Genomic DNA, 53550 nt, shown 5'->3' with positions numbered 1-53550 from the left:
CGCCAGCTCCCTGAGCCTGGTCCCCCAGCGGGCGCGCTCGCGGAGCCGGTGGGCCAGCCCGGCCAGCGCGTCGGCGGCGCGGCGGGCGCGCTGGGCTGCCTCCTGACGCTCCTCCCTGGCACGGGCGGCCTGCGCGGCGGCCTCCTCGGCCTCGGCGCGGGCGGCGTCCGCCTCGGCGAGCTGGCGGCCGGCCGCCTCGGCCTCGCCCGCGGCGCGCTCCGCGGCGGTGGCGAGCTCGGAGAGGCGGCCGGCCGGGCAACCGGCGCGCCAGGACGCGATCCTGGCGGTCAGCGTGCGGTCGGCGGTGAGCCTGGCCGCGAGGTCGCGGATCTCGGCGTCGCGCCTCGTGGCGCGCTCGCGCAGGGCGCGGCGCTCGTCGTCGGCGGCGGACTCGTCGTGCATGGCCGGGTTCGGTGGCACGAGAAAGACGCCGCTCTCCGCGCCGCCGGGCGGCGGGGTCGGGGCGAGCAGGGCGGCCGCGGTGCCGACGGCGACGGCGGAACGGGGCAGCAGCGCGGCCCCGGAGAGCACCTCGCGGGCCCTGGCGTGGCTGTCGGGGTCGGTGATGACGACGCCGTCGACCAGCTCGGGGCGGGCCGCGAGGACCGTGGCGTGGTCGGCGGGGTTGACCGCCTGGGCCAGGTAGCGCCAGCCGGGCAGGGCCGGGATGCCGTGCTCGCCGAGGTACTCGACGGTGGCCAGCACGTCGGGCCCCGGGGGCAGCAGGCCGCCGTCGCCGAGCGCGGCGAGGATGCGGGAGTCGTCAGCGGCCGCGGTGCGCAGCTCGAAGAGCTGCCGCTCGGCGTCGGCGACGCGCTCCTCGAGCAGGCCGGCCAGTTGTTCGGCCGCCCGGTCGAGCTCCTCCGCGGTGAGCGCCGGTCCCTCGTCGGCCCGCGCGGGCAGGCCGAGCAGCTCGGCGATCCGCGGCTCGGCCGCCAGGGCGGCCGCGGTGCGCTGCTCGCCCCGCCAGGCCGCCTCGGCCGCCTGCGCCGCGTCGGCGGCGCGGGCCGCCGCCAGCTCGGCCCTGGTGTGCTCGCCGGTGGCGGCGCGAGCCGCGTCCGCCGTGCGCCGGGCGGCCTCCCGCGCCGTCTCGTACGCGGCCACGGCGACGCGCTCGGCGTCGCTCGCGGCGAGCGCGGCGCGGGCCGGGTCGGCGCCGTCCAGCCAGCCGGCGCGCACCGCCTGCTCGGTCTCCTGCTCGACCTCGGCGAGCCGCTGGCGCAGGTGCTCGCTCTCGCTGCGGGCCCGCTGGGCCTCGGTGGCGGCGGTGGTGGCGTCGCGGTGGGCGGCCTCCGACTCGGCCTGGAGCGCGGCGGAACGCTCCTCCTGCTCGGTGGCGGCCAGCTCGCTGCTCGCGGCCGCGGTGTGCAGGGCCCGGACCAGGGCCGCCGCGGCCCGGCCGCGGGCGGCGAGCGCGGGGGCCGCGTCCCGCTCGGCCTCGCGGATGGCGGCCGCGACGCGGGCCGCGCGGTCGGCCGCCGCGCGGTGTTGGAGCACGGTCTCCGCCGCCTGCCAGGCGGCGTGCAGGGTGCGCGCCTCGGTCAGCTCGCGGCGCCCGGCGGCGGCGGCCTTCTCGGCGGCGGCCAGGGCGAGCGAGGCGTGCCGGTAGGCCAGCTCGGCGGCGACCCGGCCGGCGGTGGCGCGGGCCCGCTCGGCGTCGGTGACGGTGTGCGCCGCGGCGGCGACGTGCTCGGCCAGCTCGGCGGCCCGGGCGCGCTCGGCGGCGCCGCGGGCGGCGAGCAGCCGGGCGAGGGCGCGGGCCCGGTGCTCGGCGGCCAGGTGGACGGCGCGGGCCGAGTCGCGCTCGCCGGCGGCCTCGGTGATCCGGGTGAGCAGGTCGAGGGAGCCGGCCGTGAAGTCCCGCTCGGCTCCCAACTCGGCACGGCGGCCGAGCTTGTGCGCGAAGCCGTGCACCAGGTCGGCGAGGCCGTCGGTGTCGCGGGTGTCGGTGACGGCGCGCAGCAGCAGGTCGGTGAAGTCCGAGTCGTTCTTGACGGCGAACAGGCCGGCGGCCTCGCCCTCGTCGGCGTTCATCTCGCGCTGGTAGCGGAAGAGTTCGGGGTCGAGGCCGAGCCTGCCCAGGTGGTCGACCCAGCGTTCGTGGACCTCCTCCCAGACCACGTCCAGGTTGGGGTAGGCCTTGCCGGTCTCGGTGAGGACGTCCCGGAAGCCCTTCATCGTCCGGCGGCGGCCCGACGCGCCGGAGGCGCCGTCGGCGCGGGGGCGGAGCGCGGTCGACTCGGCGACGGGCAGCGAGTCCAGGCTCATCCCCGGTCCTGGCCGGAACGAGTACCAGGCCTCGGCGAACTTGCGCGGGTCGCCGGAGACCTGACGGCCGCGCCACTCGCTGACCTTGCCGACGACCACGGTCTCGCCGGTGAGGGTGTGCTGCCATTCGAGGGCGACGTGGCCGCAGTCGTCGGCGAGGAGGAACTTCCGCAGCACGCCGGAGCTGGCGCCGCCCAGGGTGTTGCGGTGGCCGGGCAGCATCACCGAGAAGATGAGCTTGAGCAGCACGGACTTGCCGCCGCCGTTCTCCAGGAAGAGCACGCCGGCCGGCGCGGGGCGGCGCGGTGGCCCCACGGGCTCGTCCTCGAAGAAGTCCGCCTGGGCGGGCGCCGGTCGGGGCACCGGCTCGCCGACTCCTCGCAGGTCGAGCACGGTGTCGGCGTAGCGGGCACCGGCCGGTCCGATGGAGTAGAGGCGGATCCGGGACAGCTCGTACATGACTGGGGACTCTCGTTAAGTCGCTGGGTCGGGTGGGTGGGCGGGCGGTGACGGTGGCTCAGCCGTGGAAGGGGAGGCCGGCGCCGTCGACCAGTTCGCCGTCGTCGGGGTCGGCCGGCAGCAGCGAGCCGCTGCCGTCGCCGACGGGGACGATGCCGAGGTCGAGCAGCTCGGCCATGGCGCCGGTCGCGGCGAGCTCGCGGACCTGGAGCTGGTAGCGGGGGGTGGTGCGGTAGGTGCCGCCGCCGTCGTCCCCGGTGCGCTGGAGGAAGCCCGAGTCGGCCAGGAAGCCGACGGCCTTGCCGATGATGCCGGTGGTGGAGCCGGCGAGCCGGCGGGCGTCCTTGGTGGCGCCGGTGGCGCTGCGCCGGGCGTAGACCCGCCACGCCGCCTCGAGCCCGGGGGCCTCGCTGACCGGGTCGGTGTTCTCGCCCTGGTCCGCGGCCCGCTCCTCGATGCGGCGGCAGGCCTGGCGGACGAAGGCCTCCACGCCGTTGACGGTGATCCGGCCGAGGTAGCCGTCGTCGGCGAGGTCGGCGGGGCGGGGGAACGCCAGGGCCGCGACGGCGAGATGGGCCAGGCCGTGCAGGAAGCGGTCGGCCGGGTCGGCCGTGGCGCGGCGCGCGTACTCGCCCATGCGGACCGCGAAGACCGAGTCCTCGGCGGCGGCGACGGCCATGCCGGCGCGGGTGGACACCTCGAGCACCACGAGGCCGAGGCCGGTGGCCACGGCGTCGGCGAGCCGGGCGAAGGGGGGCTCCTCCTGGTAGCGGCGGAGCAGGGCGCCGTACTCGGCGTCGCGCGCCGGGGAGAGCTTGGGCTGGAGGCCGAAGGAGACAAGACGGGCGGCGTCGGCCGCGTCGGCCGGGGTCGGCGCGGGTCCGCTCCGCGGCGGTGGAGCCGTCTGGTCACTGGTCGGCGTGAGGGGTTCTGTCACGGGGTGTCCTTAACTGAGCGACGTGACGGAGCGGGCCGGCCAGCCGCCGCGAACCGGGCCGCCGGTCGGGTCAGGGACGTGGTGCTGCCAGGCCTCGGAGGTGCCGCCGGCAGAGCGGGGCGGGTCCCGGTCATCGGCCGGGCTCCGCGGGAGTGGCCGGGGCGGGGACGGTGACCAGGGTGCGGGCGGGACGGCGGGCGGGGGCCGAGCCGTCGGGCGCCAGCAGGGCGGTGCCGACGATGAGGTCGGCGCCGCCGAACTCCGGGTCGTCGAGCTCGGTGCCGTCGTCCACCGCGAACAACAGCCGGCTCTCGCCCTGTCGGTGCGCGGTGCCCACCGGGGGGCTCACCGCGTGGACGGCGAGCAGCGCCACCAGGTACGGCAGTTCCGGGTCGGCGCGGCGGGCCTCGGCGAGGAGGCCGGAGAGTCGGCGCGGCGCGTCCTCGGGGAGCTGGAGCAGCTCCAGCGCGGCGGCCAGCTGCTCCTCGCTGAACCGGCTGTCGTCCGGGGTGGTGACCAGGTCGGGCTCGGGCAGCTCGGCGCCCAGGTGTTCGCGCGGGGCCGGCGGGGTGAGCAGCGACTCGGTGAGGTCGGCCAGCCGCACGGCGCCCGGCGGGCGCGGGCCGGTGCCCCGCGCGAAGAAGGCGTCGGTGACCCGGGTGGCGCGCTCCAGGGGCTCCGGCAGCAGCGGCGCGAGCAGCTGGCCGTAGAGGTCGGCGCCCGCCCTGGCCGCCGGCGGCCGGAACGCCTGGCGGTCCTGCTCGGCGCGGAACAGCGGGCCGGCCTCCAACAGCCGGGACTGCAGCTGGGTGTGGCGCCTGATGCAGTCCTTGACGATGTCGACCAGCTCGGCGGCGCGCAGCTTGTGGCCGGTGTCGGTGGCCTCGTCGCGGGCCCGCCTGATGTTGGTGAGGATCGCGTTCTCGTGCCGGTAGCGGTCGGCGATGTGGCCGAGGGCCTCGTCGATCATGTCGGGCACGGCGTGCAGCCAGTCGACGGCGCGCACGTTGCGCCGGGTGGTCTCCAGGGTGCGGCGCAGCGTCTCCGCGTACTGGACGGTGCGGTACCTGGCCTGCTCGGCGGCGAGTTGGGCGTCGGCGAGGCGGCCGCGGTTGATGAGCACCTCGAGCTTGACCTCGGCCGCGATCTGGGCGCTGGTCACGTCGGTGTCGAGGGCGCCGACCAGCACGTTGACCGCCTCGTCGGTAGTGCGCAGGTACACGCCGCCGCCGGGGCCCGGGACCTCCTCGACGAGCTTGAAGTCGTAGTCCCTGCGGACATAGGAGCCGTCGGGCTCGAAGGTGCCGTACACGGCGCGGAAGCCGCGGTCGACGCTGCCGACGTTGATCAGGTTGTCCAGGACCCAGCGGGCGACCCGCTCGTGCTCGGCGGCGGGCCGGCTCGGGGCCTGGGCGGCGACCCTGGGCAGCAGCCGGGCGACGACCTGCTCGTGGTCGGCGCCGGTGTCGAAGTCCATGCTGAGGGTGACCAGGTCGATCGCGGCGAGCGCCACCTCGGCCATCGCGTAGGTGCTGTACTCGCCGGCGAGGTTGGCCTTGCGCGCGTCCAGGTCGTGCAGCGGCGCGGTGCAGGCCAGGGCGCGCAGCCGGCGGGCGAGCCCCTCGTCCGCCGCGGGGCCGGGGGCCGGACGGCCGCCGGGGAGGTGCCCGCCGGCCGGCGGGCCGGCGGCGCGGCCCTCGCCTGCCTGGTCAGCTGTTGCGGGTGCGGTCACCTGGCACAGATTAGGCGGTGCCACTGACAGTGAGCGGCGCTCGCCGTGCCGATTCGGCCCCGGTGGCGGCGGGGGGCTCGGGATGCGGCGGGGCGGTCGGCGCGGTGCAATGGCAGTGTCCCCCTGAGGGAGCAATGGGAGGAGGCCGGCGATGGCCGCCCCACGGCGTCTGCTGCGGGTCCTTCCGGCCGACTACCGGGAGCGCCTGATGTCCCTGGCGGAGGAGGTCTCCTTCGCGCAGGGCGAACGGATCTTTGAGGAGAAGGGGCGGGCCGACCGGTTCTGGATCATCAGGTCCGGGACGGTGACGCTCGACCTGCGGCTCGGCGGGCCACGGCCGACCGCGGTCTCCTCGCTCGACACCGGCGACCTGCTCGGTTGGTCCTGGCTGTTCCCGCCCTACGAGTGGGACTTCGGGGCCGAGGCGCTCTCGCCGGTGCGCGCCTACGAGTTCCAGGGGCCCGAGGTACAGGCCCTGTGCGACGAGGACCCGGAGTTCGGCTATGTCCTGCTGCGGGTGATCGCGGAGATCCTGGCCCACCGGGTGCGGGCGGCGCGGACCAGGCTGCTCGACCTGTTCGCCCCGCACGCCGGCGGCACGTGACGCCGGCGCCGGTCAGGCGGCCGGTGAGCGGTCGGTGCGCGCCGGCGGGCGGAGGCGGCCGATGTGGTCGATGTGGTCGATGCCCTCGATCCGGCCGAGCTGGTCGGCGGGGCCCGGCCGGTCGGGCGGCGCGGCCGGGGCGGCCGGTCGCTGGCCGAGCGCGGCGAGCGCCGCCCGGGTCGCGGCGCGGGAGGCCGCGTCCAGGGTGTCGACCGTGCCGGCCACCCGGTGGCCGGTCTCGGTCAGCGCCAGACCGACGAGTCCCGGCAGCAGGTCCGTGGCGCGGGCGAGCAGCCAGCGGGTGCCACGGGTGGCCAGCCAGCGGGCGCTGGCGCCCCTGGACGGCGGCGGGCGCTCGGCCGCGGCGGCGGGGGGCGGCCCGGTGGCCAGGCCGCGGCCCGCCAGCGCGGCGTGGAACTCGCGGGCCAGCAGCCGGTGGCCCAGCTCGCTGGGGTGCAGCCGGTCCACGCTCCACGCCTCGACCGCCGCGGCCATCGGGTGGCCCGCCAGGTGCACGTGGACCGCGCCGTGCCGCTGGGACAGGTGGTGCACGACGTCGTTGAGCGCCACCATCCGCCGGGCGAGCGGGCGGGTCAGGGCGCCGGGCAGGCGCAGCACGCCGCCGGGTTCCGGGAGGCAGGCGGTGAGCACCAGGGTGCCGTCCCGGCTCAGGGTGCCGATGACGGCCTCGAGGTCGCGGGCGTTGGCGGCGATGTCGAAGGCGGAGCGGAGGGTGTCGTTGCCGCCGACGATGACCCCGGCCAGGTGGGGGCGGAGCCGGCGGGCGGCGGCCAGCTGCTCACCCGCGGCGTCGGCGGTGCGGGCGCCACTGCGCGCGAGGTTGGTGAGCCGCGCCGGAGGCCGGTGTCCCGGCGCGGTGAGCCCGGCGGCCAGCAGCGGCGCCCAGCCGCGCCAGCCGCCGGGCACCGGGTCGCCGACGCCCTCGGTGAGGGAGTCGCCGAGCGCGGCGAACCGCAGCGCCTCGTTCACCGGGGGCCGCCCTCCACCGCCGGGACGGGCCGTGGCGCGTGCCGGACGACGGCGGGCGCGTCCAGGGCGGCGAGGAACGCGTCGACCGCCGCCGACCAGGGGAACTCCTCGGCGCGCGCCCTGGCCGTGGCGCGGCGGGCGTCGGCGGGGCGGGCGAGCAGCCGCTGCACGCCGTCGGCGAAGGCGGTGCCGTGGTGTGCCGTGGTGCCGGCCGGGCCGAGCAGGGCGGGGACGGCCGAGCACGCGTTGGCGACCACGGGGGTGCCGCAGGCCAGGGCCTCCATGGCGGCGAGGCCGAAGGTCTCGGCCGGGCCCGGCGCCAGCACGATGTCGGCGGTGGCCTGGAGGACCGCGAGGTCTGCCGGGTCGCCGACGTGTCCCCGGAAGACGACGGGCAGGCGGGTCACGGCGGCCCGCTCCCGGAGCCGGCCGCGCAGCGGCCCGTCGCCGGCGACGACCAGGGTGGCCGGCACGCCGCGCCGGCGCAGTTCGGCCAGCGCGTCGAGGGCGAGTCCCGGGCGCTTCTCGGGGGAGAGCCGGGAGCAGAGGGCGAGCAGCACCTGGTCGCCGCCGCCGGTGAGCCGGGCGTGCAGCCGCGGGTCGCGCAGTCCGGGGTGGCAACGGCGCAGGTCGACGCCCAGCGGGGCGCGCACCACGTTCCGCGCGCCGACGCGGTGGAACTCGCGCGCCGCCCAGGCGGTGGTGCACACGATCCGCGTGAAGGCGTAGGCGGTCCGCCGGTTGAGGCCGTCCGCGGCGCGCCGGCACCAGCCGCCCGGCAGGCCCCAGGTGGCCATGACGCCGTCCACGCTCTCGTGCGAGACCATCACGGCCGGCACCCGGTGACGCCTGGCCCACTCCCCGGTCCAGCGCAGGGTGGTGCGGTCGGACACCTCGAGCCGGTCGGGGGCGAGCGACTCCAGGAGCCGGGCGAGGCGCCGCCGGTCGGTCAGCACCCGGTAGCCGCCGGTGCCCGGGACCCGGGGCCCGGGCAGGGTGATCACCCGGCCCTGGGCGGTGCGGACGTCGCTCACGGTCTCGCCGGGGACGACCAGCACCGGGTCGTGTCCCGCCGCCAGGTAGCCGGCGCCCAGCTCGCGCAGCGCGGTGCGCAGGCCACCGGAGGAGGGGGCGACGAAGTTGGCGAGCCGGACGATGCGCTGCCCCGTCACCTGACCGCCACCTCCCTGGCGTGCCGGACGCGGGCGTAGTGCTCGAGGAGCTGGTCGCCGACGGCGGTCCAGGTGCGTCCCGCGACGGCGGTCGCGGCGGCCCCGGCCAGGCGGGTGCGCAGCGCCGGGTCGTCGCGCAGGGTGGCCACGGCCTCGCGGATCGCGGCGCCGTCGCCCGGCGGCACCAGCAGCCCGGTCCTGCCGTGGTCCACCAGGTCGAGCGGGCCGCCGGCCGCCGGGGCCACCACCGCCACCCCGCTGGCCTGGGCCTCCTGGACGGTCTGGCAGAACGTCTCGAACGGGCCGGGGTGCGCGAAGACGTCGAGCGAGGCGTAGATCCTGGCCAGGTCGTCGCCGGTGCGGCGGCCCAGGAAGCGGGCCCTGGGCAGGGCGGCGCGCAGCGCGGTGCCAGTGGGCCCGTCGCCGACGACCACCAGCCGGACGCCGGGCAGCGCGGAGGCCTGGGCGAGCAGGTCCACCCGCTTCTCGGGGGCCAGCCGGCCGACGTAGCCGAGCAGCAGCTCACCGTTCGGGGCGAGCTCGCCGCGCAGGCGCTCGTCCCGCAGCGCGGGCCTGAACCGCCCGGTGTCCACGCCGCGCTGCCAGAGTCGCACCCGCGGCACCCCGTGGGCTTCGAGGGCCCGCACGGAGTCGCTCGAGGGAGCCAGCGTCAGGTCGGCGGCGGAGTGCACGGCGCGGATCCGGCGCCAGGCGGCCAGTTCGCCGGCGCCCAGGTAGGTGCGCGCGTAGCCCGCCAGGTCGGTCTGGTAGACGGCGACGGCCGGCACCCCGGCGCGCGCCGCCGCGGCCATGCCGCGCACGCCGAGCACGAAGGGGCTGGCCAAGTGCACGATGTCGGGCCGGTGGCCGGCCAGGGCGGCGGCGAGCCGGCGGCTCGGCAGGGCGACCCGGACCTGGGGGTAGCCGGGCAGCGGCAGGGAGGGGACGTGGACGAGGGGAGCGGGTCCTTCGTCGCGGGTGTCCGTGCCGGGGGCCGGCGCGGGGGCGACGACCAGCGGGTGGTGGCCGCGCTCGACCAGGTGCCTGGCGGTCTGCAGAGCGGTGTGCGCCACGCCGTTGACGTCGGGGGGATAGGACTCGGTGACGATCAGGACTCGCATCGGGGAGGTGCGCATACGAGCGTTGTCGCCGACCGGGGCATGGGCAGGCCCACATCCGTATGTCCGTTCGGAAAACGTCCCATGAGGCTTAGGCCCTGGCCGGCCGAGGGCAGGAGCCAGGCCCAGGGCCAGGCCCGTCGCTCACCCCGTGGCGCGGTCCGCCAGCCGGCCGCGGACGGCGGTCTGCACCCCGGCCTGCTCGGCGGGATCGGTGGCCAGCCGGCGCAGCCGCTCCACCACCCGGGTGTCGACCGTGGTGGCGCAGCGGGCCGCGACCTCGCGGGTGTCCTCCTCGCAGTCCCACAGGCACTCGACGGCGAAGCCGGTGGTGAAGGAGGGGTCGGTGCCGGAGAGTGCGCGGGCGACATCGCCGCGCAGCTGCGAGGAGGCCGTCTCCCGGTAGATGTGGCGCAGCACGGGAACGGCGGCGCCCACGGCCAGCCGCCCGGCCCCCTCCACCAGCGGGCGCAGCTCCCTGGCGTCCATGCCCCTGGTGCGCACCGCCCGCAGCAGGGCGGTCAGCACCCGGGGGGCGTCCCGGCTCTCGCCGCGCCTGGCCAGCATGGCGGCGGCGCAGGAGCCGAGCTGGTCGTCGCGGTCGGCCCAGCGCCTGGCCTGTTCGAGCGCCGGCCGCCCGCCCATCCGGGAGAACGCGGTGACCGCGGCGCCTGCCACGTCCTCGTCGGGTGCGGCGGCGGCCGCCTCGACCAGGGGGAAGACCGCCGGTTCCTCGCGCTCGGCGAGGTGCCGCAGCGCCGCCGCGCGCACCGCGGGCGGGCCGGCCTCCGCGGCGGCCAGCAGCCGGGGGCGGTCGGCGGGGCCGGCCACCGCCGCCAGGCAGCGGGCGGCCGCGGCCTCCCGCCACTGCCGCGGCGACTGCTCGTAACCCTCCTGGGCCCAGTCGAGGATGGCGGCCACGCTCCAGCCGGGCTGCGGGCCCGGCGACCGCAGCTGGCGCTGCCAACGGTCGAAGTCGCCGTGTTCCAGGGCACGCTCGAGACGGGCGCGCTGTTCGGGGCGGTCGGGGTCGGCGGCCCACACGTGCCAGGGGCGCGGCTCGAAGGAGTCGCGGACCGCGGCGGTGAGGGCGGCCTCGCCCTCCTCCGTGTGCGGGAAGCGCAGCAGGATCCGCGGGCCGAGGCCACGCAGCCCCGCGTCGTCGTCGCGCACGGCCAGCTCGTCCAGGGCCCAGCGCCAGTTGGCGCCCTCCACGGCGTAGCGGCGCAACAGGCGTAGCGCCTCGCGGTCGCCGTAGGAGGTGAGGTGACCGAGCACGGAGAGGGCGAGGCCGGTGCGCTCCTCCTCGGGGCGGACGGCGTCGTCCGGCCGGAACAGGTGGTCGGTGATGGCGTCGAGGTCCGCGCCGAGCTCCACGTAGAGCCGGGCGTAGTAGAGGGAACGGTGTTCGAGCCGCCAGTCCCAGCGCGGGTCGTGCAGCACGCAGCGCTCCAGCGCGGCGACGGCCTCGGCCCGGGGCGCCGCGAGCGCGTGCAGCCAGCCGTCGCCACGCCCTCGCTGGAGGAGCCCCAGAAGGCTTCCGCTGGGCGCTATGTCTGTTTCGGTGTGGCTGGCGAACATATGAGTCAGCATCCGGTGCGGTCGTTCCCGTGGCAAGGCATTTCCGTATGGCGGCTCCTTGCCGGTGCGAGCCCGTTCTACACCCTTCGGGCCCGGAACGCCTGTCCCGGGGGCGGCTGAATCTCTTACGGAGCGGGGAAGGCTGTGCAACAGTCTGGAGTCGTCCGCCGGGAAAGGCGGCCCCGCCGACCGACCCGGGACGTTGGTCCTGTCCGCGCCGTATCAGGGACCCGCCATGCTCTCCTCACAGCACCCGGAACCCCCCACGAACGACCTCACCGACGAGGCCGCCCTCGACGATCTGATCGCCCGCGCGCGCCGGTTGCGGGACGACGTCGACGCCCTGCGGCGCGGCGAGGCGGCCGGTATCGCCCCGGAGCGGCGCCAGACGGCCTGGGAACTGGCCCTCGACGAGCTGGACGACGTGGGCGAGCGGCTCGCCGGCCTGCGCGGCGCCGCGGGGGCACGGGCGCCGGGCCCCGCGGGCAACGCGGAGTGGAACCTGCTGACCGACGGCGTGGTCTGGTCGGACGAGCTGTTCGCGATCTTCGGGCGCCCGGTCGACCAGGGGCCGCTCACCCTGGACCAGTTGCCGTCCTGGCTGCCCCCCGAGGACCAGCCGACGCTGACCGCGGCCGTCACGGACTGCCTGGTGGACGGGCGGCCGATGGACTGCGAGTTCCGGATCACCCGCCCCGACGGCTCACGCCGCCTGGTGCGGATGGCCGGCGAGCCGGTACTCGACGACAACGGCGGCACCGTGGCGATGCTGGCGATGATCCGCGAGCTGCGCGTGGACCGGCCGCCGGCCCGCCCTGGCGCCGAGGACGACGGCGCGGAGCCGGGGGCGGACGCCGACGCCACGGCCGACGTGCGGGACGGTCTCGGCGGAGCCGGCAGGGCCGGGGACCAGCCGCGGGCGGCGACGGGCTGGGCCGGGCGCGGCCTCGCCGTGGCGCTGGAGGACTCGGTGCTGGCCCCCTCGCTCGACGCGCAACGGCCGGCCGGGCCCGAGGGGCCGCCCGGATCGCTCGAACTCGCCGCCCGCTTCCTGCCCGCCGGGGCCGGGGGCCCCATGGGCGGCAAGTGGTACGACGCGCTGACGCTGCCGGACGGCGGGCTGCTGTTCAGCGTCGGCGACCTGTCAGGGCACGGTGCCGCCGCGGCGGCCGGCACCGCCACGGTGCTGGGCGCGATCCGCGGCATCGCGCTGACCGGCGCGGCGCCCGGCGCGCTGCTCGGCCACCTCAACCAGCTGCTCGACCGGGCCGCGCACCCGGTGCTGGCCAGCGTGTTGTGCTGCCACTACGAGCCGGACCTCGGGGTGCTCACCTGGGCCCAGGCCGGCCACCCCGCTCCCCTGCTCTGCCGGGACGGCGGCGGCTGGGCGCTGCCTCGACCCGCCGGGCCGCTGCTCGGCGCGGTCGGCGACGCCCGCTTCGCCCAGCGCGCGGACCGGCTGGCGCCCGGGGACGTCCTGGTACTCCATACCGACGGACTGTTTTCGGCCATCCCACGGCAGCTGCCCGCGGGGCACGCGGGCGAGCACCGGCTGATCGACCTGGCTCCCCGGCTGAGCTCGGCGCGCGGCGCGGCCGAGTGCCTGCGGACGATCGTCACCGCCTGCGGCGAGGTGGCCAGGGAGGACGACGCCTGCCTGCTGGTGGCCAGGGTCAGGGCGTGACGGACGCCGCCGACGGCGGGCCGGGGGCACCGGCGCCGCCGTCGGCGGCGCTCAGACCGACCGGCCGCCGAACCGCGGCGAGCCCGAGGCCGGCGGCAGCACCTGTTCGATCTCCTCGCGCAGGTTCTCGATCCTGGCGTAGCCGGCGTACTGCCCGGTGAGCCGGTACATCTCCCGCAGCCGGTCCCAGGTGCGGTGCGAGGAGTTCTCGCCGATGCTCGCCAGGGCCAGCCGCGCGTACCGGTCGGCCTGCTCCGGGTCGTCGGCGATGAAACAGGCCGAGGCCATGGAGATCTGGTCGAAGATCCGCGACCTGCCCCGCTCGTCCTCGCGCAGCGCGAGTGCCTGGACGGCGTACCTGGTCGCCGGTCTGGCGGCGGCCGGGTCGTGCTCGGCGAGAGTGCGGTAGGCGAGCGCCTGCATGCCGTACAGGTCGGCCTCGTCGAACATCTGCATCCAGCTCGGCGGCGGCACGTCGCCCCGGTCGGAGACGAACAGTTCCTCCGCCTGCCCGAGCAGCCGCCGCATGGCCTGCGCGTGTCCCATCGACGCCTCGGCCCAGGCCTCGATGGTGCACAGCATGGCCCGGGTCCTGGGCAGCGCCTCCTCGCCCATCCCGGAGTTGGCCAGCTGCATCAGGTCCAGGGCGTCGTCCGGCCGCCCCAGGTGGACCATCTGGCGCGCGGCCCTGGACAGGGCCTCGCCGGCGCGCGGCTGGTCGCCCCCCTCCCTGGCGGCGTGCGCGGCTATCACGAAGTACTTCTGCGCGGTGGGCTCCAGGCCCACGTCGTGTGACATCCAGCCGGCCAGCACCGCGAGGTTGGCCGCCACCCCCCACAGCCGACGCTGCAGGTGCTCGGGGTGCCGGAAGGCGAGCATGCCGCCCACCTCGTTGAGCTGCCCGACCACGGCCTTGCGTTGCAGGCCGCCGCCCCGGGACGCGTCCCAGGCGCGGAAGATGTCCACCGAGCGCTCCAGGGCCTCGACCTCCTCGGCGCCCACCGGCGCCGCCTCGTAGCGGTCGAGCCCCGCCGGATCCGCGGTGGTCCATGAGTCGTGAGCGGTCAGGGTGTCGCGGTCCTTCGGGGTCCGCAACCAGTCGTACATGGCGTCGCTGAGGGCTGATCCTGCGGCGAGCGCGGCGCCCGCACCCACCATGCCGCGTCGGTTGAGCATGAGGTCCATTCCCGTGAATTCGGTGAGGACCGCGGCCGTCCGCTGGGGTGCCCACGGCAGTCCATGGATGGACGGCCGTGTCCCCGCCTCCCCCGGCCGGCGGAACCCGAGGTCCTCGATGGTCACGACACGACCGAGCCGCTCGGTGAACAGCGTCGCCAGCACCTCGGGCACCGGATCGCGCGGGGTCTCCCCCGTGTCGATCCAGCGGCGCACCCGCGAGGTGTCCGTGGCCAGTTGCGGATGGCCCTGGGCCGCCGCCTGCCGGTTCACCAGCCTGGCGAGTTCGCCCTTGGACCATCCGGCCAGGCGGAACAGGTCCGCGAGGCGGGTGTTGGTTCTGCTGCTCACGTCAAGCCCCCAGGATCTCGGCTGAGTTGACAGTAGCCGCCACGCAACGGCCGGATGGGCATTCGCCAGGGTTTCGCCAGGGCTCGCCACATGGTGTGCCACCCGCGCGAGGGAGTGATGTAGACACCGCGCCACCCCGGTCCGGTGACCGCCCGGCATTTCCCCAGGGTGCTGGGAGGTCGCGCGGGACCGGGGGCGCCGTGAACCTTCCGGCACACGAAGGGACCATGCCCGCCTATGTATCCAGCACCATCCCCCGTGGTCTCCCGGGCCAGGCCGCGCCTGATCGGCCAGCTCGGCGCCGCACCGGTCGGCGCCGCGGACGACCGCGGCCGCCGGCCGCGGCGGCCGGGACCGACGCCGGGCGCCGGGCGGATCGACTTCTCGGGCGCGCGTGGGGAGCGGTTGCGCACCGCGCTGTCCGCCGCCCAGGAGATCTGTCCCGAGTTCACCCCGGTGCAGGTCGTCCGTGACGCCGGCCCCTCGATCGTGCTGATCGGCATGGCCGGCCGGCGCGCCGCGGTCGCCAAGTGCCTGATCGACCCGACCGGGTCGCGGGCCGACCGCACCAGGCAGGAGATAACCGCCTATCGCACCTTCGTCCACCACCGGCCGCCGGCGCGGGTGCCGCGGCTGATCGCCGACGACCCGCACAGCGGCACCCTGGTGGTCGAGTTCACCCCCGGCCGGGTGGGCGCCACCCGCCGCCACCCGACGTCCGCGCCGTCCGCCGGCGAGCTGCGCGGCGTGCTCGGCGCGATCTGCCGGCTCAACTCCTGGCGGCCACCGGACGGTGTGTTCCCCGAGGCGGTGAGCTACCCGGCGTGGCTCGCCCGCTACCACTCGCTCGGGCTGCTGACCGACCGGGACGTCGGCGACATGCAGGCGCTGCTGCACGGCCTGTGCGGCCGTGGCCGGCAGGAGCTGCCCCGGCAGTTCTGCCACGGCGCGGCGCGGCTGTCCCACGTGTTGCTCGCCCCGGGCGGCCCGGTGTTCGTGAGCTGGGAGTCGGCCGGCTGGTACCTGCCGGGCTACGACCTGGCCACGCTGTGGTCGGTGCTGGGCGACGCGCCGCTGATGCGACGACAGATCAGCCAGACCGCGCAGGCCGCGGGGGTGCCGGGACGGGACGCCTTCCTGGTCAACCTGATGCTGGTGCTCACCCGGGAGATCCGGATCTGTGAGGAGGCGGTACAGCGCGCCATGCGGCGGCCGATGGCCACGCCGGTGGGCGGCGGCCTGTCCTACGGGGAGGAGCAACGGCTGCTGTTGCGCCGGCTGCACGACGACTGGGCGCTGGCCCGCCGCGCCATCCGCGCCGCCGTCGGCACGAGGTAGCCGGGCGCCCGCCCGCCGGGGGCGGGCGGTGGGCTACCGCTGGAACATCTCGGCGGGGAGCGGCTTCAGCAGGGCGTAGAGGTCGTCGGTGATGGGGCGGTCCCAGCTGGCGATGGTGACCAGCACACCGTCGTCCCGGTCGAACTGGACGCAGGAGACGCGGCCTTCGGTGCAGGTGATGCGCCGCACGATGAGCAGGTTGCCGTCGTGCATGACCGGCACGTCCTCGCTGCCGGTGGCCCGCACGTCCTCGTCGATCTCCAGCGCGGCCAGCAACTGGTGCACCTCGAACGGGACATCGTCCTCCTCGACGTCCCGCGCCGGCGAGCCCTCCGGCAGGTTGCCGATGACCATGGCGGGGCCGCGGCCGCCGAACAGGTCGTATCGCAGCACCACGCCCTGGCAGCTGCCGTCCGGGGCGGGCAGCAGCCCGGCGCCCAGTACTCCGGGCCAGTCCCCCGGATCCATGGCGAGCACGTCGAAGTCGGGCCCTGCGGGGGAGGCGGCGCTACGGCGGCGGAGAAACGACATGTCGCCATGGTACGTGGGGGTCGATCACACTCCGGCGGGACCGCGATCCCCCGGGGCGGCCACCTGTCGGTACAGCTCCACGGCCTCGCCGGCGCGGCCCAGCTGCTCCAGGCAGTGCGCCTCGTCGTGGCGGCTCGCCAGCGAGTCGGGGTGGCCGGGACCGAGCACCCGCTCCCTGGCCCGCCGCACGCCCCGGTACTCGGCGAGCGCCTCGTCCCAGCGGCCGAGCCAGCCGAGGGCCACCGCGATCTCCCGGCCGCTGACCAGGGTGTCGAGGTGGTCGGGGCCCAGGGTGTCGGCGCGGAGGTCCCGGACGACGCGGGCCTCGGCCAGCGCCTCCTCCCAGCGGTCGAGCCGGCCGAAGCTGATGCCCAGGGCGTGCCGAGCGCGCAGGGTGTCGGCGTGCGCGGGACCCAGGGTCCTGGTCCTCGCCTCGATCACCTCGTGGAAGACCGGCACGGCCTCGCCCGGGCGCCCCAACCGGCCAAGGACGACCCCGATCTCGAAGCGGGCGTCGAGGGTGTCGGCGTGGTCGGGGCCGAGCGCCAGGGCCCGGGCGGCGGCGACCGCGGAGTGGCCGGCCAGTGCCTCGTCGTAGCGGCCGAGCCGGAACAGCGCGTAGGCCGTCTCGTACCGGCTGGCGAGGGTGTCGGGGTGCTCGTCGCCCAGGGCCCTGGCCCGCTCGGCGGCCACCGCCCGGTGCACGTCGTGGGAGTCCTCCCAGCGGCCGAGCCGGCCCAGGCTCAGGCCCGCCCGGTGTCGGCTCTCCAGCACCGCCAGGTACTCGGGCGCCGGCCCGCGCCGCTCGCCGGTGTGGCCGAGCAGGGCGGTGGGGGCGAGCCCGGTCCACTGGCCGGTGAGGCCCGCGGAACGGTCGGGCGGCGGCAGCCGCAGCGACCAGGAGCCGCTGGCCCGCGATCCGGGGCGCATGCCTCGGGTCCAGGCCGGCATGCGCCCCGGCTGCGGGCGCACGGGCGCCGGCACCGCGGTGTCGGCGGTGCGGCCCACGACCAGCCGGTGGGCGATCGCGGCCGCGTCCTCGGGGCGGTCCGCCGGGTCCTTGGCGAGCAGCCGGAGGATGAACCGCTCCAGTTCGACCGGCAGTTCCGGCCGGTGGTGGCGCGGCGGGGTCGGTGGGGTGTCGCGGTGGCCGATGAGGACGGCCCAGGGGTCGCCGAGGTCGAACGGCGGCGCCCCGGTGGCGATCTCGTACAGCACGCAGCCCAGCGAGTAGAGGTCGCTGCGGTGGTCGACGCCGACGCCGGCGATCTGCTCGGGCGACATGTAGTGCGGCGTGCCCATCGCCATGCCGGCGCTGGTGAGCTTGGAGGTGAGGCCGATGTCCTGGGCGATCCGGGCGATGCCGAAGTCGCAGATCTTCACGGTGCCGTCGGTGAGCCGCATGATGTTGGCCGGCTTGAGGTCCCGGTGGATGATGCCCTGCCCGTGGGTGTGGGCGAGGGCGGCGGCGACCTGGTCGGCGACGTCGACGATCACCTCGACGGGCAGCGGGCCGGCCCGCTCGGTGAGCAGCTCGCTGAGGTTGCGGCCCTCGAGCAGCTCCATCACCAGGTAGAGGACGCCCTCGGACTCGCCGAAGTCGTGCACCACGGTGACGCCGCGGTGCTGCAACGAGGCGGCGACCCGCGCCTCGCGCCGGAACCGCTCGCGCAGCACGCGGAGGAAGGGCTCCTCGTCCTGCCGACCACCCAGCGGCTTGAGGCACTTGACGGCCACCCGCCGGTCGAGCGCCTCGTCCCTGGCCCGCCAGACCTCTCCCATGCCGCCGCGCCCGATCAGCTCGAGCAGCTGGTAGCGGCCGTGGATCAACGCGCGTTCCGCCATCGCCCGTCTCGCCCCCGTAGTCGCCGGCTGTGTACCGCCCCCACTCCCACCCAGTATGGCTACCTGGTCCGGACGTTCCTATGCCAATGGGCGACAAAGAGCAGGAAGGTGCGGCCCACGGAACAATCCGGCCACGGCCACCGGCGTCGACCGGCCGGCGGGTGAATTCGCTCCTTCGGGTGGTCCGCCGGGCGCGCCCCTGACGGACCAGCGGCCGGGAGACCGCCGCGCGACGCGTGGTGTGGTGGCCGGTCCTTCAACCCCCGACCCGAGCGGTCGTCCGCGGGCGGGTCCTGAGTCCGGCCATGCCGCCGTCGACGGCGAGCGCGGTGCCGGTGATCGCGCCGGCGGCCGGGCCGGCGAGGTAGGCGATGGCGGCGGCCACCTCCTCGGGGGTGACGAGGCGCCCGGTGGGCTGGCGGGCCTCCAGCGCGGCGCGTTCGGCCGCGGGGTCGTCGGCGGTGGCGAGCAGCCGGCCGACCCAGGGGGTGTCCACGGTGCCGGGGTTGACGCAGTTGACGCGGATCCCCTCGGCGACCAGGTCGGCGGCCGTCGCCCTGGTGAGGGCGAGCACCGCGCCCTTGGTGGCCGAGTAGAGGGCCCTGGCCGGCAGCCCGTCGGTGGCCGCCACCGAGCAGGTGTTGACGACGGCGGGGTGGGCCGAACGCCGCAGGTGGGGCAGGGCGGCGCGGGTGGTGCGGACGACGCCGAGCACGTTGACCTCGTACAGCCGGCGCCACTCGTCGTCCGGGTTGTCCTCGATGGTGCCCTGGGCGCCGATCCCGGCGTTGTTGACGACGATGTCGAGGCCGCCGAGCTCGGCCGCGGCCCGGTCGACGGCGGCCCGCACCGAGGCGTCGTCGGCGACGTCGGCGCGGATGCCGAGCAGCGGCTCTGGCACCTCGGGGGCGAGGTCGAGGCAGGCGACCCTGGCGCCGCGGGCGGCGAACAGCGTGGCGGTGGCCAGGCCGATGCCGGAGGCGCCGCCGGTGACGAGGGCCGACAGGCCGGTGAGGTCGTCGGGGTGGGTCATGCCGGGGCCTCCAGACGGGTCCAGCGGCGGGACGGTCCTGCGGCCGGCTCGCCGGTGACGATCACTCGGACATGGGATCGTTTTATAGGCCGCTCGGGGGTGGCCGTCCAGACCCCCCACCGAACGCCCAGCTCAACGCCGTGGGCCCGGCCCGTGGTTGTCGCGCGGGGTCTGTCGGACATGGGATGCCGCTGCTACGGTCAGGCCCGTGTCGCTGACCGACGGCGCCATCGCGCGCATCCGGGAACTCGTCCGGTCCGGCGCGTTGCCGCCGGGCGCCAAGCTGCCGCCCGAGCAGCGGCTCGCGGCCGAGCTCGGCCTCTCCCGGAACCTGACCCGGGAGGCGGTCAAGGCGCTGGTGGCCTCCCGGGTGTTGGAGATCCGCCGGGGTGACGGCACCTATGTGACCAGCCTCGAACCCCGGTTGCTGCTGGAGGGGATCGGCGAGGCCGTGGAGCTGCTGCGCGGCGAGACGCTGCTCGAACTCACCGAGGTCAGGCGGCTGCTCGAGCCGGCGGCCACCGGGCTGGCCGCCGGCCGCGTCTCCCCCGCCCAACTGGCGGCGGTGCGGCGGCACCTGGCGGCGATGCGGGCGGCAAGCGACGACATCGAGGCGCTGATCGAGCACGACGCGGCGTTCCACCGCGCGGTGGTCGCGGCCACCGGCAACCAGACGCTGAGCTCACTGCTCGACGGGATCGCCGGCCGCACCCTGCGGGCCAGGGTCTGGCGCGGCCTGGTGGACGGCGGCGCGGCGGACCGGGCCCTCGCCGAGCACCAGGCCATCGTCGACGCGCTCGCCGACGGGGACGCGGTGCTGGCCGAGGCGGCGGCGCTGGTCCACGTGAGCAGCACCGAGCGCTGGCTGCGGCGGCAGCTTGCGGGACCCGTTTCGAGCGATCCGGACCATCCGAGCGACGCGAGCGATCTGGAGGAACCGTGCGCTTCCCCGACGAGCCCCCCGTCGAGCCTTCCGAAGGACACCCCGGCGCCCCGCCCGGCGTCACCCCGGGCGCGCCACTCGGCGCCTCGGGGCTGACCGTCGGGCGGGTCGGCCTGGGCACGGCGCCGATCGGCGGCCTGTTCCGCGCGGTGGACGAGGAGCAGGCCGTGGCCACCCTGGAGGCGGCCTGGGAGTGCGGCATCCGCTACTTCGACACCGCGCCGCACTACGGGGCCGGGCTCGCCGAGGAGCGGCTCGGCGCCTTCCTGTCCGGTGTGCCGCGGGCCGAGGTGGTGGTGTCCACCAAGGTCGGCCGGCTGCTGCGGCCCGGTGCGGCGCGCCCCGGGGACGAGGGCTTCTTCGGCGCCCCACCCCGGGTACGGGTGCGGGACTACTCGGCGGACGGGGTGCGCCGCTCGTTGGCCGAGAGCCTGGAGCGCACCGGGCTCGACGCCTTCGACCTGGTGCTGATCCACGATCCCGACGAGCACTGGGAGCCGGCCGTGCGGGAGGCGTACCCGGCGCTGGCGGCGCTGCGTGCCGAGGGCGCGGTGCGGGCCGTCGGGGTCGGCATGAACCAGACGGCGATGCTGGAGCGGTTCGTGGCCGAGACGGACGTGGACTGCGTGCTGGTGGCGGGCCGCTACTCGCTGCTCGACCGGGCGGCGGCCGACGGGCTGCTGCCGCGCTGCGCGGAGCGCGGGGTCGGGGTGCTGGTCGGCGGGGTGTTCAACAGCGGTGTGCTGGCCGACCCGGCTCCCGGGGCCACCTTCGACTACGCGCCGACGCCGCCCGCGACGCTGCGGCGGGCCAGGCGGCTCGCCGAGGTGTGCGCCGGCTTCGGGGTGCCGCTCGCCGCCGCGGCGCTGCGGTTCCCGCTGCGCCACCCGGCGGTCAGCGGGGTGCTGGTCGGGGCGCGCAGCGCGGCCGAGGTGGCGGCCAACGCCGGCCACGCGGCGCGCGAGATCCCCGAGGAGCTGTGGGCCGAACTCGACCGTGCCGAGGGGGACCGATGACGCCGAGGATCGACGCGCACCACCACGTCTGGGACCTGGCGCACCGGCCGCACCACTGGCTCGACGGGCCGGAGAGCGCCGCCATCCGCCGCAGCTTCGGCCTCGGCGACCTCGCCGGCCAGGCGGCGGCCGCCGGGGTGACGGGCACGGTGCTGGTGCAGGTGCTGCCCGACCTCGCCGAGACCGCCGAGTTCCTCGCCCTGGCGGCCGGCAGCGAGCTGGTCGCCGGCGTCGTGGGCTGGGTCGACCTGACGGAGGGCGACGCGGTGACCGAGCGGCTGGCGGCGCTGCGCGCGGGGCCAGGCGGTGAGCTGCTGGTGGGCGTGCGGCACCTGGTGCAGGGCGAACCGGACGACCGCTGGCTGTGCCGGCCCGACGTGCGGCGCGGTCTGGCCGCCGTGGCGGCCGCCGGGTTGAGCTACGACCTGCTGGTGCTGCCGCACCAGTTGCCGGCGGCCGTCGACACGGTCCGGGCGCTGCCCGGGCTCAGCTTCGTCCTCGACCACCTGGCCAAGCCGCCGATCGCCGCCGGCGTCACCCGGCCCTGGGCCGGGCTGCTCCGCGAGCTGGCCGGGGCGCCGAACGTGTACGCCAAGCTGTCGGGGCTCGTCACCGAGGCGGACCGCGCCGGGTGGACGGTGGCCGCGCTGCGGCCGTACGCCGAGACGGCGCTGGCGGCGTTCGGGCCCGGCCGGCTGATGTTCGGCTCGGACTGGCCGGTGTGCCTGCTGGCCGCCTCCTACGGCGAGGTGGTGGCGGCGGCCGAGGAACTGACCGCGGCGCTCACGCCGGCCGAGCGCGCCGAGGTCTTCGGCGGCGTCGCGGCGCGCGCCTACCGGTTGCCGGCGGCACCGGTCCCCGGCTAGGCCCGCTCCTGCTCCTCCTCGATGCGGCGGTTCCACTCCGGCTTGCTCGCCTGCCAGCCGTCCTCGTCCTTGCCGCGCCGCCAGTAGCCGGAGACCGAGAGCTGCTCGCGGCTGAGGCCGCGGTCGTGCCGCAGGTGGCGACGCAGCTCGCGGACGAAGTGGGCCTCGCCGTGCAGGAAGGCGTGGGCGCGGCCGGTCGGGAACTCGGCTGCGGTGACCGCCGCGACCAGCGCCGCGCCGGGGGCGTCGGCCGGGCGGTCGAGCCAGGTGATCTCGACCGATCCAGGCGAGTCCAGCTTCTGCTCCTCCTCGGGGCCGCCGACCTCAAGGAACACCCGCGCCGGCGCACCGGCCGGCAGCGCGGCGAGCGCGGTGGCGATGGCGGGCAGGGCGCTCTCGTCGCCGATCAGCAGATGCCAGTCGGCCGTGGGGTCGGGCGCGTAGGCGCCGCCGGGGCCCGCCAGGTGCAGTTCGTCGCCCGGGCGGGCGGTGGCGGCCCAGGGGCCCGCGAGGCCCGTGTCGCCGTGGTGGACGAAGTCGATGGTCAGCTCCAGGGCCGCCGGGTCCCAGTGCCGCACGGTGTAGGTCCGCGTGCGCGGCCACTGCTCACGGGGCAGGTCGCGGCGGACGGCCGCCAGGTCGAAGGGCTGCGGATAGGCGACACCGGGCGCCGGGAAGAGCAGCTTCACATAGCTGTCCGTGTACGGCCCGGTGGTGAAGTCGCGCAGCCCGTCGCCGCCGAACACCACCCTGATCATGTGGGGGGTGAGGCGCTCCCTGCGCAACACGAGTGCGCGGTGGGTCCTGGGGGCCTGGGGGGTCTGCCGTTCGGTCACGTGCTCTCCTCGCTCTCCAGGTTAGGGTCACCTAACTCGGAGGGCGCGTCAAATGGAGCCGCCCTCCCGGCCGACCGGCGACCGCGGGTTCAGCGGGCGGCGCTCACCTCCACCGGGGTGCTGAGGACCCGGGCGCCGGTCAGCACGCGGGTGGTGCCCGTGACGGCGAAATCGCAGGTCAGGGGCAGATCCTCGCTGGAGTACCCGACGGCGACCGTGAAGGTTCCCGGCTCCACGACCCGGCGGTGTTCCACGCCGGTGAACGAGGTGCGGTCGGCGTGCAGCCGGAAGCCGACCCTGGCGGCGGTGCCGGCGGCCAGCGAGACCCTGGCGTAGCCGACGAGCTCCCTGACCGGGCGGGTCACCTGGGCCGTGTGGTCGGAGAGATAGAGCTGCACGACGTCGTCGCCGTCCCGGTCGCCGGTGTTGCGCACCGTCACCTCGACGGTGAGTTCGCCGTCGACCGGGATGTCGGTGGCGCTGAGGGTCAGGTCCTCGTAACGGAACTCGGTGTAGGAGCCGCCGTGCCCGAAGGGGTAGCGGGGCGAGGGGTCGAGGTTGGAGACGCCCTCGCTGAACCGGCCGAGCGGCGGGGCGAGGTAGGTGCCGGGCTGACCGCCGTGGTGGTTCGGCACGCCGACCGGGAGGTGGCCGCTCGGGTTCACCCGCCCCGAGAGCACCCCGGCGACGGCGGCGCCGCCCTCGGCGCCCGGCAGGAAGGCCTGGACGACGGCGGCGCAGCGGTCCACGAAGGCGCCGAGCGCGTAGGGGCGGCCGGAGACCACGACCAGCACCAGGGGGGTCCCGGTGGCCAGCAGCGCCTCGACGAGTTCGGCCTGGGCGCCGGGCAGCCGCAGGTCCGTGGCGTCGCAGCCCTCGCCCGAGGTGCCGCGGCCGAACAGGCTGGCCAGGTCGCCGACGGCGGCCACGCAGACGTCGGCCCGCTCGGCCGCCTCGACGGCCGCCGGGATGCCGGCGGGGTCGGGGTCGAGGACGGCCACGCCCCTGGCGTACTCGACGTCGGCGTCCGGGAGTTCGGCGCGCAGCGCGGTCAGCAGGGAGTCGACGGGCAGTCCGGTGCCGCGCTCCCGGTAGCGGGAGAGGACGTGGTTGGGGAAGGAGTAGCAGCCGAGCAGGGTGCGCGGGTCGTCGGCGCAGGGGCCGGTCAGCGCGATCCGGCGGGCGGTGGCGGGCAGCGGCAGCGCGCCGTGGTTGTCGAGCAGGATCACGGACTTCTCGGCGAGCTCCCGGGCGATGGCCCGGTTGGCCGCCGGGTCGAGGTCGACGGCGCCGCCGTCGCCGGTCTCGGCGGGCACGCCCCGCCAGTCGGGGTCGAGCATCCCGAGCGCGACCTTCTGCCGCAGCACCCGGCGCGTGGCGCGGTCGACCAGCTCGGCCGGCACCAGGTCGGCGATCCGGGCGTACGCGTCGGTGGCGGGCAGTTCCACGTCGATGCCGGCGCGCAGCGCCAGGGCGCCGGACTCGGCGCGGGTGGCGGTGACGCGGTGCATCAGGTCGAGGAAGGCGACGGCCCAGTAGTCGGAGACGACGGTGCCGGTGAAGCCCCACTCGTCGCGCAGCACGCCGGTGAGCAGCCCCCGGTGGGCGGCGGCCGGCAGCCCGTCGAGGTCGGCGTAGGAGTTCATCACGGAGCCGACGCCGCCCTCGCGGACGGCCATCTCGAACGGCGGCAGGATCACGTCGGCGAACTCGCGGGGCCCGATGGGGACCGGGGCGTGGTTGCGGCCGGCGCGGGAGGCCGAGTAGCCGGCGAAGTGCTTGAGGGTGGCGATGACGCCGTGCTCCTGCAGGCCCCGCACATAGGCGGTGCCCACGGTGCCGACCAGGTAGGGATCCTCGCCGATGGTCTCCTCCACCCGGCCCCAGCGGTAGTCGCGGACGACGTCGAGCAGCGGCGAGAGGCCCTGGTGGACGCCGACGGCCCGCATGTCGCGGCCGATGGCGGCGGCCATCCGGCGCACCAGCGCCGGGTCGAAGGTGGCGCCCCAGGCGATGGCGGCCGGGTAGACGGTGGCGCCCAGCGTGGTGAAGCCGGTGAGGCACTCCTCGTGGGCGATGGCGGGGATGCCGAGCCGGGTCCGCTCGGTGAGGTGGCGCTGGTAGTCGGTCAGCCGCCGGACGCCCTCGGCCGGTTCGACGGGCTCGCTGCCGAAGACCCGGGTGAGGTGGCCGAGGCCGTGCGCGGCGGCCTCCTCGAACGGGCGGCGGCCGGCCTCGAAGGCGCTCTGCATGGGGGCGACGTCCGCACCCTCCGCCTGGGCCTCGGCCACCACCCGCGGCCAGTAGGCGCCGAGCTGGGCCAGCTTCTCCTCGGTGGTCATGGCGGCGAGCAGCGCCTCGACCCGGTCGTCCGGGGAGAGCGAGGGGTCGCGCCAGGGCACGGACTCGGACATGGATGCTCCTTCGTCCCCGATGGAAAAAGTTTCAAGTTGTTTACTAAACTCCTCGCACCGTAGATCGCCGACAGGCAGGCGTCAATACGGCCAAGGATCACCGAAACTATTTCGCTCACCTCGTGTAGGGTGGCGACTCGACACGGCGCGAGGCGGAGGCGATGGCGCGAACGAACGGCACCCGGGCGACCCTCGACGCGGTGGCCGCCGCGGCCGGGGTGTCCAAGGCCACGGTCTCCAAGGTGCTCAACGGGCGGCCCGGCGTCTCCGGCGAGACCAGGGAGCGGGTCAGGGAGGCCATGCGCCGGGTCGGGTACGCGCCCACCACCGGGCCCCGCGATCCGGCGCCGGCCGGCACCGTTCAGGTCGTCTTCGACACGCTGACCAACCCCTACGCGCTCCACGTGCTCGGCGGGGTGCTCGCGGGCGCGGACGAGCTGGGCGCCGAGGTGGTCACCAGCGTGCTGCGGCCCGACGGCGGCGCGCGGGTGCGGCCGCCGGGCCCCGCCTGGCTCGAACAGCTCAGCGCCCGGGGCCGGGCCGGCCTGATCCTGGTCACCTCGGAGCTGACGGCGGAGGAGATCACCGCCTGCCACCGCCTCGGCCTCGGTCTCGTGGTGGTCGATCCGCTCAACCCGCTGGACGAGAGCCTGGTCAGCGTCGGCGCCACCAACTGGGCGGGCGGCGTGCAGGCCACCGAGCACCTGCTCTCCCTCGGCCACCGCAGGATCGGCTACGCCAGCGGCCAGGACCGGTCGGTGCCGGCGCGCGAGCGGTTGCACGGCTACCGGGAGGCGCTGGAGTCCGCCGGTGTCCGTCCCGACCCGGAGCTGGTCAGGTTCGAGGCGTTCGCCCCCGACGCCGGGCGCCGGATGACCGAGGCGCTGCTCGACCTGGCCGAGCCGCCCACGGCGGTCTTCGCCGGCAGCGACAGCATCGCCATGGGCGTGCTGGCGGCGGCCAGGGGCCGAAGGCTCCGGGTTCCCGGCGACCTGAGCGTGGTCGGTTTCGACGACACCTTCGGCACGCTGTGGACCGACCCGCCGCTGACCACCGTCCACCAACCGCTGCGCGACATGGGCCGGGTCGCGCTCCGCACCACCCTGCAACTGGCCAGGGGCGAGACCCCGGACTCGCACCACGTGCAGCTGGCCACCCGGCTGCTGGTGCGCGGCTCGACCGCGCCGCCGCGCCGCCGCTGAGGTCGGGGCGGCGACGCGGCGGCCCGGTCAGGAGGCTGTCGAGAGCTCGTCGCCGCTCACCGAGAACCGCTCGCCGTTCGCGGGGACGCCGACGCCGCGCCAGGTGAACGGGAGGCCGCGCGCGGTGGTGAGGTCCGGGCCGTCCATCAGCTGGAAGTGCAGGTGGGGCTCGGTGGAGTTGCCCGAGTTGCCGCAGCGGGCCACCGGTTGGCCGGCGGTCACCCGGTCGCCGGGGCGGACGGCGAGCGAACCGCGCCGCAGGTGCGCGTACATGGCGTACACGCCGTCGCCGAGGTCGAGGATCAGGTGGTTGCCGACGACCCGGCCGGGGCCGGCCGTGTCACGGACCAGTCCTTCGAGGAACAGGTAGGCCAGGGCGGGGTAGGAGTTGCGGCTGAGGTGGTCGCGGTGCCGGTCGGAGGCGTGCACGACGGTGGCGTCGGCGACCGCGAACAGCGGCTGGTCGAAGGCCGGGAAGGCCCGGTTGCCGCGGGCGATCGGCCACCAGCCGAAGGTCGGTGCCGGGCGGTCCTCGGGGGCGGCCGTGATGTCGATCGCGTGGGACTGCCCGTAGGCGCTCGTGCCGTGGCTCGGCACCTTGTCGGCCGGGCTGTTGAGCGCCGACCAGCGACCGGTGACCGGGGACCCGACCTCGACGGCGGCCTCGTTGCTCTCCCCCTCCCCCTTGGGCGTCGGCCGGTGCGCCGACTCGGCGGCGATGCTCGCCAGGATGGCGCCGCCGATCAGCAGCCAGCCCCAGAGCATGGGGAAGTCCAGCCAGAGGCCGGCGATCAGCTGGAGGAAGAACGCGGCCATCAGGGCGCGACGGAGTATCGAGAGGGTCTTGAGCATCTGCTCCGGCCTTTCGTGCCTGCGGGCGGGCGAGTGGGTCAGGGTTGGGCCGTGGCGAGCGCGACGAGCAGCGGGACCACCCGGCCGGGCGGCACCTCGTAGCGGCCCCTGGCGGCGGCGTGCAACCAGCCGGCGGCGGTCAGCTGACGCAGGTGGTGGTAGATCTGGCCGGTGGTGCCGAGGTCGTCGAGCGCGGCCAGCTCGGCGGCGGTGTGCCGACCGCCGAGGATCTCGCGCAGCAGCCGCAGCCGCACGGCGTGCCCGAGGGCGGCGAAGGACTCGGCGGCGTCCGACCAGTCGTGGTCGAGGAGCGTCTCGGTGGTCAGCCCGTACTGCCAGTCGAAGCGCTGACCGGTCGGGAGTCGGACCGTGCCCGTGAACAGCACTCCCCCGGCCTCGGCCCCCGCCTCGGCGAGCCGCGCCTTGAGGCCGTCGAGCGCCCAGAAGTCGCCCTCGGCGGCCGGGGCGACCGCCGCCCGCCGGTCGGCCGACTCCTCGATGGCCGCGAGGCGGCGCTCCAGCTCGGCGACCCGTTCCTCCAGACCCATGGCGTGAATATACGTAACTACGTAATCCACGGTCAAACGAAAGGCGGCGACCGGTCTCATCCCGGACCGGTCGCCGCCTCGTCAGGGGCGGCGCACCGGGCCGCTCAGCGGCCCAGTGCCTTGCGCAGCTCGTCCTTGGTCATCGAGGAACGGCCCTCCACGCCGCGGCGTTTGGCCTCTTCGTAGAGCTGGAACTTGGTGGGCCCCTTGGCGCCCCGGTGCGACCGCTCGCCGCCACGCTGGTAGGCGGACTTCGAGTCCCGCGTCGAGACCTTGCTCGACGCCTTGGCCTCGCCCGAGCGGGCGCGCTGCTTGTTGACCGTGCGGGACGCGATCTCCTTCGCGCGCCCGAGGGTCGCGCCGCGCCGCCGGGTGCTGTCCTTGATGTGCTCGTACTGACGCTCACGCTTACGGCTCGATCCTGCCGGCATGGCACCTCTCCTCGTCCGGGGACCGTATCGGCCGCCGGGTACCCGGGGTCGCTCCGGGTAAACGGCGTCAGCGCGCGCGGCCGGCGAGCAGCCGGGCCACGGCCTCGGCGGTCGCGGGGTGGCGGGCCACCAGCGGGCCGGCCGCCGGCGGACCAGCCGCGGGCCGGGGCCGCCGCCACCCGTCGTCAAGGCCGAGGAGGGCGGCCACCGCGTCGCAGCTGGCGGGCGCGCCGGCCAGCAGCTCGGCGACCGGCCCGGCGGAGACCGCCGAGGCGATCGGCGCCGGCGACCGCCGCCACTCCGCCGCCCACGGCGGCACCCAGCCGTCCAGGGCGGGCAGCGCGGCGGGAAAGGTGCGGCCTGCCTCCCGGACCAGCAGCGGCAGCAGGCCGCCACCGTCGGCGCGCAGGGTGGTGATCAGGCGGGGCAGCCAGGGCAGCAGCACCGCGTCCGGCAGGTCGGCGAAGGCACGGGACAGCACCTCCACCACGAACGGCGTCAGCGTCGGCACCGACTCAAGCGCCTGCACGAATCCGCTCACGTAGCGGGGGAAGGCCGGGATCACCAGCGGGTTCGCCAGCAGCTCGGCGCAGCGCTCGCGCAGCTCGTCCGGCGAGAGCAGCCCGAGGCGCGACTTCGCCGCCCACAGCAGCGCGACCTTCTCCGGTGCCTCGGGATGGGCCTGGCGGACGGCGAGCTCCAGCTGGGTGTGGTCGCAGCCGAGGGACAGCGCGAGGCTCTCCATGCCGAAGAGGAAGCCGAACATGGCGCCCACCTGGCGCACCCCGGCGTCGTCGTCGGCGAAGGCGGTGGGCAGCAGGGTGCAGTAGTGCGCATAGCCCGCCGTGACGAACTCCTCGCACCAACCCGGCAGTTCGGGCTGGGTGGCGTGGTAGTGGGCGAGCAGCCGGCGGATCTGGCGCACCACCCGGGGCGCGTGGTCCACGGTGCGCTCGGCGGCCAAGAGCTCGACGGCGCGCGCGCCGAGCTCGACGGCGAGCCGGCCACCACCCAGGTACAGGACGGCCTCCTCGACGCCCTCCAGCGCGGCCGCCGCGGTGGCGGTCGGCGCCCAGGCGTCGCGGCGCAGCCGCTGCTCGAGCACCTGCTCGATGGTGACGCCCTCGTAGCCGAGCTCGACGATCGCCCGCTGCTCGCGGCCGATGGCCAGGTCCCAGCTCTCCTGGATCGAGCGCTCACCGAGCCGGCGCGCCCCCATGATCGGGCGGGCCACGTCGCCCAGCAGGCGGCGCAGGATCCAGAGCAGGTCCGAGCACGGGCGCAGTTCGGGATTTGCCTCCAGGTCGAGCAGCGCCCGCTGGTTGGTGCGGGCCTGGAGGTTGAGCCCGAGGGGCGCAAGACGGTCGAGCAGGTCGCGGGCGAGCGGCGGGAGCGCGTCGTAGCCGACGGATCCGATCCGGTCACCGCCGAGCAGGATCCCGCAGAGCCCGCGCACGTCGCGGCGGCCGGGCACGGTGTCCTTCTCGACGCAGGTGACCGCCGCGTCCTCGAAGTCGTACGGGGTGGGGCGGTCACGGCCGCGCATGCCGGCCAGCAGCACCGAGGTCTCGTAGACGGCGATGGCGTCGGCCGTGCTCGCCTGGTAGCCGTTGCGCCGGGCGAGCCGGACCAGGTCCACGCACCAGCCGAGCAGTTCCTCGGCGTCGAGCCCGTCCGGCTCGGGCGGGGTGCCGAGGAACCCCGAGAGCCGGTCGGCGGGCGGCCCCGGCCGGTCCGCCGGGGCGGTGGCCCGGCCGCGCCCGCCCCGCCGACCGGACGTGGCGCCGGCCTTCGCGCCGCCGCCCAGCCGGTGGGGGGTCACGCCGTGTCGGGTGAGCGCCCGCTGCCAGGCGGCGGCCGCGACGGACACCGCCCCCTGCGCCAGGCCGAACTGCGCCTCGATGGCCGAGTGGCTGGACGGGATGAGCCCGTACCGCCACGTGGTCCCGGTGCGCGGGCCGATCTCGTACGCCGGGGCCTCGGCGGCGAGCCCGAACTGCTCGACGCGGCTGGCGGCGTGGAAGGCGCCGCAGACGTGGAGGCAGCGCGCCGGGTCGGCGCCCGAGGTCGCCAGGTGCTCGCGGATCCTGGTCCACATGTGACGCTCGCGGTCCGTCTCGCGCGCGTCCCGCTCGGGCCGCTCCGGGCGCAGCCGCCGGAAGAGACTGCCGATCATCACCATGACCTGGCGGTAGGTGTCGTAGTCGGCGCCGGCTAGCGGCCGCTCCACGTACTGCTCCCACCACTCGGTCCAGTGCCGGACCCGGCCGTGGTGCAGCAGGTGCTCCTCCAACTCGGCGAAGCGGGGCCGCAGGTCGCCGATCTCGATGCCGACCGCGTCCCCGTGCAGGGCGGCGTCGCCCGCCGGCGTGTCCGACGCCGCCCGCTCGTCGTACTCGTCCCGCCGCAGCCACTGGAAGACGTGGTCGGTCGAGCGGTCGACCAGCACGAGCTCGACGCCCGGGGTCTCCAGGGCGTAGGCGATGGCCTGGTACTCGGCGGAGGCCTCGGTGATGGGCGCGACCACGCTGAGCGGTGCCCAGCCGGGCGGGAAGCCGTCGAGTTCGGTGGCGAACGCCTGGAGCGCCACCGGGAGCCGACAGTTGCGCAGCTCGTCGAGGAGCGGCCGCAGATCCTCGCACAGCTCCAGGTAGATGACGGTGGGGCGCTTCTCCCGCAGCCGCCGTGCCATGGCGAGCGCCGAGGCCGGCGAGTGGTGGCAGACCGGGAAGATCTCCAACTCCTCGCGCAGCGCGCGGTCGACGTCGTCGACCATGCCGGCCAGGATGTCGGGCACCGCGCCCTGGTCGCCGGCGAACGCGTCGGCCGCGGCGAGCAGTTGCTCGCGCAGGGCGGCGAACGGCGGGGCGGCGTCCTGCGCCGCGCCGGGGGTGGCCTGCCCGCTCATGACAGGGTGGCGATCGCGTCGCGGCCGCCCTCGAGGAACTCCTGCCAGGGGCCGCCCTCGTCCTTCCTGGCGCGGGGCTCGACGACGCCGTGCCAGAACGTGTTGAGGATGGCGAGGTCCTCGGGGCTGCGCCTGGCCAGCGAGCCGACCAGGGAGCCGGCGAGGGTGCGGGCGCCGAGGGGGCGGTCCCCGAAGAACTGGCTGTGCAGGATGGCGTCCTCCAGGACGCCGATCTGCTCGGCGGTGGAGAGCGAGGACTCGAGCCGCTGGTCGTCGCTGGTGGCCGAGGCGGACGCGGCCCGCAGGTCGGCGAAGCTCTGCAGCAGGATGTCGAGCAGCGAGGGCGGCACGTCGAGCTCCATCCGGTGCCGGCGCAGCAGTTCGCCGGTGCGGAACCTGACGATCTCGGCCTCGCTGCGCTTGTTGGTGACCACGGGGATGCGGACGAAGTTGAACCGCCGTTTGAGCGCCGACGACAGGTCGTTGACGCCCCGGTCCCGGCTGTTGGCGGTGGCGATGACGGAGAAGCCCGGCTTGGCGAAGACCACGTTGTCCCCGCTGCCGCCGTCGAGTTCGGGGATGGACACGTACTTCTCGGAGAGGATGGAGATCAGCGCGTCCTGCACGTCGCTGGTGGCCCTGGTGAGCTCCTCGAAGCGGCCGATGACGCCCCGCTCCATGGCGGTCATGATCGGCGAGGGGATCAGCGACTCGCGGGACTGCCCCTTGGCGATCACCATCGAGACGTTCCACGAGTACTTGACGTGGTCCTCGGTGGTGCCGGCCGTGCCCTGGACGACCAGGGTCGAGTTCCGGCTGATGGCGGCGGACAGCAGCTCGGCCAGCCAGCTCTTGCCGGTGCCCGGGTCGCCGATGAGCAGCAGGCCGCGGTCGGAGGCGAGCGTGACGATGCACCGCTCGACGAAGCTCCGGTCGCCGAACCACTTCCGCGGTATCTCCCGGTCCAGGCCGTCGGCCCGCTCGGAACCGAGGACGAACAGCCGGACCATCCGAGGGCTGAGCCGCCAGGAGAACGGCTTGGGCCCCTCGTCGACGGACTCCAGCCAGTCCAGCTCCTCGGCGTACTTGACCTCGGCGGGGGCGCGCAGCATGTCGGTGTCGGTCATGGGTGCTTCTTTCGTCGGAACGTTCGCTGAAGGGGTCAGGCGAGGAAGTTCTTGAGCTCGAACACGAGCTTGCGGATGTGGCCCGAGATCACCGGCGTGCCCAGGTCCTTGAGGCGCTGCCGGAACCACGGGTTCACCCGGGCGCCGCCCGAGCTGTTGACCGAGCCGACCGGGATGACCCTGACGCCCGACCGGTGCAGGGACTCGAAGTCGGTCATCAGCGCCTGGTTGTCGTAGAAGTCCGAGATCCACACCAGCGCGGTGTCGCGCGGGTCGGCGATCTTGGGCCGGACCCTGGCCATCGCGACGGTGCCGTCCGTGCCGCCGCCGAGGGTGGTGCGCAGCAGGGTCTCGAACGGGTCGCGCACCCAGGCGGTGAGGTCGAGGGCGCGGGTGTCGTAGGCGACGAGGTGGACGTCGACCTTGGGGAGGCCGGCGAAGATCGAGGCGAGGATGGTGCAGTTGACCATCGCGTCGACCATCGACCCCGACTGGTCGACCACCACGATCAGCCGGGCCGGCGTGGTGCGCCTGGCGGTGTGCCGGTAGAACAGCCGGTCCACATAGAGCCGCTGGTCCTCCGGGCTCCAGTTGGTGAGGTTCTTCCAGATGGTGCGGTCGATGTCGAGGTTGCGGAACACCCGCTTGGGCGGCACGGACCGGTCGAGGGTGCCCGCGCTGGCCTTCTGGACCTGGGTGCGCAGGACCTCGGCGACCTGGTCGACGTAGGAGCGGATCAGCGCCTTGGCGTTGGCCAGCGCCACGCCGGAGAGGTTGTCCTTGTCGCGCAGCAGCTGCTCGATCAGCGACATGCTGGGGGTGAGCCGGCCGGCGAGCGCCGAGTCGGCGAGCACCTCGCGCAGCCGCATGCGGGAGACCAGCTCGCCCTCGATGCCGGCCAGGGTGGCGGCCAGCTCCCCGTCGCCCTCGGTGCCCAGCGCGCGCCGGCACCAGCCGGCGTCCCGCTGCCAGTCGGCGAGCTGCCCGGCCGTCACCGGCCCGCCGCCGGTGGCGAACGCGTTGAGCAGCAGCTTGGAGACCAGCGCCGCGCGCCGCGCCTGCTCGCGCGGGTCCTCGTCGGCGTTCTCCGTGGGGTCCGCGAGGTCCTGGAAGGCGGCGGCCAGCTCGGGGAAGCGCTGCACCAGGTTGTCCACCGAGACGGCCGGGTCGAGGAGCGCGGGCGGCAGCCCGAGATCGTCGACGACGGCCACGCTCGCGGACTCGAGTGCGGGCTGCTCCTCGTGGTCGAAGAGGCGGGACAGCAGGCGCCAGTAGAGGACCTGGCGGCGGTTCAGATACGGCTGTGCGCCGTTGACGTCGGTCATTTCCGCAGCAACCGCCCTGCTCGCTCGCGCAGCACGGCGACCGGGTCCCCGGCCCGCGCCTCCGCCTTGGCGATCTTGGGATCCGTGACGCCGAGCGCCCAGTCGCCGCTGTGCGCCTCGACGGGGGCGCGCCTGACCGTGGCCTGGAGCGCGAGCGGCTGGAGCAGCCAGCGGTCGCCGTCCCTGCGCAGCAGTCCGAGGCAGGCCGAGGAGGCCGCCACGAGCCGCGGCGTGAGCGGCCCGCACGCCGGCAACCGGCGCGCGTCGAGCGGGAGCGTGGTGCCGTCGAGCTCCAACGTGCCGCCGTCCGAGGTGTAGCCCTCGACCAGTACGGGCTCGGCGATCCGCACCGGATGGCGCTCCAGGGGCGGCGTCGGCGGGGACACGGCCAGGGGCAGCAACACCCGGGCGGTGGCGAACGGGTCGGTCGGCTCGCCCGCGGTCGCCCGGGCGTCGTCCCAGACCAGGTCGCCTCCTGGCAGCAGCGGGAGCTCGGAGATCTCCAGGGCCCGGCGCTCGGCGAGCGCGGCGAGCAGCGCCGGGTGCCGGTGCAGCAGCCGCCAGACGGCGGGTCCCGTGATGGTGTCGACCTTGCCCGCGCTGACCGCGGCGCGGACCAGGCGCGGCGGGCCACCGGCGGTGGGCTCCAGGACGGCGTGCGCCTGGACCTGGACGACGGTGCCGTGCTGGTGCACGTCGGCGCCGAGGATCAGCAGCCGGCCGGATACCGGCTCGGCGCCGGCGGCGGACGACTCGGTCGCCCGGGCGAGCAGCAGGGCGCGTGCCCACAGGTCGGCCCAGCGCCTGAGGGGCAGCCGCGCCACGGCGGCCACCGGGGAGGCGGCACGCAGCTCGGTGGCCAGACCGTCGAGCAGCACCGCGAGGCGACGTTGTGCGGGGTCGGCGAGCAGCGCCTCGACGGTCTGGTCCACGGCGGCGACCAGGTCGTGGCCGACGCCGCGCCAGCCGGCGATGGCCAGCTCGCGCAGCCACGAGCGGCAGCCGGCGAGCGGTCCCGCGGACGGGCCCGGCGTGCCGCCCGCCGGCTCCGGCCACTCGGCCCTGGTGCGGCCGAGCGCCGCGTCCAGCGCGGCCAGGTCGGCGTCGTGCAGGGCGCCGAACAGCGCGGTACGGGCGCCCGCCAGGGCCGCCAGGCGCTCGTCCGTCACGGATCCGGCGGCGATCTTCTCGACCGCCTCGGCGACCGCGGGGCCGAGCGGGCTGTCGGCGAGCGCGGCGGCCAGGTCGGTGAGAGCGGTGGCGTGCTCGCCGCCGAGGCGGGCCAGCCCTTCGCCGAGGGCGGCGTCGAGGCCGGCCACCAGGTCGAGGGCGGCCGCCGCTCCCGGTGTGCTCGCGGCGTGCAGCGCGGCCAACTGGGCTCCCAGCATCAGCGCACCGCCTCGACGGCCGGGAACCAGTGCAGCTCGGGGAGCGGCGCCGGGTGGTCGGGCAGCTCCAGGTAGGCCAGGTGGCGCAGGAAGCGGCTGAAGACGGCAGCCGTGGCGCCGGGCTCCCGGCCGCCGTCGAGGCTGGCGAGCAGGTCGCCCTCGGGGCCCACCTCGGCGTGCAGGTAGCGGGCGACGCGCTCGAGCCCGTACTGCAGGACCGCCTCGTCGACCAGCGCCCGCAGGTGCTTGCACGGCCGCTGGCCGAGGCCGCCGCAGGGGCGGTTGTTGTTGGTGCCGCAGCTGAAGCCGTGGGTGCGGGCGGCGATCGACGAGACATAGACCCGCGCCAGGTCGGAGCCGCTGGACACCACCCCCTGCAGCCGCCCCTCGGCCAGCTCGACGAAGGGCACCTTCGCCAGCTTGCGCGGCCGGACGGGCTCCACCACCCGGACCGTGCTGCCGCGCTCCCACGCGGCCGTCGCCACGTCCTCGACCTCGATGTCCACGACCATCGGTCTCCCGCCCGGCGCGCCCGCGCCATCGCCCATGCGTGTGAGGATCGACGCGGGTTCTCCCCCGGCGCGTCGATCTTGGGAACAGCATGGCGGGGACCACTGACAATCCCTCAGAGCACGGGGGATGACCGCTCAGCGCATCATCGGATCACCCGATTCATCGGGGAATCATCCTTTTCGTCGCCGATGATGCGTTATTGACACCGACTCGGGATTTTTCCCTAATAGGCGGAGCGGCCCCGCCACTCGACAGTCAAGGAGTCTGCGTGACGACCTCGTCCGTGATCGCCGAAGCCGCCGCCCACCCCACCCCCAGCACCACAGCCGACTTCATCGCCCAGGCCAACTCCCTCTGCGACGCCCAGGCCCTGCTCACCGCCCTCGACCTCGACCTGTTCACCACCCTGGCCGCCGGCCCGGCCGACCTGGAGTCCCTGCGCACGGCGCTCGGCCTGCACGGTCGCGGCATGGCGGACTGGCTCGACCTGCTCGTGCACACCGGCATCCTGGAGCGCGAGCAGGACCACTACCGCAACTCCCGAGTGGCCGACACCTACCTGGTGCGCGGCCGTCCCGGCTACACCGGGGACGTGCTGCGCCGCCGCATGTTCCCCGCCCTCTTCGCGCTGACCGACTCGCTGCGCACCGGCGAGCCGCACGGCACCGACGAGTTCACCGACACGGTGCACCGCCTCGACGTCGTGCGGCAGTTCGCCAACCAGATGGACTTCATCACCGACTCCCTTGCCGGGCCGCTCATCGACGCCTACGACGACTGGGGCCGCCACCGCACGGTGCTCGACGTGGGCGGCTGCCGGGGCGGCGTCCTCACCCGGGTGCTGCGCGCCCACCCACACCTGACCGGAAAGGTGTTCGACCTGCCGATGATGGCGTCGCTCTGCGCCGAGCAGGCCGCCGCCCACGGTCTGCGGGAGCGGATGTCCTTCCACGCCGGGGACTTCTTCGCCGACCCGCTGCCCGGGGCCGACGTGGTGATCACCGGCCACACCCTGGTCAACTGGCCGACCGAGCGGCGCGGCTTCCTGCTGCGCGCGCTCTTCGAGAGCGTCAACCCGGGCGGCGTCCTGCTCGTCTACGACCGGATGCTGACCGGCGCGCGGGACGAGACCCAGCGCCACAACCTGCGGGTCAGCCTCTCCATGCTGGTGATGACCCGGGGTGGCTCCGGCTACCCGCTGGACGAGCTGCGCGGGCACGCCGCGGCGGCCGGATTCGCCGCCGTGACGCACCAGCCGCTCGGCGAGTACGACACCCTGGCCGTCTGCCACCGGGCGGCCGACTAGCGGCCGGGAGCCGGCGCCGGGCGTGCGTCGTCAGCGCGCGCCCGGCGCCGGCCGGTGCCGGCCAAGCAGCTCGGCGAGTCCGCGGCGGGTGGCGGCCAGCACCACCCGGTCCTCCGGGCGCAGCACATAGCCCGGGTGCAGCTCCCACAGCAGTCCGGCGCCGTCCCCGCGACCGGCGTCCGCCGGGCGGGCCGTCAGGTCGGGGTGCCGGTCGGCCGGCGCGCTGGTGTCCAGCGCGACCACCCGCCAGGCACCGGGGCGGTTTGCCTCGGCCACCGTGCGCCCCTCGAACTCCGCGTGCCCGGCGACCTCCACGGCGGCGAACAGCAGCACCCGGCGTTCGACCGGCATGGCGCCGAGGATCTGGCGGCCCATCATCGCGCCCGCGAAGGCGGGCGCGGCCAGCGACGAGACGCTGCGGCTCCGGGTGAGGGCACCCGGGTGGGCGGCGCGCAGGGTGCGGTAGACGGCGGACGCGAAGTCGTCGTCGTAGAGCCGCAGCGCCACCCGCAGGTCGGGGCGGAGCGAGCGGGCGTAGAGCGCGGCCTCCAGGTTGGTGGTGTCGGAGCTGGTGAGCGCGAGCAGCGCACCGGCCCGCTCGATCTTGGCGGCCTCCAGCACGCCCTCCTGGGTGACGTCGCCCAGCACCACGGGCACCCGCAGCCGGCGGGCGAGCGGCACCCCGCGCGCCTCGGGGTCCTCCTCGACGCACACCACCGGGATGTCCAGCTCCTTGAGCCGGCCGAGCACCCGGGTGCCGATCTTGCCGAGGCCGAGCAGCACCACGTGTCCCGAGAGGGCACGCGACGGGCGGCGCAGCGCCGAGCTGCCCCGGAAGGCACCCAGCGCCTCCAGCGCGCCCGCCACCAGGATCGGCAGCAGCGCCAACCCGACGAGCCCCGACAGCAGTTGCAGCACCTGTCGGGGAGCCGGCTCCCCGATGGCCGGCTCGTTGATCGAGAACAGGTCGAGCACGATCAGGTATGTCGCGTGCACCGGATCGTCCGGCGTGGTGAACAGGGACGTGACGGCCAGCCCCAACACGGCCAGCACGACGCCGGCCACGGCCCAGCGCAGCCGGCGCGAGAAGATCTCCGCGAGCGGGGCGGCCGACGCCACGCGCCGCGCGGGACGCGGGCCGGCGTGCGCGACGGTCTCCAGCACCATCGTGCCGCGCCCGGTGGCGGCGGCGACCGTCTCCTCGTCGGGCAGCAGTTGCGGGGCGCGGGACCCGCTGCTGTCCGAACCCTCGGCGCCCGCGGGGTCGTTGGTCGTGGAGGACAGCAGCGCCAGCACACAGAGCCCCGGGTCGGCGAGCTGGCCCGGCCCCGGCGGCGGGCGCTCCACGGCCCGCAGCAGCAGCCCCTCCGCCTCGACGATCTTGCTGGTGCCCGCGACCGCGGTGGCGGCGAGCGCCGGGGCCGCCGTGTCGGCGTCCGAGAGGATGGTGGTGGCCGCGTCGACGGTGGCCCGGTCGGCCTCCGGCAGGGCCACCGCGGCGGCCTGGTCGAGGAGGCGCGCGAGGTGCTCGCCGAGCTTCCGGTTGTAGAGCCGGATCACCAGCCGCAGCCGGGGGTTGAGGCGGCGGGCGGCGAGCGCGACCCGGATGTTGGCCTCGTCGTCCTCGTAGACCAGGGCCAGCGCCGTGGCCTGCTCGACGCCGGCCTGGCGCAGCACCTCCTGGGTGGCCTCCGCCGCGGCCATCTCCTCGACGGGCAGCCGGATCTCGCCGCTCGAGTCGTCGATGCGCCGCGCGAAGACGCCGGTGTCGTCAGGGGCCGCCGGCCCGGGGCGGGTGACGGCGGCGGTCACCCGGCGCAGCAGGGTGGCGGCCCTGGCCCGGCCCGGCGTGGGCGAGGACGGCGCCCCTTCGGCGCCAGGAGCCGGCGGGACGACCAGGGTGACCCGCTCCCGGTAGACCTCGTGCAGCTCGGCGGCCAGCCTGGCGGCCAGCGCGTCGTCGCCGCAGACGATCATGTGCCCGGGCGCGCCGTCACGCCGGCTCTGCTGGGGAAGTGACGTCACGAGCCAAGTCTCCCCCGAGCCGGTCGGCTGCCCAACCACCCGGCCTAGAGCGAGGTTTGACGCTCCGTCCGGCGTTCGGGCGCCGCCGCCCCCGCCCGGCCCACCGACCGGCGCGCGCCGTTCGGCCGCGCAAAGCCTGCCGACATCGGGCGCTGGTCCGTACGCTGGCCCCCACGAGAGCCGTGGGCTTCAGCCAGGGAGGACACCCGGTGAGGATGCTGATCAATGGGCCCGAGCGGGTCGTCGGCGACGCGCTGCGGGGAATGGCGGCCGCACACCCCGAACTGGCGGTCGACGTCGAGCGCCGGGTGATCACGCGACGCGACGCCCCGGTGGCCGGCAAGGTCGGTCTGGTGTCGGGCGGCGGCTCGGGGCACGAGCCGCTGCACGGCGGCTTCGTCGGTCCCGGCATGCTGGACGCCGCCTGTCCCGGCGAGGTGTTCACCTCGCCCGTCCCCGACCAGATGCTGCGGGCGGTGACCGCCGTCGACGGCGGCGCGGGCGTGCTGTTCGTGGTGAAGAACTACACGGGCGACGTGCTCAACTTCGACATGGCGGCCGAGCTGGCCGAGGACGAGGGCGTCGAGGTGGCCAGGGTGCTGGTCGAGGACGACGTGGCGGTTACCGACAGCCTCTACACGGCGGGCCGACGTGGCACCGGCGGAACGCTCTTCGTGGAGAAGCTGGCGGGCGCGGCCGCCGAGGCCGGCGCCCCGCTGGACCGGGTGGCGGCCGTCGCCCGGCAGGCCGCCGAGTCCTCGCGCAGCTTCGGGGTGGCGCTCGGTGCCCCCACCACCCCGGCCAAGGGCAGCCCGACCTTCGACCTGCCGGCGGCCGAACTCGAACTCGGCATCGGCATCCACGGCGAGCCGGGGCGCGAGCGGCGGCCCGTGATGACCTCGGCCGAGATCGCGGACGTCACGGTCGACGCGCTGCTGACCGACCGACAGCCGACCGGGCCCGTGCTGGCGCTGGTCAACGGGATGGGCGCCACGCCCCTGCTGGAGCTGTACGGGTTCAACGCCGAGGTGCAGCGGGCGCTCGCCGAGCGCCGGGTGTCGGTGGCGCGTACCCTCGTCGGCAACTACGTGACCTCGCTCGACATGGCGGGCTGCTCGGTGACGCTCTGCCAGGTGGACGAGGAGCTGCTGCGACTGTGGGACGCCCCGGTGAGCACGCCGGGGCTGCGCTGGGGTCGTTGAGCCGGACACGATCGTGGAGCGAGCGGTGGGAGGAGCACGAGTGGCGCGACGGGACGCGGAGTTCATCCGGCGCTGGCTCGGCGCGGCGGCCGAGGCCATCACCCGGGACGCGGGTCGACTGACCGAGCTCGACTCGGCCATCGGCGACGCCGATCACGGCAGCAACATGCGGCGCGGCTTCACGGCGGTCGTCGCCGCGCTGACCGAGGAACCGCCGCCGCCGGACCCGGGCCACACCCTGCTCGTCGCGGGGCGGACGCTGATCTCCACGGTCGGCGGCGCGTCCGGCCCGCTGTACGGCACGCTGCTGCGCGGCGCCGGCAAGGCGCTCGGGGACGAACAGGCGGTGGAGGACGAGCGGCTCGCCGAGGCGCTGCGCGCCGGCGTGGACTCGGTGGCCCGGCTGGGCGGCGCGGCGGCCGGCGACAAGACCATGCTGGACGCGCTGCTGCCGGCGGTCGCCGTGCTGCCGGACTACGCCGCGGCCCGGCAGGCGGCCGAGGAGGGCGCGAAGGCGACCGTGCCGCTCCGGGCCCGCAAGGGGCGGGCCAGCTACCTGGGCGAGCGGAGCATGGGACACCTCGACCCGGGCGCGGCGTCCTCGGCGCTGCTGGTCGTCGCGCTGGCCGAGACCGCCGCGGCGGACGAGGAGGCCTGAATGACCGAGGAGCGGCCCCTGGTGGGCATCGTGCTCGTGTCGCACAGCGCCGAGGTGGCGGAGTCGGTGGCGCGGCTGGCGGCCGGCCTGGCCGGCGGCGGCGAGCTCGCGCCGACGGCGGCGGCCGGCGGGCGGCGCGACGGCGGCTTCGGGACGAGTTCCGAGCTGATCGCCGAGGCGGCGAGCCGGGTGGACCGGGGGGCGGGTGTGGCGGTGCTCGCGGACCTGGGCAGCGCGGTGCTGACGGTGCAGGCGATGCTGGCGGAGGGCGAGGAGCTGCCGCCCGACACCCGGCTGGTGGACGCGCCGTTCGTGGAGGGCGCGGTGGCGGCGCTGGTGACGGCCTCCGCCGGCGGCGACCTGGCGGCGGTGGCGGCGGCCGCCGGCGAGGCGTACACCTTCAGGAAGACCTGAGGGCCCCTCAGTCCTCTCCGTCCCCCGCCGGCGGCACGGGAGCCGGCTCGAACCAGGTGGGAGCCTCGGAGAGGGCCAGCTTGATCCGGGTCAGCGCGGCCTCGCGGAGCGGCGGCAGCGCGTCCGGGCTGAACCAACCGACCTCCAGGGACTCCTCGTCGTTGACCCGGGCCTCGCCGCCCACCGCGCGGCACAGCAGCGTCACGTCCATGTACTGGCAGCAGTCGCCGTTGTCGTACCGGATCGGGTCCAGGGTCTGCACCATCAGGACCCGCTCGGCCACGCTGCGCACCGCGGTCTCCTCGTGCACCTCGCGGACGGCCGCCTCGGCGGGTTGCTCGCCCGGGTCGGGGATCCCGCCGATCAGGGCCCAGCCGCCGTCGTCGGCGCGCCGGCCGAGCAGCACCCGGCCCTGGTCGTCGAGGACGACGGCGGTGACGCCGGGGAGGAAGAGCAGTTCGTGGCCGATGCGGGTGCGCAGGTCACGGATGAATCCGGGTGTCGTCATGGCACGAGCCTAGGACGCGGGCCTCAGGGACGCGGACGCCGGCGTGCCGGCCATGGCCGCGACCAGGCGCCCCTCCGGATAGGCCAGGGCCACCTCCGGCAGGGCGGCGGCGCGGGTGCTGGCGAACACCTCTAGGGTGCCGCCGGGCGCCGCGGTCGGGTGCGGGGCGAGACCGGCGCGGCGCAGCGCCTGGGCGGCCACGGCGTCCGCCGAGCCGATCAGGGTGACCTCGGCCCCGGTGACGGCGGCGACGTGCCGGCGGATCCGGTCGGCGACCAGCTCGTAGTGGGTGCAGCCGAGCACCACCGTGCGGGTCTCGGGCGGCGTCAGCGCCGCGGCGGCCCGGACGGCGGCCTCGACGGCCTCCTCGTCGGCGCGCTCCACGGCGTCGGCCAGGCCGTGGCAGGGCACCCCGACGGCCGGCAGCCCCGCGGCGTACCGGTCGAGCAGGTCACGCTGGTAGGCACTCTCGGTGGCGGCCTGGGTGGCCCAGACCGCGAGCGGCTGGCCGGCGGCCGCCGCCGGCTTGACCGCGGGCACGGTGCCGACCACCGGCACCGCCGGCTCCAGCTCGGCGCGCAGCTGGGGCAGCGCGCTCACGGTCGCGGTGTTGCAGGCGACGATCAGGGCGTCGGGCGGCGTGGTGACCGCGACCCTGGCCAGGGCCAGGGTGCGCGCCGTGATGTCGGCCGGGGTGCGCGGCCCCCAGGGCATGCCTTCCGGGTCGTTGGAGATCACCAGCGAGGCGTCGGGCCGCAGCCGCCGGACGGCGGCCGCGGCGGCGAGCAGGCCGATGCCCGAGTCGACCAGCGCGATGCGCGGGTGTCTCACTTGCGCCCCGGGGTCCACTGCATGCCGAAGCCGTAGGCGTGGTCGACGGTGCGCTGCGGGCTGACCCCCCGCTCGGGCACCAGGTAGCGGGCCTCGCGCCGGACGATCAGCTCGCCGCCCTGGTTGGTGAGCTCGGCGAGCACGCAGACCGGCGACGGGACGGTGCACTCGTCGAGCGTGAAGTCGATCGGCGCGCCGCGCTCGGGCGTGAGGGTGACGAGGGCGGAGATGCCCTGGAAGCTGGCGGCCCCGGAGTACACGGTCACGAAGAGCACCACGCGCCGCAGCTCCTGGGCGTGGTCGAGGTTGATGGTCAGGTTCTCGCCGGTGGCGACGGCGCCGGTGCGGTCGTCGCCGTCGAGGTGAATGTAGGGCGGCTGGTGCAGCGAGCCGAACGCGTTGCCCAGGGCCTGGACGACGCCCTTGCGGCCGTCGCTGAGCTCGAACAGGGCGCACAGGTCGAGGTCGAGGCCGCCGCCCATCGCCTTGCTGATCCGCTCGCGCCAGCCCACGTTCTGCTGGCCGCGCTCCTGCCAGTTGAGGTTGACCAGCATCCGGCCCGAGGTGGCGCCCTGCTTGGCCAGTGAGATGGAGGGGGCCGCCTTGGTGAGGGTGACCTTGCTCAGGTTGATGCCACCGCCGGCCGGCGCGGGCGGCGCGGGCTGGGCCTGCGGCGGGAACGGGGCGGCCGGCGGGGCCGCGGGCTGCTGCCCGCCGTAGGGCGACGGCGGCATCGGCGCGGGGGGCGCGGCGGGGGCCGGCGCGCCGTAGGGGGACGGCGGCATGGGCGCGGCCGGCGCGGCCGGCGGCTGGTTGCCGTAGGGCGAGGGCGCGCCGTACGGGGAGGACGGCATCGGGGCGGCCGGCGGGGCCGCGGGCTGCTGCCCGCCGTAGGGCGACGGCGCGGGGGCCGGCGCGGCGACCGGCGGCTGCGGCGCCGCCCGGGGCGGGACGGGCGCGGCGGCCGGCGCCGGCTCGTCGTCCACGGAGATGCCGAAGTCGGTGGCGAGGCCGGCGAGGCCGCTGTCGTAGCCCTGGCCCACGGCGCGGAACTTCCAGGCGCCCTGGCGGCGGTAGAGCTCGCCGAGCACGAAGGCGGTCTCGGTGCTCGCGTCCTGGCTGTCGAAGCGCGCGATCTCGGTGCCGTTGTCCGCGTCGAGCACCCGCACGTGCAGCCCGGGAACCTGCCCGAAGGTGCCACCGTCAGCGGAGGCGGCCACGGTGACCTTCTCGATCTCGGGCTCCACCGCGGTCAGGTCGACGGCGAGCCGGTCGATCACCGTGGCGCCCTGCGGCTGCTTGCCCTCGTGGCGGACCGCGCCCGAGGTGTGCCGGGGCTGGTTGTAGAACACGAAGTCGTCGTCCGAACGGACCCTGCCACCCGCCAGGAGCAGCGCCGACGCGTCCACGTCGGGGACTCCGGCGGAGGAGTTCCAGCCGATCTCCACACGGATCGATCGGGCGGGCACGGGCACGTTCGCACCTTTGAGCATCGTGGATTCCTCCGTAGGGTGGCCGTCGTCACGCCACCTGTTCTGCGGACACCGTCCACTATGCCATCCCGGTCCCGCTAACCCCCTGGGCGACCCCTGGACACAACATCATCTGAACGCCCATCGACGTTTTTTCCGGTATTCCTTCGGATTGAGCGCCGGAGGCCGCCCCAAGGCCATGAAAAGACCCTCTAATCGGTCTCCCCAACGACCACATGGTGGGCTTAACTTATGGAGTATGACCTCCCCGCGCCCCTACGGCGGTGGCTACTCCTCACCGTCGTTCCCTGACACTCCCATCTACGACAGGCTGGTGGCCGAGCGGGGAACCCCGCAGATCGCGCCGATCCGCGTACCCGCCGCCTACGAACCGCTCGGCTACCCGTCGGCGGCCGCCCAGCCCGCACTGCCGGCCCTGCCCGCGCTGCCGTCCGCCCCGTCGCCCACGCACGCCCAGCCGCACCCGCAGGCGGCCGGCGGCTATCCCGGGTACCAGGCGGCGCCGGCCAGGCCGCAGTTGTCGGCGCCGGCCCCGCAGGCCCCCGCCCCGTACTTCCCGCAGCAGGCCGCCGCGCCCAGGCCCTACCAGGCACCGGGCGTGCCGCAGGCGCCGGTCCCGCAGCAGATGCGGCCGGCGGCCCCGCGGCCCGCGGCGCCCCGCCAGATGCCGGGGCAGTACCAGCAGCAGGGGCAGCACCCGTACCCCAACCAGCAACAGCAGCACCAGTACCCGTCCCCGGGCTACTGGGCGGAGCCGGGGACGGGTCACTAGGCGCGCGGGGCGCGAGGAGCGCGAAGGACGCTAGATCTCGACGTCCTCCAGGATCCCGAGGGCGTCCGGCACCAGGACGGCCGCCGAGAAGTAGGCGCTGACCAGGTAGGAGATCACCGCCTGGTCGTTGATGCCCATGAACCTGACGTTGAGGCTGGGCTCGTACTCCTCGGGGATGCCGGTCTGGTGGAGCCCGACCACGCCCTGGTTCTCCTGGCCGGTGCGCAGCGCGAGGACGGAGCTGGTGCCGGCGGCGGTCACCGGGATCTTGTTGCAGGGGAGGATGGGGATGCCGCGCCACGACCTGAGCGCCGTGCCGTCGAGATCCACCTGGCCGGGGTAGACGCCGCGGGCGGTGCACTCGCGGCCGATGGCGGCGATGGTGCGGGGATGGGCGAGCAGGTACTGGGTCTTGCGCCGGCGGGAGATCAGCTCGTCCAGGTCGTCGGGGGTGGGCGGACCGCTCCTGGTGTGGATCCGCTGGCTCAGGTCGGCGTTGTGCAGCAGGCCGAACTCGCGGTTGTTGACCAGCTCGTGCTCCTGCCGCTCCCGCAACGCCTGGATCGTGAGCCGAAGTTGCTCCTCAACCTGGTTCATCGGCTCGTTGTACAGGTCGGCCACCCGGGAGTGCACCCGCAGCACGGTCTGCGCCACGCTCAACTCGTACTCGCGGGGCGACAGTTCGTAGTCCACGAACGTGCCGGGCAACACCGGCTCCCCCACGTGCCCGGACGCCAGCGCGATGTCCGCCTCGCCACGCCGGTTCGTCGGCGGCACCGGCCTGGCCGCGAAGCCGTCGAGGTGGCCGCGGAGCTCGGGGCGGCGGTCGGCGAGGGCGCGGACCTCGGCCAGGGGCAGGGCGAGTACGGTGCAGCGGGTGATGGCGCGCAGGGTGGTGGGCCAGGTGCCGGGCTCCGCGGCGAGCGCCTCGGCGCCGGCGTGGTCGCCGTCGGCGAGCACGCCGAGGCCGGCCTCGGCGTCATAGGCGCCGGGGGCGACCCGGCGGACCTTGCCGTGGGCGATCAGCAGCACCTCGGTCACCTGACCGCCGTGCTCGGCGATCACCTCGCCCGGCGCGTACTCGCGCTGAACGCAGGCGTCGGCCAGCGCGGTGAGCGCCCGAGTGTCCTCGAAGCCACGGAGCGCGGGCAGTTCGGTGAGCTCGGCGGGGATGACGCGGACCTCGGCGCCGGTGGAGACGAATTCCACCCGGCCGTTTCCCAGGGTGTGGGTCAGCCGCCGGTTGACCCGGAAGGTGCCGCCGGAAACCTGCACCCACGGCAGCACCTTCAACAGCCATCGGGAGGAGATGGCCTGCATCTGCGGCGGCGTCTTGGTCGTGGTCGCCAGATTCCGCGCCGCGGCGGTTTCCAGGCTGGTGGGCACGGAGGTGAGCGGGGAGTTCACGCGGGAGTTTTCCTTGTCTTCTCTGGTGGCCTTGGGGGCTGAATTCCGGTGCCGGAAGGGGGCCCGGCGTCGCCGCCCCCCTTCCGGACCTCTCAGTGCCCGATTTCGACGTCCTCGAGAACTCCCAGCGCGTCGGGGACCAGAACCGCCACCGAGTAGTAGGCGCTGACGAGGTAGGAGATCACGGCCTGCTCGTTGATGCCCATGAACCGGACGGACAGGCTGGGCTGGTATTCGTCCGGAATTCCGGTGCGGTGCAGCCCGACCACGCCCTGGTTCTCCTGGCCGGTGCGCAGCGCCAGCATCGAGGTGCTGCCGGTGGCGCTCACCGGGATCTTGTTGCAGGGCAGCACGGGCACGCCACGCCAGGCCGGGACCGCCTGGCCGCCGAACTGGGTGTTGGACGGGTAGATGCCGCGCGCGCTGCACTCGCGGCCGAAGGCGGCGATGGCCTTGGGGTGGGCGAGGATGACGCTGGGGTCCTTCCAGACGGTGGCCAGCAGCTCGTCCAGGTCGTCGGGGGTGGGCGGGCCGCTCCTGGTGTGGATCCGCTGCCCGAGCCCGGCGTTGTGCAGCAGGCCGAACTCGCGGTTGTTGACCAGCTCGTGCTCCTGCCGCTCCCGCAGGGCCTCCACCGTCAGCCGCAGTTGCTCCTCGACCTGGTTCATCGGCTCGTTGTACAGGTCGGCCACCCGGGAGTGGATCCGCAGCACGGTTTGCGCCACGCTCAACTCGTACTCGCGGGGCGACAGTTCGTAGTCCACGAAGGTGCCGGGCAGCACCGGCTCGCCCGCGTGCCCGGATGCCAGCGCGATGTCCGCCTCGCCGGCGGCGTTGCGCTGCGCCGGGACGGCGGCCCGCAGCCCGGCGAGGTGTTCCGCGAGCCCGGGGGCGCGCTCCGCGATCTCCTGGAAGGCGCTGCGGGAAAGGGTGAGCACGGTGCCGCTGGTGAGCGCCCGCAGCGTGTGCTCCCAGGGGCCGGCGGTCTCGTCGGTGAGGACGCGGTCGCCGAAGAAGTCCCCGTCGGCCAGCACGCCGAGGTCGGCCTCGGCGTCGTAGCGCCCGGGGCCGCGCCTGCCGAGCTTGCCGTGGGCGACGAGCACCACCCGGTCGGCCGGGTCACCGGCCTGGACGAGCACCTCGCCGGGGCCGAAGTCCCGCTGGACGCAGGCGTCGGCGAGCAGCCCGAGCACCTCGGCGTCGGAGTATCCGGCGAGCGCCGGGAGTTCGCCGAGTTCGGCCGGAATCACGCGGACCTCGGCGCCGGTGGAGACAAATTCCACCCGGCCGTTTCCCAGGGTGTGGGTCAGCCGCCGGTTGACCCGGAAGGTACCGCCGGAAACCTGCACCCACGGCAGCACCTTCAACAGCCATCGGGAGGTGATCCCCTGCATCTGCGGCGGCGTCTTGGTCGTGGTCGCCAGATTTCGGGCCGCCGCCGTGTCGAGGCTGAGCCTCGAATGCGCGGTGCCGTTTTCGGGAGCACCGCTCTCGGAGGTCGGCTCGATCGAGGTCGTCATGCGCTACACCGCCAATGTGGGGTCGTACAGAGGCCAATTGAGGGATCCCGCGAAGAAGCTAAAGGCTGCGGCCGACTGGGGCAATCACTCGAAAGTGGGGACAACTCCGGGATTTCCCAAGGCTTTTGCTGGGTATCGAGGCGGGACGTTCCTGCGTCCGCGCACCCAAGGCACTCACGGGGACACGCTGCGTGAGCACATAGGGTGAGGGGCGCGTCGGCGCACGACCGTGGTGCGCGTGGCGCGGAGGGGGCACGCGCGCATCGTGTCCGATCCGGTCATCCCATCGGTCCACGGCGCGCTAACGTGGAGCGACCAGGCACGCGTGGTAGCGCGCCCAGTTGACAGCTCAGTTGACACGTTTGGGGCACATCAGTCCATGACTAAGGGCTCGGTCCAGGTGACGCACACCGGAACAGCACGCTGGCGGCGGCGGACCGCTGTCTACAGCACCGTCACCGAAGCCCTGGCCGCGGCCGCCGACGGCGACGTTCTCGTCCTCGCGCCCGGCACCTACCGCGAGAACCTGGTGATCGAGCAGTCCGTGACGGTGCGCGGCCCCGGGGAGGACAAGGACGGGCCCGCCAGGATCGCCCCGGCAGACGGCGTCCCGCTCACCGTGCGCGGCTCGGCCACCATCCAGCACCTGCTGATCGAGGGCCAGGACACCACCGTGCCCGCGGTGCTCGTCGAGAACAGCACCCCGGAGCTCACCGGGGTCCGGATCCGCACCGCGTCGGCCGCCGGCATGGAGGTGCGCGGCGGCGCCCGGCCGACCGTGCGGCACTGCGCCGTCAGCAATCCGACGGGCACCGGGATCAGCGTCACCGACGGCGGCGGCGGTCTGTTCGAGGAGTGCGAGGTCGCCGAGTCCGGCCAGCCCGGCATCACGGTGCGCGGCCCGGCCCATCTGCGGCTCGAGCGCTGCCGGGTCCGGCAGGCCGGCGGCGCGGGTCTCTCCGTCACCGGGGACGGCTCCGCGGTGGACGCGGTGGAGTGCGACTTCACCGACATCAAGGGCACGGGGGTGCGCCTGGCCGACCGGGCCACCGCCCACCTCACCGACTGCCGGATCGGCGCCACCACGGGCGACGGCGTCACGATGGACACGGACGCCGTGCTGACCCTCGCCGACAGCGTGGTCTCGGACATCCCGGAGAACGCGCTCGACCTGCGGTCCCGCGCGGTGCTGACGCTGGTGCGCACCACCGTGCGCCGGTTCGGCCGCAACGGCGTCTCGGTCTGGGACCCGGGCAGCCACGCGGACGCCCACGACTGCGAGATCCACGAGAGCACCGGGGACTACCCGGCGGTCTGGGTGAGCGACGGCGCTACCGCGGTGCTCGAGTCCTGCCGGGTGCACCACGTGCCGGACGCGCTCTTCGTGCTGGACTCCGGGTCCCGGGTGGACGTGGTGGACAGCCAGCTCGAGGAGGTGCGCGGCTCGGCCGTCTCGGTCAGCGACGGCGCCACCGCGCGGCTCGACGCCTGCCGGGTCCAACGGGTCGGCACCGGCGCCTGGTTCCGCGACCAGGGCAGCGGCGGCACGGTCACCGGCTGCACCATCCACGAGGCGCGCACCGGGTTCATCGTCACCAAGGGAGCCGACCCGAGCGTCGAGGACTGCACGGTGAGCCGCGCGACCGAGGCCGGGGTCTACGTCTCGGCAGGCGGCCGGGGCCGGTTCACCCGCTGCCGGATCAGCGACTCGGGCGGCTACGGCTTCCACGTCATCGACGGCTGCCGCACCGAGCTCAACCGCTGCCGCACCGAGCGCTGCGCCAGGGGCGGCTACGTCTTCGCCGAGGACAGCCCGGTGCTGACCGACTGCCACAGCGACGAGTCCACCGCCCCGGGCGCCGACGTCCGGCTGAAGGCCACCGACGCCGCTCCCCCGCCCGCCGCCCGGCCGGAGCGGGTCACCGCGGCGCCGGCCGGCGCCGCGCCCAGCCAGCCGCCGCCCGCCGAGGAGCCGGCCGCGGCGGACGGCCGGCCGGCCGACGAAGTGCTGGCCGAGCTCGACACCCTGGTCGGCCTGCACACGGTCAAGCGCGAGGTGCGGGCGCTGATCGACATGATCGAGGTGGGGCGGCGCCGCCAGCAGGCCGGTCTCAAGGCCGCCTCGGTGCGCCGGCACCTGGTGTTCACCGGCTCGCCCGGCACCGGCAAGACCACGGTGGCGCGGCTCTACGGCGAGATCCTGGCCGCCCTCGGCGTGTTGGAGCGCGGGCACCTCGTGGAGGTGTCCCGGGTCGACCTGGTGGGCGAGCACATCGGCTCGACGGCGATCCGCACCCAGGAGGCGTTCGAGCGGGCGCGCGGCGGTGTCCTGTTCATCGACGAGGCGTACGCGCTCTCCCCGGAGGACGCCGGCCGGGACTTCGGGCGCGAGGCGATCGACACCCTGGTCAAGCTCATGGAGGACCACCGGGACGCGGTGGTGGTGATCGTCGCCGGCTACACCGCAGAGATGGAGCGGTTCCTGGCGGTCAACCCCGGCGTGGCCTCCCGCTTCTCGCGCACCATCACCTTCGGCGACTACTCGCCGGAGGAGCTGCTGAGCATCGTGGGGCAGCAGGCCCACGACCAGCAGTACGACCTGGGCGTCGGCACCCAGGACGCGCTGTTGAAGTACTTCACGGCGATGGACCGCGGCCCCTCGTTCGGCAACGGCAGGACGGCGCGGCAGACGTTCGAGGCGATGGTGGAGCGGCACGCCGGCCGGGTGGCGCGGCTGGCCGACCCGAGCACCGAGGAGCTGACCCTGCTCTACCCGGACGACCTGCCGCCGCTGGCGCAGGGCGGCCCCGGGCTCTGACCGCGGTCACACCGGTTCGGCCGCCCGCTGTTCCGGCAGCGGCGGCGGCGCCTGGCCGCGCAGCAGCCGGTCGAACAGGGCGGCGCGCTCCGCGGCGAACGCCGGGTCGGCGGCGTAGTCGCCGTGCCCCAGGATCGGCTCGGGCAGGGGCCTGAGCAGGTTCCGGCCGTAGTGCAACGGGTCGGCGAGCGGGCCGCGGTCCACCGGCGGCAGGTCGGCCCCGGCCACCAGCACCGGGCCGCCGATGGGGTCGGTGGCCCGCCACAGGTTCCGCCAGCAGGGCACGTCCCGGTGGAGCGCGCCCAGCGCGGCCGGGCCGAAGTAGACGGGGAACCAGCGGCCGTAGAGCCGCTCGAGCGGGGAGCCGTGGGTGAGCAGCGCGATCCGGCTGCGGGTGGCCGCGTCCAGCTGCCAGACCGCCGCGGCGGCCAGCACGCTGCCCTGCGAGTGGCCCGAGATGACCAGGCGCCCGCCGGTGGCGTCGATCCAGGTGCCCATCCGCCAGGACAGGTCGGGCACGGCACGCTCGGCGTAGCAGGGCGGGGCGAAGGGGTGGGCGGCGCGCGGCCAGAAGGTGCCGACGTCCCACAGGATGCCGATGGTGCGCCTGGCCCCGGCGTCGCGGTAGGCGCGGCGGCCGAGCGCGACCATCAGCACCACGCCCGCGCCCATCAGCCAGGAGCCCATGCTCTGGAAGGCGTCGGCGAGCGCGGAGACGACGGCCGGCGCCGAGTCCGCCGCCTCGGACGGCGGATCGCCGGTCAGCGCCCCGGCGACGCAGCCGAGGCCGAGGACCAGGCAGGAGGCGGTGACCCAGCCGACCAGGACCGGCGCCGAGTCGGTGAGCTCGGCGCGGGCGACGGCCGAGGCGATGCTGCGACTGCGGTCCTCCTGCGGCTCGCAGCCCTCGTCCGGGTAGCCGTCCCTGACGCCGGGCGCGAGCTCGCGGCGTCGGCGGACCACCCGCAGCCCGGCGGCCACCGCGAGCCCGAGCACCACGAGGAGCAGCGGGGGGATGGCGGCCGCCTCCCAGCTCAGCACCACCGGCGGGCCCGCGATGGAGCCGCCGGACGCGTCGTCGTGCGAGGAGGCGAGCCGGTCGGCGACCCACTCGGTCATGCCTCCGGTCAGCACTCCGCCGAGCCCGCAGGCCAGCAGGGCCACCGAGGCCGCGCCGAGCCCTGCGAGAGCCCCACGGTCGGCGCTCGGCGCCTGCCGGTGCAGCCGGTGGGCCGTCAACGCGAGCCCCACGACCAGCACGCCCTGCACGATCATCAGCCCGGGGAAGATGCCGGCGCCGGCCGGATGGCGTCCGCTGGTCAGCCACTCGGGCCTGCTCCACGCGGTGTGCACGACGACCACGAGCACCAGGGCCAGGGCGCTCCAGGGCAGGGCGCGGGCCAGCGGCGGCTCTGGGCTGTCGTCGCGCTCCTCCTCGGTGCGGCCGTGCCGGACCAGTTGGACCACGACGACCAGCCAGCCGACCGCCGTGAGGCCGGTCAGCACCCAGCCGGCGGCGGCCAGCGCACCGACGCCCTCCGGGCCCCGGTCGTGCGGGCCGGTGGCGGTGAGCAGCGCGGCGGCGAGGGTCAGCAGGCCGATGGCGGTGTGGCTGGCGCGCAGCCGGGCGACGATGCCGCGGCCGTACCAGAAGCCGGCGCGGCCGAGCACCGCCGGCTCGTCGCCGTCCGGGCGTGGTCGCACCGGTGGGGAGGCCGACTCGTAGGCGCTCCAGGTGCGGTGCGAGAGCCCCCACAGCAGCAGGACGAGCACCAGCGGCAGGACGGCGCCGAGCGCCAGCCGCCGGCCCGGCTGGGCCCACCAGCCCTCGCCGGCCAGCGAGTCGAGCCAGCCGGAGTCCGCGGCGCAGGCGGCGGAGCCGGCGCACTGCCAGGCGACGAGGTCGAGCGCGACGGCGCAGGCGCCGGCGGTGAACAGCACGGTGAGCGAGAGCGCCAGCAGTCGCACCTGCACGTCGAAGGCGCGCTGGGTCCGGCGGGTGCCGGCGGCGGCCGGGCGCATCCAGTGGGCCAGGTTGACGATCATGAACGGGAGGAGCAGCAGCCAGAGCGCGCGGGCCCCGTTGCCCGAGGTGAGGTTGGACCAGGAGTACGCCTCGCGCAGCGGCCGCCCGTCGTCCCAGGGCCGTTCGTCGAGGTCGTCGGTGCGGCGGTGGACGCTGGCGGTGGCGTCGCCGGTGACCCGGGTGGTGCGGTTGTCCTCGAGCATCGCCTGCGGCGTGGTGCCTCCGACACCGTGCACCAGCAGCTCGACGGCCGGCTCGGCCGGCTCCGGCGTGGCCGCGGGCGTGGATGTGGACGTGGACGTGATCTCGTCGGTGCTCATCCTGGACTTCCCCCCTGCTGTCGTGCCCTCCTCTGTCGTCTCTCCTGTCAGGGGCACGCCGAACCGTCCCCGATCGGGGGATGTTGGAGCATGCGAGGATGACTCATTCACTTGTGAGGAGACGCCGTGAGCGACAACCAGAACCTGCTGGCGGGGCAGCGCCGTGCGCTCATCCTGGACGAGGTCAGGCGGCGGGGCGGCATCCGGGTCAGCGAGTTGACGCGGATGCTTCAGGTGTCGGACATGACGGTGCGCCGCGACCTGGACGTGTTGGCGCGGCAGGGCGCGTTGGAGAAGGTGCACGGGGGCGCGGTGCCGGTGGCCGAGCGTCGGACCCACGAGCCGGGCTTCGAGGCCAAGTCCTCGCTCGAGCTGTCGGCCAAGAGCGCCATCGCCAGGGCGGCGGCCACGCTGGCGACGCCCGGCAGCGCGGTGGCGTTGTCCGGTGGCACGACCACGTTCGCGCTCGCGCACGAGCTGCTCGAGGTGCCCGACCTGACGGTGGTCACCAACTCGGTGCGGGTGGCGGACGTGTTCCATCACGCCGGGCAGCCGGGCGACGGCGGTCGGCCGGCCGGCGCGGGCGGGGCGACGGTGGTGCTGACGGGTGGGGTGCGGACGCCCTCGGACGCCCTGGTGGGCCCGGTCGCCGACGCGGCGATCGCCTCTCTCCACTTCGACGTGTTGTTCCTGGGGGTGCACGGCATCTCGGTGGAGGCCGGCCTGTCCACCCCGAACCTGGCCGAGGCGGAGACCAACCGGCACTTCATCCGCTCGGCCCGCCGGGTGGTGGTGGTCGCCGACCACACCAAGTGGGGGACGACGGGGCTGAGTTCGTTCGCGACGCTGGACGAGGTGGACACCCTGGTGACGGACGCGGGACTGCCACGCGCCGACCGTGAGGGGATCGCCGAGCACCTGGCGGAGCTGGTCATCGCCGGGGAGAGCGAGGACTGACGACCGTCGGGGCGTTGATGCTCCTATTGGTTGTCAAGCGGCTTGGAGCCAGTCGCGGTAGGAGTGGGTGAGGGCGTCGTCCCGGGTGAGTCCTCGTTCGAGTCG

41 protein-coding genes and 1 pseudogene are annotated in these 53550 nt (G+C 75.3%); 14 read left to right on the top strand and 28 right to left on the bottom strand.

The window, feature by feature from the left end; genetic code table 11:
* The 3 genes and pseudogenes from ACFWI8_RS27470 to ACFWI8_RS27460 form a co-directional block, all read right to left on the bottom strand.
* Positions 1-2727: pseudogene (locus tag ACFWI8_RS27470) on the bottom strand (hypothetical protein); the annotation flags it as partial.
* 58 nt (positions 2728-2785) lie between these two features.
* Positions 2786-3664 (bottom strand): hypothetical protein, encoded by an 879-nt coding sequence (locus ACFWI8_RS27465; protein ID WP_387096758.1) that lies wholly within the window; start codon positions 3662-3664, stop codon positions 2786-2788.
* A 130-nt stretch (positions 3665-3794) separates the two neighbouring features.
* The gene (locus ACFWI8_RS27460) at positions 3795-5396 is read right to left on the bottom strand and encodes a hypothetical protein (RefSeq protein WP_387096756.1); all 1602 of its coding nucleotides are present in this window, start codon (positions 5394-5396) and stop codon (positions 3795-3797) included.
* Between the two features lie 151 nt (positions 5397-5547).
* On the opposite strand from ACFWI8_RS27460, the gene ACFWI8_RS27455 reads away from it, so the two are divergent.
* Positions 5548-6000 (top strand): Crp/Fnr family transcriptional regulator, encoded by a 453-nt coding sequence (locus tag ACFWI8_RS27455; RefSeq protein WP_387096753.1) that lies wholly within the window; start codon positions 5548-5550, stop codon positions 5998-6000.
* A gap of 12 nt (positions 6001-6012) precedes the next feature.
* On the opposite strand, the gene ACFWI8_RS27450 is transcribed toward ACFWI8_RS27455, so the two are convergent.
* The 4 genes from ACFWI8_RS27450 to ACFWI8_RS27435 all read right to left on the bottom strand — a co-directional run bounded on the left by ACFWI8_RS27450 (position 6013) and on the right by ACFWI8_RS27435 (position 10861).
* A complete protein-coding gene (locus ACFWI8_RS27450) occupies positions 6013-6990 on the bottom strand; it encodes an SGNH/GDSL hydrolase family protein (protein ID WP_387096750.1) in 978 nt (325 codons plus the stop codon).
* Positions 6987-8162: a glycosyltransferase gene (locus tag ACFWI8_RS27445; protein ID WP_387096747.1), complete on the bottom strand. Its 1176-nt coding sequence runs from the start codon at positions 8160-8162 to the stop codon at positions 6987-6989. Before ACFWI8_RS27445 ends, ACFWI8_RS27450 begins: the two co-directional genes overlap by 4 nt.
* Positions 8159-9283, bottom strand: a complete 1125-nt coding sequence (locus ACFWI8_RS27440; RefSeq protein WP_387096770.1) for a glycosyltransferase family 4 protein — start codon at positions 9281-9283, stop codon at positions 8159-8161. The genes ACFWI8_RS27445 and ACFWI8_RS27440 overlap by 4 nt, the downstream gene beginning before the upstream one ends.
* Positions 9284-9424: 141 nt before the next feature.
* Positions 9425-10861 carry a HEAT repeat domain-containing protein gene (locus ACFWI8_RS27435; protein ID WP_387096744.1) on the bottom strand — a complete coding sequence of 479 codons (1437 nt, stop codon included), beginning with the start codon at positions 10859-10861 and terminating at the stop codon, positions 9425-9427.
* A gap of 235 nt (positions 10862-11096) precedes the next feature.
* On the opposite strand from ACFWI8_RS27435, the gene ACFWI8_RS27430 reads away from it, so the two are divergent.
* On the top strand, positions 11097-12545 hold the full coding sequence (locus ACFWI8_RS27430) for a SpoIIE family protein phosphatase (RefSeq protein WP_387096741.1): 1449 nt from the start codon (positions 11097-11099) through the stop codon (positions 12543-12545).
* A gap of 51 nt (positions 12546-12596) precedes the next feature.
* Here ACFWI8_RS27430 and ACFWI8_RS27425 read toward each other — a convergent pair whose 3' ends face one another.
* A complete protein-coding gene (locus ACFWI8_RS27425) occupies positions 12597-14072 on the bottom strand; it encodes a hypothetical protein (RefSeq protein WP_387096738.1) in 1476 nt (491 codons plus the stop codon).
* Between the two features lie 237 nt (positions 14073-14309).
* On the opposite strand from ACFWI8_RS27425, the gene ACFWI8_RS27420 reads away from it, so the two are divergent.
* Complete coding sequence (locus ACFWI8_RS27420) at positions 14310-15410, top strand: aminoglycoside phosphotransferase family protein (RefSeq protein WP_387096736.1); 1101 nt, start codon at positions 14310-14312, stop codon at positions 15408-15410.
* A 33-nt stretch (positions 15411-15443) separates the two neighbouring features.
* On the opposite strand, the gene ACFWI8_RS27415 is transcribed toward ACFWI8_RS27420, so the two are convergent.
* The 3 genes from ACFWI8_RS27415 to ACFWI8_RS27405 all read right to left on the bottom strand — a co-directional run bounded on the left by ACFWI8_RS27415 (position 15444) and on the right by ACFWI8_RS27405 (position 18819).
* Positions 15444-15941: a hypothetical protein gene (locus ACFWI8_RS27415; protein ID WP_387096733.1), complete on the bottom strand. Its 498-nt coding sequence runs from the start codon at positions 15939-15941 to the stop codon at positions 15444-15446.
* Positions 15942-15965: 24 nt separating this feature from the next.
* Positions 15966-17786 carry a protein kinase gene (locus ACFWI8_RS27410; RefSeq protein ID WP_387096730.1) on the bottom strand — a complete coding sequence of 607 codons (1821 nt, stop codon included), beginning with the start codon at positions 17784-17786 and terminating at the stop codon, positions 15966-15968.
* 256 nt (positions 17787-18042) lie between these two features.
* Complete coding sequence (locus ACFWI8_RS27405; protein ID WP_387096727.1) at positions 18043-18819, bottom strand: SDR family NAD(P)-dependent oxidoreductase; 777 nt, start codon at positions 18817-18819, stop codon at positions 18043-18045.
* Positions 18820-19027: 208 nt separating this feature from the next.
* On the opposite strand from ACFWI8_RS27405, the gene ACFWI8_RS27400 reads away from it, so the two are divergent.
* The 3 genes from ACFWI8_RS27400 to ACFWI8_RS27390 are packed head-to-tail and all read left to right on the top strand — an operon-like array spanning position 19028 to position 21644.
* Positions 19028-19858 (top strand): FadR/GntR family transcriptional regulator, encoded by an 831-nt coding sequence (locus tag ACFWI8_RS27400; protein WP_387096725.1) that lies wholly within the window; start codon positions 19028-19030, stop codon positions 19856-19858.
* Positions 19855-20778, top strand: coding sequence for an aldo/keto reductase (locus tag ACFWI8_RS27395; protein WP_387096767.1), 924 nt, complete (start codon positions 19855-19857; stop codon positions 20776-20778). Before ACFWI8_RS27400 ends, ACFWI8_RS27395 begins: the two co-directional genes overlap by 4 nt.
* Complete coding sequence (locus ACFWI8_RS27390) at positions 20775-21644, top strand: amidohydrolase family protein (protein ID WP_387096722.1); 870 nt, start codon at positions 20775-20777, stop codon at positions 21642-21644. The genes ACFWI8_RS27395 and ACFWI8_RS27390 overlap by 4 nt, the downstream gene beginning before the upstream one ends.
* On the opposite strand, the gene ACFWI8_RS27385 is transcribed toward ACFWI8_RS27390, so the two are convergent.
* Positions 21641-22480, bottom strand: a complete 840-nt coding sequence (locus tag ACFWI8_RS27385) for a siderophore-interacting protein (protein ID WP_387096719.1) — start codon at positions 22478-22480, stop codon at positions 21641-21643. The two genes, ACFWI8_RS27390 and ACFWI8_RS27385, sit on opposite strands and share 4 nt — an antisense overlap.
* 89 nt (positions 22481-22569) lie before the next feature.
* Complete coding sequence (locus tag ACFWI8_RS27380; protein WP_387096716.1) at positions 22570-24894, bottom strand: glycoside hydrolase family 3 N-terminal domain-containing protein; 2325 nt, start codon at positions 24892-24894, stop codon at positions 22570-22572.
* A gap of 161 nt (positions 24895-25055) precedes the next feature.
* Between ACFWI8_RS27380 and ACFWI8_RS27375 the strand changes: the two genes are divergently transcribed.
* Complete coding sequence (locus ACFWI8_RS27375; RefSeq protein ID WP_387096713.1) at positions 25056-26096, top strand: LacI family DNA-binding transcriptional regulator; 1041 nt, start codon at positions 25056-25058, stop codon at positions 26094-26096.
* Between the two features lie 27 nt (positions 26097-26123).
* Here the strand turns inward: ACFWI8_RS27375 and ACFWI8_RS27370 are convergent, their stop codons facing one another.
* From ACFWI8_RS27370 to ACFWI8_RS27335, 8 genes are all read right to left on the bottom strand, one after another.
* On the bottom strand, positions 26124-26948 hold the full coding sequence (locus ACFWI8_RS27370) for a M23 family metallopeptidase (RefSeq protein ID WP_387096710.1): 825 nt from the start codon (positions 26946-26948) through the stop codon (positions 26124-26126).
* A gap of 38 nt (positions 26949-26986) precedes the next feature.
* Positions 26987-27496: an ArsR/SmtB family transcription factor gene (locus tag ACFWI8_RS27365; RefSeq protein ID WP_387096707.1), complete on the bottom strand. Its 510-nt coding sequence runs from the start codon at positions 27494-27496 to the stop codon at positions 26987-26989.
* Between the two features lie 104 nt (positions 27497-27600).
* The gene (locus tag ACFWI8_RS27360; protein ID WP_387096704.1) at positions 27601-27927 is read right to left on the bottom strand and encodes a plasmid stabilization protein; all 327 of its coding nucleotides are present in this window, start codon (positions 27925-27927) and stop codon (positions 27601-27603) included.
* Positions 27928-27994: 67 nt separating this feature from the next.
* Positions 27995-30835, bottom strand: a complete 2841-nt coding sequence (locus ACFWI8_RS27355) for a hypothetical protein (RefSeq protein WP_387096701.1) — start codon at positions 30833-30835, stop codon at positions 27995-27997.
* Positions 30832-31962 carry an AAA family ATPase gene (locus ACFWI8_RS27350; protein WP_387096699.1) on the bottom strand — a complete coding sequence of 377 codons (1131 nt, stop codon included), beginning with the start codon at positions 31960-31962 and terminating at the stop codon, positions 30832-30834. Before ACFWI8_RS27350 ends, ACFWI8_RS27355 begins: the two co-directional genes overlap by 4 nt.
* A gap of 35 nt (positions 31963-31997) precedes the next feature.
* On the bottom strand, positions 31998-33287 hold the full coding sequence (locus ACFWI8_RS27345; protein ID WP_387096696.1) for a VWA domain-containing protein: 1290 nt from the start codon (positions 33285-33287) through the stop codon (positions 31998-32000).
* The gene (locus ACFWI8_RS27340) at positions 33284-34675 is read right to left on the bottom strand and encodes a hypothetical protein (protein ID WP_387096694.1); all 1392 of its coding nucleotides are present in this window, start codon (positions 34673-34675) and stop codon (positions 33284-33286) included. The genes ACFWI8_RS27345 and ACFWI8_RS27340 overlap by 4 nt, the downstream gene beginning before the upstream one ends.
* On the bottom strand, positions 34675-35187 hold the full coding sequence (locus ACFWI8_RS27335) for a hypothetical protein (RefSeq protein ID WP_387096764.1): 513 nt from the start codon (positions 35185-35187) through the stop codon (positions 34675-34677). The genes ACFWI8_RS27340 and ACFWI8_RS27335 overlap by 1 nt, the downstream gene beginning before the upstream one ends.
* Positions 35188-35456: 269 nt before the next feature.
* Between ACFWI8_RS27335 and ACFWI8_RS27330 the strand changes: the two genes are divergently transcribed.
* Positions 35457-36494 carry a methyltransferase gene (locus tag ACFWI8_RS27330; RefSeq protein WP_387096691.1) on the top strand — a complete coding sequence of 346 codons (1038 nt, stop codon included), beginning with the start codon at positions 35457-35459 and terminating at the stop codon, positions 36492-36494.
* Positions 36495-36524: 30 nt separating this feature from the next.
* Here ACFWI8_RS27330 and ACFWI8_RS27325 read toward each other — a convergent pair whose 3' ends face one another.
* A complete protein-coding gene (locus ACFWI8_RS27325; RefSeq protein WP_387096761.1) occupies positions 36525-38471 on the bottom strand; it encodes an NAD-binding protein in 1947 nt (648 codons plus the stop codon).
* 257 nt (positions 38472-38728) lie between these two features.
* Between ACFWI8_RS27325 and dhaK the strand changes: the two genes are divergently transcribed.
* The 3 genes from dhaK to ACFWI8_RS27310 are packed head-to-tail and all read left to right on the top strand — an operon-like array spanning position 38729 to position 40793.
* Complete coding sequence (dhaK, locus tag ACFWI8_RS27320; protein ID WP_311594522.1) at positions 38729-39721, top strand: dihydroxyacetone kinase subunit DhaK; 993 nt, start codon at positions 38729-38731, stop codon at positions 39719-39721.
* Positions 39722-39761: 40 nt separating this feature from the next.
* Entirely contained in the window at positions 39762-40379 is a 618-nt protein-coding gene (gene dhaL / locus ACFWI8_RS27315; RefSeq protein ID WP_387096689.1) for a dihydroxyacetone kinase subunit DhaL, read from the top strand.
* A complete protein-coding gene (locus ACFWI8_RS27310) occupies positions 40380-40793 on the top strand; it encodes a PTS-dependent dihydroxyacetone kinase phosphotransferase subunit DhaM (RefSeq protein WP_387096687.1) in 414 nt (137 codons plus the stop codon). It abuts the gene before it with no gap.
* 7 nt (positions 40794-40800) lie between these two features.
* On the opposite strand, the gene ACFWI8_RS27305 is transcribed toward ACFWI8_RS27310, so the two are convergent.
* Genes ACFWI8_RS27305 through ACFWI8_RS27295 form a run of 3 tightly spaced genes read right to left on the bottom strand, consistent with a single transcriptional unit; the run spans position 40801 to position 43625 of the window.
* A complete protein-coding gene (locus tag ACFWI8_RS27305; RefSeq protein ID WP_387096684.1) occupies positions 40801-41301 on the bottom strand; it encodes an NUDIX domain-containing protein in 501 nt (166 codons plus the stop codon).
* 9 nt (positions 41302-41310) lie between these two features.
* Positions 41311-42132 carry a glutamate racemase gene (locus ACFWI8_RS27300; protein WP_387096681.1) on the bottom strand — a complete coding sequence of 274 codons (822 nt, stop codon included), beginning with the start codon at positions 42130-42132 and terminating at the stop codon, positions 41311-41313.
* Positions 42129-43625, bottom strand: a complete 1497-nt coding sequence (locus tag ACFWI8_RS27295) for a TerD family protein (protein ID WP_387096677.1) — start codon at positions 43623-43625, stop codon at positions 42129-42131. Before ACFWI8_RS27295 ends, ACFWI8_RS27300 begins: the two co-directional genes overlap by 4 nt.
* Before the next feature lie 238 nt (positions 43626-43863).
* Here ACFWI8_RS27295 and ACFWI8_RS27290 point away from each other — a divergent pair, with 238 nt between their 5' ends.
* Positions 43864-44397, top strand: a complete 534-nt coding sequence (locus ACFWI8_RS27290) for a DUF6643 family protein (RefSeq protein WP_387096674.1) — start codon at positions 43864-43866, stop codon at positions 44395-44397.
* A 30-nt stretch (positions 44398-44427) separates the two neighbouring features.
* On the opposite strand, the gene ACFWI8_RS27285 is transcribed toward ACFWI8_RS27290, so the two are convergent.
* Together ACFWI8_RS27285 and ACFWI8_RS27280 are read right to left on the bottom strand one after the other, a co-directional pair.
* Positions 44428-45804, bottom strand: a complete 1377-nt coding sequence (locus ACFWI8_RS27285; protein ID WP_387096671.1) for a family 2B encapsulin nanocompartment shell protein — start codon at positions 45802-45804, stop codon at positions 44428-44430.
* Positions 45805-45896: 92 nt separating this feature from the next.
* Positions 45897-47324, bottom strand: coding sequence for a family 2B encapsulin nanocompartment shell protein (locus ACFWI8_RS27280; RefSeq protein WP_387096670.1), 1428 nt, complete (start codon positions 47322-47324; stop codon positions 45897-45899).
* Between the two features lie 379 nt (positions 47325-47703).
* Here ACFWI8_RS27280 and ACFWI8_RS27275 point away from each other — a divergent pair, with 379 nt between their 5' ends.
* Positions 47704-50142 (top strand): right-handed parallel beta-helix repeat-containing protein, encoded by a 2439-nt coding sequence (locus ACFWI8_RS27275; protein WP_311594513.1) that lies wholly within the window; start codon positions 47704-47706, stop codon positions 50140-50142.
* Between the two features lie 6 nt (positions 50143-50148).
* Here ACFWI8_RS27275 and ACFWI8_RS27270 read toward each other — a convergent pair whose 3' ends face one another.
* Positions 50149-52488 (bottom strand): hypothetical protein, encoded by a 2340-nt coding sequence (locus ACFWI8_RS27270; protein WP_387096666.1) that lies wholly within the window; start codon positions 52486-52488, stop codon positions 50149-50151.
* A 126-nt stretch (positions 52489-52614) separates the two neighbouring features.
* Between ACFWI8_RS27270 and ACFWI8_RS27265 the strand changes: the two genes are divergently transcribed.
* Positions 52615-53445: a DeoR/GlpR family DNA-binding transcription regulator gene (locus tag ACFWI8_RS27265; RefSeq protein WP_387096663.1), complete on the top strand. Its 831-nt coding sequence runs from the start codon at positions 52615-52617 to the stop codon at positions 53443-53445.
* Positions 53446-53550 lie beyond the last annotated feature (105 nt).

The sequence above is a fragment of the Streptomyces sp. NPDC127098 genome, from assembly GCF_042722465.1.
GTDB lineage: Bacteria > Actinomycetota > Actinomycetes > Streptomycetales > Streptomycetaceae > Streptomyces > Streptomyces millisiae.
This window is presented reverse-complemented; position numbering and strand designations above follow the sequence as displayed.

What these genes read in the sequence shown, in the direction of transcription:
- ACFWI8_RS27375 (WP_387096713.1), top strand. Translation starts at nt 25,056, where the DNA reads ATGGCGCGAACGAACGGCACCCGGGCGACCCTCGACGCGGTGGCCGCC.
- ACFWI8_RS27270 (WP_387096666.1), bottom strand. Translation starts at nt 52,488, where the DNA reads ATGAGCACCGACGAGATCACGTCCACGTCCACATCCACGCCCGCGGCC.
- ACFWI8_RS27415 (WP_387096733.1), bottom strand. Translation starts at nt 15,941, where the DNA reads ATGTCGTTTCTCCGCCGCCGTAGCGCCGCCTCCCCCGCAGGGCCCGAC.
- ACFWI8_RS27405 (WP_387096727.1), bottom strand. Translation starts at nt 18,819, where the DNA reads ATGACCCACCCCGACGACCTCACCGGCCTGTCGGCCCTCGTCACCGGC.
- ACFWI8_RS27410 (WP_387096730.1), bottom strand. Translation starts at nt 17,786, where the DNA reads ATGGCGGAACGCGCGTTGATCCACGGCCGCTACCAGCTGCTCGAGCTG.
- ACFWI8_RS27335 (WP_387096764.1), bottom strand. Translation starts at nt 35,187, where the DNA reads ATGGTCGTGGACATCGAGGTCGAGGACGTGGCGACGGCCGCGTGGGAG.
- ACFWI8_RS27280 (WP_387096670.1), bottom strand. Translation starts at nt 47,324, where the DNA reads ATGACGACCTCGATCGAGCCGACCTCCGAGAGCGGTGCTCCCGAAAAC.
- ACFWI8_RS27380 (WP_387096716.1), bottom strand. Translation starts at nt 24,894, where the DNA reads ATGTCCGAGTCCGTGCCCTGGCGCGACCCCTCGCTCTCCCCGGACGAC.
- ACFWI8_RS27305 (WP_387096684.1), bottom strand. Translation starts at nt 41,301, where the DNA reads ATGACGACACCCGGATTCATCCGTGACCTGCGCACCCGCATCGGCCAC.
- ACFWI8_RS27390 (WP_387096722.1), top strand. Translation starts at nt 20,775, where the DNA reads ATGACGCCGAGGATCGACGCGCACCACCACGTCTGGGACCTGGCGCAC.
- ACFWI8_RS27455 (WP_387096753.1), top strand. Translation starts at nt 5,548, where the DNA reads ATGGCCGCCCCACGGCGTCTGCTGCGGGTCCTTCCGGCCGACTACCGG.
- ACFWI8_RS27355 (WP_387096701.1), bottom strand. Translation starts at nt 30,835, where the DNA reads ATGAGCGGGCAGGCCACCCCCGGCGCGGCGCAGGACGCCGCCCCGCCG.
- ACFWI8_RS27365 (WP_387096707.1), bottom strand. Translation starts at nt 27,496, where the DNA reads ATGGGTCTGGAGGAACGGGTCGCCGAGCTGGAGCGCCGCCTCGCGGCC.
- ACFWI8_RS27370 (WP_387096710.1), bottom strand. Translation starts at nt 26,948, where the DNA reads ATGCTCAAGACCCTCTCGATACTCCGTCGCGCCCTGATGGCCGCGTTC.
- ACFWI8_RS27340 (WP_387096694.1), bottom strand. Translation starts at nt 34,675, where the DNA reads ATGCTGGGAGCCCAGTTGGCCGCGCTGCACGCCGCGAGCACACCGGGA.
- ACFWI8_RS27435 (WP_387096744.1), bottom strand. Translation starts at nt 10,861, where the DNA reads ATGTTCGCCAGCCACACCGAAACAGACATAGCGCCCAGCGGAAGCCTT.
- ACFWI8_RS27360 (WP_387096704.1), bottom strand. Translation starts at nt 27,927, where the DNA reads ATGCCGGCAGGATCGAGCCGTAAGCGTGAGCGTCAGTACGAGCACATC.
- ACFWI8_RS27430 (WP_387096741.1), top strand. Translation starts at nt 11,097, where the DNA reads ATGCTCTCCTCACAGCACCCGGAACCCCCCACGAACGACCTCACCGAC.
- ACFWI8_RS27310 (WP_387096687.1), top strand. Translation starts at nt 40,380, where the DNA reads ATGACCGAGGAGCGGCCCCTGGTGGGCATCGTGCTCGTGTCGCACAGC.
- ACFWI8_RS27420 (WP_387096736.1), top strand. Translation starts at nt 14,310, where the DNA reads ATGTATCCAGCACCATCCCCCGTGGTCTCCCGGGCCAGGCCGCGCCTG.
- ACFWI8_RS27350 (WP_387096699.1), bottom strand. Translation starts at nt 31,962, where the DNA reads ATGACCGACACCGACATGCTGCGCGCCCCCGCCGAGGTCAAGTACGCC.
- ACFWI8_RS27325 (WP_387096761.1), bottom strand. Translation starts at nt 38,471, where the DNA reads ATGATCGTCTGCGGCGACGACGCGCTGGCCGCCAGGCTGGCCGCCGAG.
- ACFWI8_RS27275 (WP_311594513.1), top strand. Translation starts at nt 47,704, where the DNA reads ATGACTAAGGGCTCGGTCCAGGTGACGCACACCGGAACAGCACGCTGG.
- ACFWI8_RS27440 (WP_387096770.1), bottom strand. Translation starts at nt 9,283, where the DNA reads ATGCGAGTCCTGATCGTCACCGAGTCCTATCCCCCCGACGTCAACGGC.
- ACFWI8_RS27345 (WP_387096696.1), bottom strand. Translation starts at nt 33,287, where the DNA reads ATGACCGACGTCAACGGCGCACAGCCGTATCTGAACCGCCGCCAGGTC.
- ACFWI8_RS27295 (WP_387096677.1), bottom strand. Translation starts at nt 43,625, where the DNA reads ATGCTCAAAGGTGCGAACGTGCCCGTGCCCGCCCGATCGATCCGTGTG.
- ACFWI8_RS27290 (WP_387096674.1), top strand. Translation starts at nt 43,864, where the DNA reads ATGACCTCCCCGCGCCCCTACGGCGGTGGCTACTCCTCACCGTCGTTC.